The organism is Pseudomonas sp. SD17-1, assembly GCF_029201585.1.
Taxonomy (GTDB): Bacteria; Pseudomonadota; Gammaproteobacteria; order Pseudomonadales; family Pseudomonadaceae; genus Aquipseudomonas; species Aquipseudomonas palmensis.
In genome coordinates, this window is sequence record NZ_CP104044.1 from 5653623 (window position 1) to 5710633 (window position 57011).

Annotated in this window: 51 protein-coding genes (1 of these 51 only partly in view); 25 read left to right on the forward strand and 26 right to left on the reverse strand. The window is 62.4% G+C overall.

Annotation, left to right across the window (positions count from 1 at the left end; all coding sequences use genetic code 11):
* Positions 1–198: 198 nt before the first annotated feature.
* Both N0B28_RS25910 and N0B28_RS25915 read left to right on the forward strand, forming a co-directional pair.
* Entirely contained in the window at positions 199–600 is a 402-nt protein-coding gene (locus N0B28_RS25910; RefSeq protein WP_009402429.1) for an acyl-CoA thioesterase, read from the forward strand.
* Between the two features lie 72 nt (positions 601–672).
* Complete coding sequence (locus tag N0B28_RS25915; protein ID WP_213606581.1) at positions 673–1569, forward strand: D-hexose-6-phosphate mutarotase; 897 nt, start codon at positions 673–675, stop codon at positions 1567–1569.
* Between the two features lie 104 nt (positions 1570–1673).
* On the opposite strand, the gene N0B28_RS25920 is transcribed toward N0B28_RS25915, so the two are convergent.
* From N0B28_RS25920 to N0B28_RS25940, 5 genes are all read right to left on the reverse strand, one after another.
* Complete coding sequence (locus N0B28_RS25920; RefSeq protein ID WP_043861581.1) at positions 1674–2207, reverse strand: DUF3299 domain-containing protein; 534 nt, start codon at positions 2205–2207, stop codon at positions 1674–1676.
* Positions 2208–2258: 51 nt separating this feature from the next.
* Positions 2259–2504, reverse strand: a complete 246-nt coding sequence (locus N0B28_RS25925) for a GlsB/YeaQ/YmgE family stress response membrane protein (RefSeq protein ID WP_043861538.1) — start codon at positions 2502–2504, stop codon at positions 2259–2261.
* Positions 2505–2596: 92 nt separating this feature from the next.
* A complete protein-coding gene (locus N0B28_RS25930; RefSeq protein ID WP_078481438.1) occupies positions 2597–3679 on the reverse strand; it encodes a 5-(carboxyamino)imidazole ribonucleotide synthase in 1083 nt (360 codons plus the stop codon).
* A gap of 10 nt (positions 3680–3689) precedes the next feature.
* The gene (gene purE, locus N0B28_RS25935; RefSeq protein WP_054916459.1) at positions 3690–4181 is read right to left on the reverse strand and encodes a 5-(carboxyamino)imidazole ribonucleotide mutase; all 492 of its coding nucleotides are present in this window, start codon (positions 4179–4181) and stop codon (positions 3690–3692) included.
* A 212-nt stretch (positions 4182–4393) separates the two neighbouring features.
* A complete protein-coding gene (locus N0B28_RS25940; protein ID WP_043861535.1) occupies positions 4394–5299 on the reverse strand; it encodes a LysR substrate-binding domain-containing protein in 906 nt (301 codons plus the stop codon).
* Positions 5300–5477: 178 nt separating this feature from the next.
* Here N0B28_RS25940 and aspA point away from each other — a divergent pair, with 178 nt between their 5' ends.
* Positions 5478–6902 (forward strand): aspartate ammonia-lyase, encoded by a 1425-nt coding sequence (aspA, locus tag N0B28_RS25945; protein WP_043861534.1) that lies wholly within the window; start codon positions 5478–5480, stop codon positions 6900–6902.
* 126 nt (positions 6903–7028) lie between these two features.
* Here the strand turns inward: aspA and N0B28_RS25950 are convergent, their stop codons facing one another.
* Entirely contained in the window at positions 7029–7457 is a 429-nt protein-coding gene (locus N0B28_RS25950; RefSeq protein WP_058541954.1) for a hypothetical protein, read from the reverse strand.
* Between the two features lie 151 nt (positions 7458–7608).
* On the opposite strand from N0B28_RS25950, the gene N0B28_RS25955 reads away from it, so the two are divergent.
* The 3 genes from N0B28_RS25955 to N0B28_RS25965 all read left to right on the forward strand — a co-directional run bounded on the left by N0B28_RS25955 (position 7609) and on the right by N0B28_RS25965 (position 10853).
* On the forward strand, positions 7609–8595 hold the full coding sequence (locus tag N0B28_RS25955) for an asparaginase (RefSeq protein WP_058541955.1): 987 nt from the start codon (positions 7609–7611) through the stop codon (positions 8593–8595).
* An 86-nt stretch (positions 8596–8681) separates the two neighbouring features.
* On the forward strand, positions 8682–9674 hold the full coding sequence (locus N0B28_RS25960; RefSeq protein WP_043861531.1) for an AraC family transcriptional regulator: 993 nt from the start codon (positions 8682–8684) through the stop codon (positions 9672–9674).
* 141 nt (positions 9675–9815) lie between these two features.
* The gene (locus N0B28_RS25965; RefSeq protein WP_043861530.1) at positions 9816–10853 is read left to right on the forward strand and encodes a histone deacetylase family protein; all 1038 of its coding nucleotides are present in this window, start codon (positions 9816–9818) and stop codon (positions 10851–10853) included.
* Between the two features lie 2 nt (positions 10854–10855).
* Here N0B28_RS25965 and N0B28_RS25970 read toward each other — a convergent pair whose 3' ends face one another.
* Complete coding sequence (locus N0B28_RS25970; RefSeq protein ID WP_275729605.1) at positions 10856–12385, reverse strand: PLP-dependent aminotransferase family protein; 1530 nt, start codon at positions 12383–12385, stop codon at positions 10856–10858.
* 107 nt (positions 12386–12492) lie between these two features.
* On the opposite strand from N0B28_RS25970, the gene N0B28_RS25975 reads away from it, so the two are divergent.
* On the forward strand, positions 12493–12939 hold the full coding sequence (locus tag N0B28_RS25975; protein ID WP_043861529.1) for a GNAT family N-acetyltransferase: 447 nt from the start codon (positions 12493–12495) through the stop codon (positions 12937–12939).
* Between the two features lie 14 nt (positions 12940–12953).
* Positions 12954–13628 (forward strand): GNAT family protein, encoded by a 675-nt coding sequence (locus tag N0B28_RS25980; RefSeq protein ID WP_054916454.1) that lies wholly within the window; start codon positions 12954–12956, stop codon positions 13626–13628.
* Positions 13629–13722: 94 nt separating this feature from the next.
* Here the strand turns inward: N0B28_RS25980 and oadA are convergent, their stop codons facing one another.
* Both oadA and N0B28_RS25990 read right to left on the reverse strand, forming a co-directional pair.
* On the reverse strand, positions 13723–15531 hold the full coding sequence (gene oadA, locus N0B28_RS25985; protein WP_043861527.1) for a sodium-extruding oxaloacetate decarboxylase subunit alpha: 1809 nt from the start codon (positions 15529–15531) through the stop codon (positions 13723–13725).
* Between the two features lie 11 nt (positions 15532–15542).
* Entirely contained in the window at positions 15543–16958 is a 1416-nt protein-coding gene (locus N0B28_RS25990; RefSeq protein WP_043861526.1) for an acetyl-CoA carboxylase biotin carboxylase subunit, read from the reverse strand.
* Positions 16959–17163: 205 nt separating this feature from the next.
* On the opposite strand from N0B28_RS25990, the gene N0B28_RS25995 reads away from it, so the two are divergent.
* On the forward strand, positions 17164–18111 hold the full coding sequence (locus N0B28_RS25995) for a LysR family transcriptional regulator (RefSeq protein ID WP_162484870.1): 948 nt from the start codon (positions 17164–17166) through the stop codon (positions 18109–18111).
* Here N0B28_RS25995 and N0B28_RS26000 read toward each other — a convergent pair.
* Both N0B28_RS26000 and hexR read right to left on the reverse strand, forming a co-directional pair.
* Complete coding sequence (locus tag N0B28_RS26000) at positions 18053–18271, reverse strand: hypothetical protein (protein WP_213606588.1); 219 nt, start codon at positions 18269–18271, stop codon at positions 18053–18055. The genes N0B28_RS25995 and N0B28_RS26000 overlap by 59 nt on opposite strands.
* A 162-nt stretch (positions 18272–18433) precedes the next feature.
* Positions 18434–19300 carry a transcriptional regulator HexR gene (hexR, locus tag N0B28_RS26005; RefSeq protein ID WP_043861524.1) on the reverse strand — a complete coding sequence of 289 codons (867 nt, stop codon included), beginning with the start codon at positions 19298–19300 and terminating at the stop codon, positions 18434–18436.
* 104 nt (positions 19301–19404) lie between these two features.
* Here hexR and zwf point away from each other — a divergent pair, with 104 nt between their 5' ends.
* Together zwf and N0B28_RS26015 are read left to right on the forward strand one after the other, a co-directional pair.
* Positions 19405–20847, forward strand: coding sequence for a glucose-6-phosphate dehydrogenase (zwf, locus tag N0B28_RS26010; protein WP_275732121.1), 1443 nt, complete (start codon positions 19405–19407; stop codon positions 20845–20847).
* A gap of 84 nt (positions 20848–20931) precedes the next feature.
* Positions 20932–21249, forward strand: coding sequence for a hypothetical protein (locus N0B28_RS26015; RefSeq protein ID WP_054916453.1), 318 nt, complete (start codon positions 20932–20934; stop codon positions 21247–21249).
* A gap of 61 nt (positions 21250–21310) precedes the next feature.
* Here the strand turns inward: N0B28_RS26015 and N0B28_RS26020 are convergent, their stop codons facing one another.
* Positions 21311–24181: an EAL domain-containing protein gene (locus N0B28_RS26020; protein ID WP_054916452.1), complete on the reverse strand. Its 2871-nt coding sequence runs from the start codon at positions 24179–24181 to the stop codon at positions 21311–21313.
* Positions 24182–24416: 235 nt separating this feature from the next.
* Here N0B28_RS26020 and uvrD point away from each other — a divergent pair, with 235 nt between their 5' ends.
* The 4 genes from uvrD (at position 24417) to N0B28_RS26040 (ending at position 29133) form a co-directional block, all read left to right on the forward strand.
* Complete coding sequence (gene uvrD / locus N0B28_RS26025) at positions 24417–26600, forward strand: DNA helicase II (protein ID WP_054916451.1); 2184 nt, start codon at positions 24417–24419, stop codon at positions 26598–26600.
* A 192-nt stretch (positions 26601–26792) separates the two neighbouring features.
* Positions 26793–27644 carry a TIM44-like domain-containing protein gene (locus N0B28_RS26030; protein WP_043861520.1) on the forward strand — a complete coding sequence of 284 codons (852 nt, stop codon included), beginning with the start codon at positions 26793–26795 and terminating at the stop codon, positions 27642–27644.
* Between the two features lie 111 nt (positions 27645–27755).
* On the forward strand, positions 27756–28163 hold the full coding sequence (locus N0B28_RS26035; RefSeq protein WP_014720555.1) for an SMI1/KNR4 family protein: 408 nt from the start codon (positions 27756–27758) through the stop codon (positions 28161–28163).
* A 157-nt stretch (positions 28164–28320) separates the two neighbouring features.
* Complete coding sequence (locus tag N0B28_RS26040) at positions 28321–29133, forward strand: hypothetical protein (RefSeq protein ID WP_058541958.1); 813 nt, start codon at positions 28321–28323, stop codon at positions 29131–29133.
* On the opposite strand, the gene N0B28_RS26045 is transcribed toward N0B28_RS26040, so the two are convergent.
* Entirely contained in the window at positions 29130–30890 is a 1761-nt protein-coding gene (locus tag N0B28_RS26045) for a cation:proton antiporter (protein ID WP_054916449.1), read from the reverse strand. The genes N0B28_RS26040 and N0B28_RS26045 overlap by 4 nt on opposite strands.
* A gap of 323 nt (positions 30891–31213) precedes the next feature.
* On the opposite strand from N0B28_RS26045, the gene N0B28_RS26050 reads away from it, so the two are divergent.
* Entirely contained in the window at positions 31214–31699 is a 486-nt protein-coding gene (locus N0B28_RS26050; RefSeq protein ID WP_043861517.1) for an acyl-CoA thioesterase, read from the forward strand.
* Here N0B28_RS26050 and pdxY read toward each other — a convergent pair.
* The gene (pdxY, locus tag N0B28_RS26055; RefSeq protein ID WP_043861516.1) at positions 31696–32568 is read right to left on the reverse strand and encodes a pyridoxal kinase PdxY; all 873 of its coding nucleotides are present in this window, start codon (positions 32566–32568) and stop codon (positions 31696–31698) included. The genes N0B28_RS26050 and pdxY overlap by 4 nt on opposite strands.
* Before the next feature lie 117 nt (positions 32569–32685).
* Between pdxY and N0B28_RS26060 the strand changes: the two genes are divergently transcribed.
* Complete coding sequence (locus N0B28_RS26060) at positions 32686–33078, forward strand: DUF3301 domain-containing protein (protein ID WP_043861515.1); 393 nt, start codon at positions 32686–32688, stop codon at positions 33076–33078.
* A 54-nt stretch (positions 33079–33132) separates the two neighbouring features.
* Here the strand turns inward: N0B28_RS26060 and N0B28_RS26065 are convergent, their stop codons facing one another.
* From N0B28_RS26065 to zigA, 3 genes are read right to left on the reverse strand one after another with little or no spacing between them, the layout of a single operon-like run.
* Positions 33133–34095: a CobW family GTP-binding protein gene (locus N0B28_RS26065; RefSeq protein ID WP_123753569.1), complete on the reverse strand. Its 963-nt coding sequence runs from the start codon at positions 34093–34095 to the stop codon at positions 33133–33135.
* 42 nt (positions 34096–34137) lie between these two features.
* Complete coding sequence (locus tag N0B28_RS26070; RefSeq protein ID WP_275729618.1) at positions 34138–34737, reverse strand: DUF1826 domain-containing protein; 600 nt, start codon at positions 34735–34737, stop codon at positions 34138–34140.
* Positions 34737–35945 carry a zinc metallochaperone GTPase ZigA gene (gene zigA, locus N0B28_RS26075; RefSeq protein WP_275729620.1) on the reverse strand — a complete coding sequence of 403 codons (1209 nt, stop codon included), beginning with the start codon at positions 35943–35945 and terminating at the stop codon, positions 34737–34739. The genes N0B28_RS26070 and zigA overlap by 1 nt, the downstream gene beginning before the upstream one ends.
* A gap of 93 nt (positions 35946–36038) precedes the next feature.
* On the opposite strand from zigA, the gene N0B28_RS26080 reads away from it, so the two are divergent.
* Positions 36039–36416: a glutamine synthetase gene (locus tag N0B28_RS26080; RefSeq protein WP_275729647.1), complete on the forward strand. Its 378-nt coding sequence runs from the start codon at positions 36039–36041 to the stop codon at positions 36414–36416.
* A gap of 75 nt (positions 36417–36491) precedes the next feature.
* Positions 36492–37391, forward strand: coding sequence for a GTP cyclohydrolase FolE2 (folE2, locus tag N0B28_RS26085; RefSeq protein WP_275729649.1), 900 nt, complete (start codon positions 36492–36494; stop codon positions 37389–37391).
* Here folE2 and N0B28_RS26090 read toward each other — a convergent pair whose 3' ends face one another.
* Positions 37392–37919: a DUF3617 domain-containing protein gene (locus N0B28_RS26090; RefSeq protein WP_043861510.1), complete on the reverse strand. Its 528-nt coding sequence runs from the start codon at positions 37917–37919 to the stop codon at positions 37392–37394.
* A 128-nt stretch (positions 37920–38047) separates the two neighbouring features.
* Between N0B28_RS26090 and cls the strand changes: the two genes are divergently transcribed.
* A complete protein-coding gene (cls, locus tag N0B28_RS26095; protein WP_043861509.1) occupies positions 38048–39487 on the forward strand; it encodes a cardiolipin synthase in 1440 nt (479 codons plus the stop codon).
* A 9-nt stretch (positions 39488–39496) separates the two neighbouring features.
* On the opposite strand, the gene cfaB is transcribed toward cls, so the two are convergent.
* Entirely contained in the window at positions 39497–40681 is a 1185-nt protein-coding gene (cfaB, locus tag N0B28_RS26100) for a C17 cyclopropane fatty acid synthase CfaB (RefSeq protein ID WP_054916443.1), read from the reverse strand.
* A 188-nt stretch (positions 40682–40869) separates the two neighbouring features.
* Here cfaB and lpdA point away from each other — a divergent pair, with 188 nt between their 5' ends.
* Positions 40870–42270: a dihydrolipoyl dehydrogenase gene (gene lpdA / locus N0B28_RS26105; protein WP_229589186.1), complete on the forward strand. Its 1401-nt coding sequence runs from the start codon at positions 40870–40872 to the stop codon at positions 42268–42270.
* A gap of 77 nt (positions 42271–42347) precedes the next feature.
* Here the strand turns inward: lpdA and hcnC are convergent, their stop codons facing one another.
* Genes hcnC through hcnA form a run of 3 tightly spaced genes read right to left on the reverse strand, consistent with a single transcriptional unit; the run spans position 42348 to position 45303 of the window.
* On the reverse strand, positions 42348–43592 hold the full coding sequence (hcnC, locus tag N0B28_RS26110; RefSeq protein WP_043861506.1) for a cyanide-forming glycine dehydrogenase subunit HcnC: 1245 nt from the start codon (positions 43590–43592) through the stop codon (positions 42348–42350).
* Positions 43589–44992: a cyanide-forming glycine dehydrogenase subunit HcnB gene (gene hcnB, locus N0B28_RS26115; RefSeq protein WP_043861505.1), complete on the reverse strand. Its 1404-nt coding sequence runs from the start codon at positions 44990–44992 to the stop codon at positions 43589–43591. Before hcnB ends, hcnC begins: the two co-directional genes overlap by 4 nt.
* Complete coding sequence (gene hcnA / locus N0B28_RS26120) at positions 44989–45303, reverse strand: cyanide-forming glycine dehydrogenase subunit HcnA (RefSeq protein WP_043861504.1); 315 nt, start codon at positions 45301–45303, stop codon at positions 44989–44991. The genes hcnB and hcnA overlap by 4 nt, the downstream gene beginning before the upstream one ends.
* Before the next feature lie 176 nt (positions 45304–45479).
* On the opposite strand from hcnA, the gene N0B28_RS26125 reads away from it, so the two are divergent.
* The 4 genes from N0B28_RS26125 (at position 45480) to N0B28_RS26140 (ending at position 51571) form a co-directional block, all read left to right on the forward strand.
* A complete protein-coding gene (locus N0B28_RS26125; protein WP_229589187.1) occupies positions 45480–47693 on the forward strand; it encodes an LTA synthase family protein in 2214 nt (737 codons plus the stop codon).
* A gap of 919 nt (positions 47694–48612) precedes the next feature.
* On the forward strand, positions 48613–49497 hold the full coding sequence (locus tag N0B28_RS26130) for a DUF4145 domain-containing protein (protein ID WP_275729659.1): 885 nt from the start codon (positions 48613–48615) through the stop codon (positions 49495–49497).
* Between the two features lie 262 nt (positions 49498–49759).
* Positions 49760–50503 (forward strand): type II toxin-antitoxin system death-on-curing family toxin, encoded by a 744-nt coding sequence (locus N0B28_RS26135; protein ID WP_275729660.1) that lies wholly within the window; start codon positions 49760–49762, stop codon positions 50501–50503.
* 120 nt (positions 50504–50623) lie between these two features.
* Entirely contained in the window at positions 50624–51571 is a 948-nt protein-coding gene (locus N0B28_RS26140; RefSeq protein ID WP_275729662.1) for a DUF4238 domain-containing protein, read from the forward strand.
* A gap of 1017 nt (positions 51572–52588) precedes the next feature.
* Here the strand turns inward: N0B28_RS26140 and glmS are convergent.
* The 4 genes from glmS to N0B28_RS26160 all read right to left on the reverse strand — a co-directional run.
* Complete coding sequence (gene glmS, locus N0B28_RS26145; protein WP_275729664.1) at positions 52589–54424, reverse strand: glutamine--fructose-6-phosphate transaminase (isomerizing); 1836 nt, start codon at positions 54422–54424, stop codon at positions 52589–52591.
* 11 nt (positions 54425–54435) lie between these two features.
* Positions 54436–55203 carry a DeoR family transcriptional regulator gene (locus N0B28_RS26150; RefSeq protein WP_054916063.1) on the reverse strand — a complete coding sequence of 256 codons (768 nt, stop codon included), beginning with the start codon at positions 55201–55203 and terminating at the stop codon, positions 54436–54438.
* Between the two features lie 191 nt (positions 55204–55394).
* A complete protein-coding gene (gene glmU / locus N0B28_RS26155; protein WP_054916062.1) occupies positions 55395–56762 on the reverse strand; it encodes a bifunctional UDP-N-acetylglucosamine diphosphorylase/glucosamine-1-phosphate N-acetyltransferase GlmU in 1368 nt (455 codons plus the stop codon).
* Positions 56763–56889: 127 nt separating this feature from the next.
* Positions 56890–57011 carry the end of a F0F1 ATP synthase subunit epsilon gene (locus tag N0B28_RS26160; RefSeq protein WP_043860662.1) on the reverse strand. It continues 298 nt past the right edge of the window, so the window shows 122 of its 420 coding nt (coding positions 299–420); the start codon falls outside the window, past its right edge; it ends in the stop codon at positions 56890–56892.

Below are 57011 nucleotides of genomic sequence, written 5' to 3' on the forward strand. Positions count from 1 at the left end.
GCCGCTCGTATCAAACGGTTACGCCTTGTGTGGGATGTTGTGCGAAAACGCCGCTAGGTATGCTTAGTCGGTTTCGCAGAGTTTCCCTTCGCCGCACGGCAGAGCGAAGCAGCGTAGTATGTTCGTGCTGAATCGTTTTTCGCGGCGTCCGCACCAGCGCAAACCAACGAAGCGTTACGGGTCAGAGGCACCCCCGGCATGATTGAACTCGAACAAGAAGATCCTATTCCGCAAGGCGACCTGGCCTTGCAGATCACCGCATTGCCCCGTGAAACCAACGGTTTCGGCGATATCTTCGGCGGCTGGCTGGTCGCCCAGATGGACCTGGCCGGCACGGCCATGGCCAGCCGAGTCGCAGGCGGGCGCGTCGCCACCGTGGCGATCGACCGCATGGCCTTTCTGGTGCCGGTGGCGGTGGGCGCGCAACTGTCCTTCTATACCCAGACCCTGGAAATCGGCCGCAGCTCGATCCAGATGATGGTCGAGGTGTGGAGCGACGACCCGCTGAGCAGTGAATGGCGCAAGGTCACCGAGGCGGTGTTCGTGTTCGTCGCCATCGACGGCAGCGGCCGCACCCGCTCGGTGCCGCCTCGTCGCTGAGCCTGGGGCGCGCTAAACTCGAGGGTCTGCGCGAGGTCCAAGACCTCGTAGGCCACCCTTCGAGAGCAACGCATGTCCACATCCAAGGTAGAAGTCGAACAGCATGGCGAGCTTGCCTGCTGGCGTATCACCACGCCTCGCGCCGAGCTGCTGATTGCCCAGCAGGGCGCACAGGTGCTCAGTTACCAGCGCGTGGGCGAGCCGCCGCTGCTGTGGCTCAGCGATCAGGCGATCTTCAGGCAGGGCAAATCGGTGCGCGCCGGTGCCCCGGTGTGCTGGCCCTGGTTCGGCAACCTGCAACGCAACCCAGCGGCCGTTCAGGCCATGTTCCACGGCGCCGAGGCCCCGGCCCACGGGCTGGTGCGCGGGCGTGACTGGCAGTTGCTGGGTATCGACAGCAGTGCGGATTCGGTACGCGTGGACTTCACGCTACCCCAGGCGTTGGGGGAGCTACCCGGCTGGCCGCACACGGTGGAACTGAAACTGAGCATCGTGCTCGGCGAGGAACTGGCGCTGACCCTCGACAGCCACAACCTGGGCAGTGGCAGCGTCACCCTCAGCCAGGCGCTGCACAGCTACTTTGCAGTCAGCGACGTGCGTGGCGCGCGGGTAGAAGGCGTGGACGGGCTGGCCTACATCGAGACGCTGGCAGACTGGGAGCAACGCACCCAGCAGGGCGACCTGGGGTTTGCCGGGGAAACCGACCGCATCTACCTGCAGGCACCTGAGCGTCTGAGCATCGTCGACCCGGGCTGGAACCGGCGTATCACCCTGCGTACCCAGGGTTCGCGTTCGGCGGTGATCTGGAACCCATGGGTGGACCGCGCCGCGCAGCTCACGGACATGGCCGATGACGGCTGGCAGCGGATGCTGTGCATCGAGACGGCAAACGTGTGGGATGACGTGGTGGAACTTGCGCCCGGGGCGACCCATTCGCTGAGTGTCAGTATCGGCAGCGAACCGCTCTAGACCGCTATCGCGGGTCAAGCCCGCTCCCACCGGGCATAGCACTGATCATGAGGGCAGCACTGTACCTGTGGGAGCGGGCTTGACCCGCGATGCAGACGGCGCGGTTACAGGTCGGAGTCCTCCACCACCCTCACCTTCCCCGCATCCAGCGCATACGCCGCATCGGCCAGGTCATTGCTGACCTTCTCCACCTTCAGCGTGCCGCTGACCCACAGCGGCGTGTAGATATCGTCCAGCTTCAGGCCATGGGGATAACGCACCAGCACCAGCTGGTTGGGCGGCGGTGGCGGTACATGGATGCAGGCGCCCGGATAGGGCACAAGGAAGAACAGCGTGCTGTTGCCCTTGGCGTCGGTTTCCAGCGGCACCGGGTACCCGCCCAGACGGATCTGCCTGCCGTTCATGGCAGCCACCGTCTTGCTCGAATACATCACCGCCGGCAGGCCCTTGCTCTGCTTCAGGCCACCCTTCTCGGTAAAGGTACCCATCGCCTCGGGGGAGTTGTGGTCGATCTCGGGCATCTGCTCCAGCGCCTTCTGGTCCGACTTGGGCATCAGCTCCAGCCAGTCGGTCTCGGGCAGCTCGGCGCGGGCCAGGCCACTACACAGCAACAGGGTAAGCAGTACGACTCGGCGCATGAAAAAAAGCTCGGCAACTGACGGAAAGTTGCCGAGCATTCTAGCGCCCTGTCAGCGCTTTTTGATCATGCCGTAGATCACCAGCAGGATGATTGCACCCACCAGTGCACCGAGGAAGCCAGCACCCTCGCCCGCATGGTAGATCCCCAGCGCCTGGCCACCGTAGGTCGCCGCCAGAGAGCCGGCGATACCCAGCAGAATGGTCATGATCCAGCCCATGCTGTCGTCGCCCGGCTTCAGAAAACGTGCCAGCAAGCCGACGATCAGGCCGATGAAGATGGTTCCGATGATACCCATGGCATTCCCTCTGAATTGAGTGCACGAGCCAAAGCCTAGTCAGCGCTTTGGCATCCTGCCATCAGAGGGATGCGCGGCGGGAATGGTTCCGCTCAGCCTGCGATGAGCGCTTCGACCTGCTGGATCTTCTGCTCCAGCGTGGTCATGTCGGCGCAGCGCAGGGTGGCGTGACCGACCTTGCGCCCGGCCTTGAAGGCCTTGCCGTAGTGATGCAGGTGACAGTCGTCGATAGCCACGACCGCAGCCACCGCCGGCACTTCGCCGATGAAGTTGAGCATGGCGCTTTCGCCGACCTTGGCGGTCGAGCCCAGCGGCAGGCCGGCCACGGCGCGCAGGTGGTTCTCGAACTGGCTGCACTCGGCACCTTCGATGGTCCAGTGCCCGGAGTTGTGCACACGCGGCGCGATCTCGTTGGCCTTCAGGCCACCGTCGACCTCGAAGAACTCGAACGCCAGCACGCCGACATAGTCGAGCTGCTCGAGCACGCGGCTCGCGTAGTCTTCGGCCAGGCTCTGCAGCAGGTGGTCTTCGCTGGCCACCGACAGGCGCAGGATGCCGCTGTCGTGGGTGTTGTGCACCAGCGGGTAGAAGCGTGTCTCGCCATCGCGGCCGCGAACGGCAATCAGCGACACCTCGCCGGTGAACGGCACGAAGCCCTCCAGCAGGCAGGGCACGCTACCAAGTTCGGCGAACGTGTCGACAACATCGGCTTCGGTGCGGAGCACCTTCTGGCCCTTGCCGTCATAACCCAGGGTACGGGTCTTGAGCACGGCCGGCAGGCCGATGCTGGCGACGGCGGCCTCCAGGTCGGCTTGCGACTGGATGTCGGCGAAGGCCGGGGTCGGGATGCCCAGGTCACGGAACATGCTCTTCTCGAACAGCCGGTCGCGGGCGATGCGCAGCGCTTCGGCGCTCGGATACACCGGCACGAACTGCGACAGGAAGGCCACCGTCTCGGCTGGCACGCTTTCGAATTCGAAGGTCACCAGGTCGACTTCGTCGGCCAGCTGGCGCAGGTGATCCTGGTCGCCGTAGTCGGCACGCAGGTGCTCGCCCAGAGCGGCCGCACAGGCGTCAGGGGCCGGGTCGAGGAAAGCGAAGTTCATGCCCAGCGGGGTACCCGCCAGGGCCAGCATGCGGCCCAGTTGGCCGCCACCGATTACACCGATTTTCATGCGTGTGACCTCAGGCCTGGCGCGGGTCTGGATTGTCCAGAACGTTGTCTGTCTGCTCAGCGCGGAACTGTTTCAGAACGGTATGGAACTGCGGGTGCTTGGCGCCCAGGATGCTCGCCGAGAGCAGCGCGGCGTTGATCGCGCCGGCCTTGCCGATGGCCAGGGTGGCAACCGGGATGCCAGCCGGCATCTGCACGATCGACAGCAGCGAATCGACGCCCGAGAGCATGGCCGACTGCACCGGCACACCCAGCACCGGCAGGTGGGTCTTGGCGGCGCACATGCCTGGCAGGTGGGCAGCGCCACCGGCACCGGCGATGATCACCTCGATGCCACGGCCTTCGGCCTCTTCGGCGTACTGGAACAGCAGGTCCGGCGTGCGGTGGGCGGAAACCACCTTCACTTCGTAGGGAATGCCGAGTTTTTCCAGCATATCGGCGGTGTGGCTAAGGGTGGACCAATCGGACTTGGAGCCCATGATCACGCCAACCAGTGCACTCATCGTCGAGCCTCTTCTCTTGGGCGCCTTCAGGCGCGTCAAAAAACAACAAGCCACGCAGGGACGACCGGCGTGGCTTGTTATGCGAATTAGGGCCGGGTGTACCGACCGAAGGCCGCGCAGTATATCGTAAAGCCGTGTGTTTGATGCACCCCGGCGACCAACTGTAAGCCTTATTTTTCGGGCTTTTTCAGGGCTTCGGGCTGACTCTGGAGTCAAGCCGTCGCCGGCCCGCCTTCGAGCTTGCGCCACAGCAGGCGCACGTTGGCCTTGCGCACCAGCGCGCAGCGGTACAGGCGGATCTCCAGCGGCACGTGCCATTGCGCACCGCCACAGATCACCAGCTCGCCACGTTCAAGCTCGGCGCGGGCCGACAGGCGCGGCACCCAGGCAATACCCAGGCCTTCCAGGGCCATGCTCTTGAGGCTGTCGGCCATGGCGGTTTCGTAGATGGTGGTAAAGCGCAGGTTGCGCTGGCGCAGCAGCAGATTCACCGAACGCCCCAGAAACGCTCCGGCGCTGTAGGCCAGCAAGGGCACGCTGGCGTCGTTTTCCAGGTCGAACAGCGGCTTGCCGTCGGCATCCGCTGCACACACCGGCAGCATCTCGGTGTGCCCCAGGTGCAGCGAGGGGAAGATCTCGGCGTCCATCTGCAGGGCCGCATCCGGGTCGTAGAACGCCAGCATCAGGTCGCAGCCACCTTCGCGCAGGGCGTGCACCGCATCGCCGACGTTGGTCGCCACCAGCCGCGTGGCGATGTTCAGACCGTCGTTGCGCAACTGCGCGATCCAGCGCGGAAAGAAGCCCAGCGCCAGCGAGTGCGCCGCCGCCACCTGGATCACCTCGCCCTGCCCGCCTTCCAGGTGATGCAAGTGGCGCAGCACCTCGCCCAGCTGGTCGACCACCGTGCGCGCCGTCACCAGGAACAGTTGGCCGGCAGCGGTCAACTCGATCGGCGTGCGCGAGCGGTTGACCAAGGTCAGCCCCAACGCAGCCTCCAGGCTGCGAATGCGCCGGCTGAACGCCGGCTGGGTCACGAAGCGACGCTCCGCCGCCTGGGAAAAGCTGCGGGTGGCGGCCAGGGCGCTGAAATCTTCCAGCCATTTGCTTTCGAGGTTCATCGGGCTCTCCAGGCATGCACCAAAATGGTACACGCTCGAATGTCAATTGGCGTCACATGGAACGTTATGCCGTTTGTGCATAGGTTAGCGTGCAACAGCATTGGCCGCAAAATCCGTGCAGGCCTAGGATTGGCGCCATTCCGGCATGTGCCGGGCCTAACTCGAGATGATCTCTATCATGTCCGCTGCTGCATCGTTCCGTGTCGAAAAAGACCTGCTTGGCACCCTCGAAGTCCCTGCTGATGCCTACTACGGTATCCAGACCCTGCGTGCTGCCAACAACTTCCACCTCTCTGGCGTGCCGCTGTCGCACTACCCGAAAATGGTTGTCGGCCTGGCCATGGTCAAACAGGCAGCTGCCGACGCCAACCGCGAGCTGGGTCACCTGAGCGATGCCAAGCACGCCGCCATCAGCGAGGCCTGTGCCCGCCTGATCCGCGGTGACTTCCACGAGCAGTTCGTGGTCGACATGATTCAAGGCGGTGCCGGTACCTCCACCAACATGAACGCCAACGAAGTGATCGCCAACATCGCGCTGGAAGCGATGGGTCACCAGAAGGGCGAGTACCAGTACCTGCACCCGAACAACGACGTGAACATGGCGCAGTCGACCAACGACGCCTACCCGACCGCCATCCGTCTGGGCCTGCTGCTGGGTCACGATGCGCTGCTGGCCAGCCTCGACAGCCTGATCCAGGCCTTCGCTGCCAAGGGTGAAGAGTTCAGCCACGTACTGAAGATGGGCCGTACCCAGCTGCAGGACGCCGTGCCGATGACCCTGGGCCAGGAATTCCGTGCCTTCGCCACCACCCTGACCGAAGACCTCAACCGCCTGCGCACCCTGGCGCCGGAAGTGCTGACCGAAGTCAACCTGGGCGGTACCGCGATCGGTACCGGCATCAACGCCGACCCGGGCTACCAGGCCCTGGCCGTACAGCGTCTGGCGCTGATCAGCGGCCAGCCGCTGGTACCGGCTGCCGACCTGATCGAAGCCACCTCCGACATGGGCGCCTTCGTGCTGTTCTCCGGCATGCTCAAGCGCACTGCAGTCAAGCTGTCGAAGATCTGCAACGACCTGCGCCTGCTGTCCAGCGGCCCGCGCACCGGCATCAACGAGATCAACCTGCCGGCGCGTCAGCCAGGCAGCTCGATCATGCCCGGCAAGGTCAACCCGGTTATCCCGGAAGCGGTCAACCAGGTGGCCTTCGCCATCATCGGCAACGACATCGCGCTGACCATCGCGGCCGAAGGCGGCCAGCTGCAGCTGAACGTGATGGAGCCGCTGATCGCCTACAAGATCTTCGACTCGATCCGTCTGCTGCAACGCGCCATGGACATGCTGCGCGAGCACTGCATCGTCGGCATCACCGCCAACGAACAGCGCTGCCGTGAACTGGTCGAACACTCGATCGGCCTGGTCACCGCCCTGAACCCGTACATCGGCTACGAAAACGCCACCCGTATTGCCCGTATCGCGCTGGAAAGCGGCCGCGGCGTACTGGAACTGGTGCGTGAGGAAGGCCTGCTGGACGAAGCGATGCTCAACGACATCCTGCGTCCGGAAAACATGATTGCACCGCGTCTGGTACCGCTCAAAGCGTAACCGACGCCGTACTACCGCTCACCAGGTTGAGGGACTAGACACCTCTCACCTTTTGAGGGCCCAGGGACTTTGTCTCCGGGCCCTTTTTTTTGCCTGCGGTGCGACCTTCGCCAGCAATGCCGGCGCCTAAAGGGAACGGGTAGTGTCGGCTGCTTCTGCCGACGAGGGCAGCAGCAGCACATTCAGGAAGGTCGAATCGCTGACGATCTCCTTCATGAACCACCACACGAACGCCAGGCAGAGCGCCACCATGAAGGCGGTCAGATCGCCCGTGTAATGGCGCACCGTGAGCACCCCGATAAAGCACAGCACCACGCCCAGCCCGCTGATCAGGTCTGCCCAGTTGGAACGGCTGAGGTGGCGCTTCATGGCCCGGTGATCCGCCTCGGGCAACACCAGTGCCTGCGCACACTTTGCACAGGTGAGCGGCTGCCCGCCCATGAGCGTTTCCAGCTCGCCCTCGCTCGGCAACCAGACGTGGCCGCATGCCGGGCAATTGAGGTCCACCGCGGCGCACAGGCGCTCTTGCGCGGATTTGTACTTGTTCGTCGACACGTCCTTGGCACCTTCGTCCTGAAGCAGGCGCGATGGTAACCGCTGGCCGTCACGCTGCCCATCGCGAACTCGGGCGGCCCGGCCGCTGACAGCGCGCCGGGGGATGGCGTAAGGTGGTCGGCTTTCCTTCAGTCGAGCACGGAGACAGGCCATGACCCCGGCCCCTGCCCACAACATCATGGTGCTGTACACCGGTGGCACTATCGGCATGCAGGCCAGCGCCGGCGGCCTGGCCCCGGCGTCGGGCTTCGAGCAGCGCATGCGTGAGCAACTGGCCGGGCAACCGGGCCTGGCAGCCTGGCAGTTCCGCGAACTGCTGCCGCTGATCGACAGCGCCAACATGACGCCCTGCTACTGGCAGCGCCTGCGCGCCGCGATCATCGAAGCGGTGGATGGCCAGGGCTGCGATGGCGTGCTGGTGCTGCATGGCACCGACACCCTGGCCTACAGCGCCGCCGCCATGAGCTTCCAGTTGCTCGGGCTGACGGTGCCGGTGCTGTTCACCGGCTCGATGCTGCCGGCCGGTACGCCGGACAGCGATGCGTGGGAGAACCTCACGGGGGCGCTGCAGGTGCTGAGCCAGGGTACGTCGCCGGGTGTTCAGCTGTATTTCCACGGTCAGCTGCTGGCACCAAACCGCACCGCCAAGGTGCGCAGCTTCGGCCGGAACCCGTTCGCGACCTTGCAGCGCTCGGGCGGTGCGGCGCAGGCGCCTGTACCGGCAGCACTGGCTTATCGCGCGCCGCTGCAGGTGGCCAAGGTTGCAGTGTTGCCGCTGGTGCCAGGCCTCGACGCCGCGCTGTTGCAGGCCACACTCGACAGCGGGGTCCAGGGGCTGGTGCTGGAATGCTACGGCAGCGGCACCGGGCCGTGTGATGACGATGCGTTCGTGGCCGTGCTGGAACAGGCCCGCGCGCGTGACATCGTGGTGGTGGCGATCACCCAGTGCCATGAAGGCGGGGTCGAACTGGAGGTGTACGCAGCCGGCAGCCGCCTGCGCGAGGCCGGTGTGCTGTCGGGTGGCGGAATGACCCGGGAGGCGGCGTTCGGCAAATTGCAGGCATTGCTCGGTAGCCAGTTGCCGGTTGACGAGGTGCGACGGCTGGTTGGGCTGGACCTGGCTGGCGAGTTACGTTGAGCCCTTCGCTGGCTTGCCAGCGAACAGGCCCTGAAGGGCATACAAATTGCTCACTCAACCCCAAGCCCCTCAGCCGGATGCCGAGCATGCTCCACTCCCACCTCACCACCCTGAACGCGGTTTCCCTGATGCTGCAGGCCTTCAAGGACGAAGACCGTGCCGCCCAGCGGCTGCTCGAAGGCACCGGCATCACCCCGGCCGACCTGGGCCGCGCCGACTGGCGCATCACCACGCACCAGGAACTGCGCGTGTGCGCCAACGCCGTGGCCATGCGCCGGGAGGTCGGGCTGGAGCTGGGCCAGCGCATGCACGTTTCATCCTACGGCATGCTCGGTTACGCCCTGCTTTCCGGTGCCACCCTGGGTGACGCCCTGCACCTGGCCCTGCAGTACCCCGCGCTGCTGGGAACACTTTTCCAGCTGCGCCTGATCGAGGACGGCGAGCGGGTCTGGTTCAGCGCCAGCGACTACGGCCAGGCCCCGGAGCTTGCGGCGTTCAATGCCGAGTTCTGCCTGACGTCGCTCAAGGTCATCTGCAACGACCTGCTCGGCCAGCCGCTGCCCTTGCTGGGCGCGCGTTTCGCTCACCCTGCCCCGGATTACCAGGCGCTCTACAGCGCGCCTTTCGACTGCCCGCTGCAGTTCGGCGCCAGCGACAATGCCTTTGCCTTCGAACGCCACTGGCTGGCCCGGGCCCTGCCCCTGGCCGACCCGATCACCCACCGTGCGATGAGCGAACGCTGCCGCCGGCAGAACCTGGAATTCACCGGGCGCCAGGCCTGGCTCGGGCGCATTCGCCAGCTGCTGCAGCAGCAGTTGGAGGCACCACCAGGCCTCGAGGGCCTGGCGCGGCAGATGAGCTGTTCATCACGCACCCTGCGTCGCCACCTGCACGAGCTGGGCAGCAGTTATCAACAGTTGCTCGATGAGCTGCGCTTCGAACGGGCCAAGCAGTTGCTGGCCGAGGACGAGCTACCGATCTACCGCATCGCCGAGGTGCTGGGCTTCAGCGAGCCGGCCAGCTTCCGACACGCCTTCCTGCGCTGGAGCGGCGTGGCACCGAGCCATTTTCGCGCCTGAAACACGCGCATGCACCGCGAGGGGGCGAAATGCGGACAACCGTGTTGGCCATATCGATCCCCTTTTGGCCGTTTGCGCCGTTCTGCCGGTGGGCGTACCTCTCGACAATGGGGCCACGCCAGTAAACCCGGAGAACAAAAAATGCTGACGATCTATTCCGATGACCATCGCCTGCACCACGGCCGCTGCGAGCTGATCGACGGGCAGTTGATGCCCTGCTTCGAAATGCCCTCGCGTGCCGACCATGTGCTCGAGCGGGTCAAGGCCCAGGGCCTGGGGCCCGTCGAAGGCCCTACCGATTTTGGCCGCGCACCGCTGCTGCGCGTGCACAGCGCCGACTACCTGGATTTCTTCCAGGGCGCCTGGCAGCGCTGGAGCGCACTGGGCCATGACGGCGACCTGCTGCCGTTCACCTGGCCGGCGCGCAGCCTGCGCCAGGTCAAACCCAGCGGCCTGCATGGCGAGCTGGGCTATTACAGCTTCGACGCCGGTGCACCGATCACCGCCGGCACCTGGCAGGCCGCCTACAGCTCGGCGCAGGTTGCCCTGACCGCACAGGCGGCGGTGCAGGCCGGTGCCCACAGCGCCTTCGCCCTGTGCCGGCCACCGGGGCATCATGCCGCCAGCGACGTGATGGGGGGCTACTGCTATCTGAACAATGCCGCGATCGCCGCCCAGGCCTTCATCGACCACGGTCGCCAGCGCGTGGCGATCCTGGATGTGGACTACCACCACGGCAACGGTACCCAGCAGATCTTCTACGCGCGCAACGACGTGCTGTTCGCCTCGATCCATGGCGACCCGCAGGCCGAATTCCCGTTCTTCCTCGGCTATGCCGACGAGCACGGCGAAGGCGACGGGCTGGGCTGCAACTTCAACTACCCGCTGCCGGCAGGCAGCGACTGGGCCACCTGGCGCGGCGCGCTGGACGAAGCCTGCGAACGCATCGGCGCGTATGACCCCGAAGTGCTGGTGATCTCGCTGGGCGTGGACACCTTCAAGGACGACCCGATCTCGCAATTCAAGCTCGACAGCCCCGACTACCTGGCCATGGGCGAGCGCATCGCGCAGTTGGGCAAGCCGACCCTGTTCATCATGGAAGGTGGCTATGCCGTGGCCGAAATCGGCGTCAACGCGGTCAACGTGCTCGAGGGCTTCGAGCGCGCCCGTCAAGGCTAGGCTCAGTCGGCCCAGGCACGTGCAAGGCGTGCCAGGGCCTGGGCAATCGCGGCCTCGTTCACGGCCGCGAACCCCAGCACCAGTCCGGCACGCTTATCCACAGGCAGCGGCGTGTCGGGCAACCAGTAATCACTCAGCGCATTGAGTTCGACACCCACCGCTGCGGCACGGGCGATCAGTTCCCGCTCGCGCGCCTGGCTGTGCACGTCGATCTTCAGGTGCAGGCCCGCCGCCACCTCCGGCAAGGCTCCCAGCCCCGCCACAGCCTTCGGCCAGCCGGCCAGAAGCGCATTGCGCCGGCTCAACGCCGCGCGGCGCATGCGCCGGATATGACGCTGGAAGTGCCCTTTAGCCATGAACTGCGCCATCACCGCCTGTGTGCCGACCTCGGAATGGCGCACCGCCAACGCCCGAAAGCGCGAGAATGCCTCCACCAGCCGGGCCGGCAGCACAAGGTAGCCCAGACGCAGCGCCGGAAAGGCCACCTTGCCGAAGGTGCCGACATACAGCACCCGTCCGCTGCGGTCCAGGGCTGCCAGCGGGGCCAGCGGCGCGCCGCTGTAACGGTACTCTCCGTCGTAGTCGTCCTCGATGATCCAGCTGTCGTTGCGCTCGGCCCAGGCCAGCAGTTCCAGGCGCCGCGCCAGGCTCAGGGTGACGCCGGTGGGGTACTGATGCGCGGGGGTAACGTAGCTCAGGCGACAGTTGGGCAACTGGGCCAGGGCAGCGCACTGCAACCCGTCGTGATCCACCCCCACGCCATGCACCTTCGCGCCCGCCATGGCGAAGGCTTTGCCCGCCGCACGATAGCCGGGGTTTTCCACAGCCACACCGTCACCGGGCGCCAGCAGCAGCTGTGCACAAAGGCTGATTGCCTGCTGCGCACCACTGGTGATCACAATTTGTTCAGCCACGCAGGACAACCCACGGGAGCGACGCAGGTAGGTGGCAATCAGCTCGCGCAGCAGCGGTTCTCCGGCCGGGTCGCCGTAACCGAGTGACGCCGGGTCGGGATTTCGCCAGAAACCCGCCTGCAGCTTGGCCCACACCTCGAAGGGGAACAGGTCGAAGGCCGGTATGCCAACCTGAAAAGCCCGCGGCGCACGAGGCTCATGCACGGATAAATGATTGTTTTCCAGGCGCTCCAGCACGTCCGTGTGGATAACTTTACTGGATAAATCCTCAGTGCAATCACCCGTTTTTGTGGATAACCCTGTGGAAAAACCCAGGGATAACCCTGTGGACAGTTTTGTGGATAGTTTTGGCAGCTGACTGACGTAGGTACCATCGCCCACCCGGCTTTCGATATAGCCTTCGGCATACAGCTGGTCGTAGGCACGAACTACGCTGTTACGTGATACGGCCAGCGCTGCGGCCATGTCGCGGGTGGCGGGAAGACGCGTGCCGCTACCCAGGCGCCCGTCCAGCACGCGCTGGCGCAGCGCCTGGTACAGCTGGCGACTGAGCCCCTGACGACGGTCCAGCACGATGCCGGTGGGGTCGAAGGGCAAGGCAACGCTACGTTCGCTCATGAAATTGGACCTGCCAAATAAGCCGGAAATGGCTCTTACCATAAGCCAATAGCCTGCCTAGGATGGGGCCATTCGCCAACCCCTGTATTGCACACAAGGATCCTTCGATGTCTACCGTGACCCTGCGCCCCGTGACCGCCGATGACCACGCCGCCTGGCTGCCGCTGTGGCAGGCCTACCAGCGTTTCTATGAGACCCGCATCGATGAGGCGGTCAGTGCCGTGACCTGGCAGCGCATGCTCGACACCAGCGAGCCGACCAACGCTGCGCTGGCCTGGGTCGATGGCAAGGCGGTGGGCATGGTGCACTGGATCTACCACCGCTCCAACTGGACGGTGGAAAACGCCTGCTACCTGCAGGATCTGTATGTCGACGCCAACCAGCGCGGCAAGGGCGTGGGCCGCCAGCTGATCGAGCTGGTGTACGACACGGCGCGCCAGGCCGGCTGCACCAAGGTGCACTGGCTGACCCATGAAACCAACGCCACCGGTATTTCGCTGTATGAACAGGTGGCCGAACGGCCGGGTTTCATCCAGTTCCGCAAAGCCCTGTAATCGGAGAAGCCACCATGAGCACACCGTTGAACTGGCGGCCGGCCAAGGCCCCGCAGCCTGTCCCGCTGGTCGGGCGCTTCATCCGCCTGGAAAAACTCGACCCGCGCCGCGACCGCGAGCACCTGTGGGCGGTGTTCCAGGGCCCCGAGGCCGACCAGACACTGTGGAAGTACCTGGCCTACGGACCATTCACCGAGCGCGAAGACTTCGACCACTGGCTAGACAGCAACGCCGCCAGCAGCGACCCGCTGTTCTACAGCGTGATCGACCTGGCCAGCGGGCAGACCCAGGGTATCCTCAGCCTGATGTCGATCGTGCCCGAGCAGGGCCGTATCGAGATCGGCCACATTGCCTTCGGCGCGGCCATGCAGCGCACGCCCAAGGGCACCGAGGCCATCTACCTGCTGGGCAAGCAGGCCTTCGCCCTGGGCAACCGGCGCCTGGAATGGAAGTGCAACAACGACAATGCCCGCTCCAAGCGCGCGGCCGAGCGTTTCGGGTTCACCTTCGAAGGGGTGTTTCGCAAGCACATGGTGACCAAGGACCACAACCGCGACACGGCCTGGTACTCCATCACCGATGACGAATGGCCGGCCATTGCCGCTGGTTTCGAACGCTGGCTGAGCGAGGACAACCAGCGCCCAGAGGGTCAGCTCAAGACGCTGGAAGCGTGCCGTACGGGTGCGTGAGGCGGGTACCCGAAGCGGGCGTATCCAACAGAAGATAAAAAAAGGGGAGCAATTCGCTCCCCAGAGGTTAACCGCTTGCAGATGAAGGCCTGAGTCAGCCTTCGATCTCGATCAGGATCTCGCCCGGGTTGACCCGGTCGCCCTTGGCCACGTGTATGGCTGCAACCTTGCCGGCGATGGCCGATTGCACCTCGGTTTCCATCTTCATCGCTTCGGTGATCAGCACCGCCTGGCCGGCCTTGACCGTGTCCCCCTGCTTGACCAGCACATCGACGATGTTGCCCGGCATGGTGGTGCTCACATGGCCCGGCTCGCTGGCCTGCTTGCGCTTGCTGCTGCCACCGCCGACGAACTCGTTGAGCGGCTCGAACACCACCTCTTCCGGCATGCCGTCGATGGACAGGTAGAAGTGGCGCTTGCCTTCGGCCTTGACGCCCACACCGGTGATATCCACGCGGTAGGTCTCGCCGTGCACGTCGATCACGAACTCGGTTGGTACGCCTTCGCCACCGGCCGAGGCCACCGCGCCGGCTTCCGGAATCGGCAGCAGCACTTCAGGGGTCAGGCTGCCGGCTTCACGCTCTTCAAGGAACTTGCGCCCGATGTCCGGGAACATGGCGAAGGTCAGCACGTCTTCTTCGGACTTGGCCAGGCTGCCGATGTCGGCACGCAGCTTGGTCATCTCGGGCTTGAGCAGGTCGGCGGGGCGCACGTCGATGACGTCTTCGCTGCCGATGGCCTGGCGACGCAGCTTCTCGTCGACTACCCCCGGTGCCTTGCCGTAGCCGCCCTGCAGGTACAGCTTCACCTCGTTGGTGATGGTCTTGTAGCGCTCGCCGGCCAGCACGTTGAAGAACGCCTGGGTACCGACGATCTGCGAGGTGGGCGTGACCAGCGGCGGGAAGCCGAGGTCTTCACGCACCCGCGGGATCTCGGCCAGCACTTCGTTCATGCGGTTGAGCGCACCCTGCTCCTTGAGCTGGTTGGCCAGGTTGGAAATCATCCCGCCCGGTACCTGGTTGACCTGCACGCGGGTATCCACGGCGGTGAACTCGCTTTCGAACTGGTGGTACTTCTTGCGCACGGCATAGAAGTACAGGCCGATCTCCTGCAGCAGTTGCAGGTCCAGGCCGGTATCGAACTCGCTGCCCTTGAGCGCTGCAACCATCGATTCGGTGCCCGGATGGCTGGTGCCCCAGGCGAAGCTGGAGATGGCGGTGTCGATATGGTCGGCACCGTTCTCGATGGCCTTGAGCTGGCACATCGCGGCCAGGCCGGCCGTGTCGTGGCTGTGGATGAACACCGGCAGCGACTGCTCGGCCTTGAGTGCCTTAACCAGCTCGCCTGTGGCGTAGGGGGTCAGCAGGCCGGCCATGTCCTTGATCGCGATGGAGTCGCAGCCCATGGCTTCCATCTGCTTGGCCTGGGCCACGAACGCCTCGATGGTGTGCACCGGGCTGGTGGTGTAGGCGATGGTGCCCTGGGCATGCTTGCCCGCCGCCTTCACCGCCTCGATGGCCACGCGCAGGTTTCGCACGTCGTTCATGGCGTCGAAGATGCGGAACACATCGATGCCGTTGACTGCTGCCTTGGCCACGAAGGCCTTGACCACGTCATCGCTGTAGTGCCGGTAGCCAAGCAGGTTCTGGCCGCGCAGCAGCATCTGCAGACGGGTGTTGGGCAGTGCTGCGCGCAGCTTGCGCAGGCGCTCCCACGGGTCTTCCTTGAGGAAGCGCACGCAGGCGTCGAAGGTCGCGCCGCCCCACACTTCCAGCGACCAGTAGCCCACCTTGTCGAGCTTGTCGCAGATCGGCAGCATGTCGTCGGTGCGCATGCGGGTGGCCAGCAACGATTGGTGGGCGTCGCGCAGGATCGTGTCGGTTACGAAAATTTTCTTGGACATTGTAGGGTTCCTCACAGGCCTGCGTGGGCGGCGATGGCGGCGGCGATGGCCAGGGCCAGCTCTTCGGGTTTGCGCTTGATCGAGTAGTTGGTCAGTTCGGGGTGGCTTTCAACGAAGCTGGTGTTGAACTGGCCGCTACGGAATTCCGGGTTGCGCAGGATTTCCTGGTAGTACGCGGCGGTGGTCTTGACCCCCTGCAGGCGCATGTCGTCCAGGGCCCGCAGGCCGCGGTCCATGGCTTCTTCCCAGGTCAGCGCCCAGACCACCAGCTTCAGGCACATCGAGTCGTAGAACGGCGGGATGGTGTAGCCGGTGTAGATCGCCGTGTCGGTGCGCACGCCCGGGCCGCCGGGGGCGTAGTAGCGGGTGATCTTGCCGAAGCTGGGCAGAAAGTTGTTTTTCGGGTCTTCTGCATTGATCCGGAACTGCAGCGCGAAGCCGCGGTGCTGGATGTCTTCCTGCTTGACCGACAGCGGCAGGCCCGAGGCGATGCGGATCTGTTCGCGAACGATGTCGATACCGGTGATTTCCTCGGTGATGGTGTGCTCCACCTGCACCCGGGTGTTCATTTCCATGAAGTACACCTCGCCATCGGCGAGCAGGAACTCCACGGTACCGGCATTCTCGTAGCCCACGGCCTTGGCCGCGCGCACCGACAGGTCGCCGATGTAGGCGCGCTGTTCGGGGGTCAGCTGCGGGCTGGGGGCGATCTCGATGAGCTTCTGGTTGCGGCGCTGGATAGAGCAGTCGCGCTCGAACAGGTGCACCACGTTGCCGAAGCTGTCACCCAGGATCTGCGCCTCGATGTGCTTGGGGTTGACGATGCATTTTTCCAGGAACACCTCGGCCGAACCGAATGCCTTGGTGGCTTCGGAAATCACCCGCGGAAACGCCTGCTCGAGTTCTTCGCGGCTGTTGCAGCGACGAATGCCGCGCCCGCCGCCGCCGGAAGTGGCCTTGAGCATAACCGGGTAACCGATGCGGTCGCCCTCTTCCAGGGCTTCGTGGATGTCGGCCACGTTGCCTTCGGTGCCCGGGGTGACCGGTACGCCGGCCTTGATCATGCTGCGCCGCGCCTCGGTCTTGTCGCCCATGCGGCGAATGACTTCGGCGGCCGGGCCGATGAACTTGATCCCGCGTTCGGCGCAGATGTCCGCCAGCTCCGCGTTCTCCGACAGAAAACCATAGCCCGGGTGCAACGCATCGCAGCCGGTTTCCACTGCCAGGTTCACCAGCTTGCGCGGGTTGAGATAACCGGCCAGGGGTTCGGCACCGATGCTATGGGCCTCGTCCGCACGCTTTACGTGCAGGGCGTGACGGTCGGCGTCGGAATAGATCGCCACCGAGCGAATGCCCATCTCGGCGCAGGCACGCACGATGCGTACTGCGATTTCACCCCGGTTGGCGATCAGGATTTTTTTTATCACTGGAGTCTTCCCAAAGCCGTTGGTAACAAACGAACCGGCAGTACCGGTCGGCGCGTGACCAGACGTCGCTGGCCAGTCGTATAATCACCCTAGCGCCGAACGTGAATAAACAAAAATCAATATTTGTTAGGGGCAGCATTAGCAATTGCTTATAGTGCCGTAACAGGGTTTTGCCGAGGCGACGGGAAATATGCGTAAGTCATTGATGCGTATGACATTGCGTCAATTGCAGATCTTCAATGAAGTGTGTGATTTGCGTTCCTACAGCCGGGCCGCCGAGGAGATGTCGCTGACGCAACCCGCCGTTAGTCTACAGATCCGCCAGCTCGAAGAACTGGTAGGCCAGCCGCTGTTCGAGTACGTCGGCAAGAAGCTCTACCTCACCGAGGCCGCCGAGGCGCTGCAGCGCGCCAGCCGGGACATCTTCGGACGCCTGGAGAGCCTCGACATGCAGCTGTCGGACATGCAGGGCTCGCTGCAGGGCCAGCTCAAGCTGGCGGTGGAGTCGAGCGCCAAGTACTTCGTGCCGCACCTGTTCGCCGCCTTCAAGCGCCTGCACCCGGAGGTCAACCTGACCCTCACCGTGGTCAACCGCGCCCAGGCCATCCGGCGCCTGTCGGACAACCGCGACGACCTGATCATCATGTCGATGGTGCCGCAGGACATGGGCCTGGAGTTTTTGCCCTTCCTGAACAACCCGATCGTGGCCGTGGCCCCGCCCGATCACCCGCTGTGCACGCTCGACAGCCTGCGCCTGCAGGACCTGGAGCCGCATACGCTGCTGGTGCGCGAACAGGGTTCGGGCACGCGCAAGGCGTGCGAGGAGTACTTCAAGGAAAAGCGCGTGCACTTCACCCAGACCCTGGAAGTGGCATCGGCCGACGCCCAGCGCGAATGCGTGATCGCGGGCCTTGGTATCGCCCTTTTAACCCGGCATGCACTGAACATGGAACTGGCCACCGGGGTGCTGCGCGAGCTGCCGGTAGAGGAGCTGCCGCTGTATCGCAGCTGGTGCGTGGTGCAGGCCAAGGCCAAGCGGCAGTCGCCGGTGGCCCTGGCCTTTGTTGCGTTCATCCGCAGCGAACGTGCGCAGATCAGCGCGCTTGTTGAGCGTTTCTCGGGGACATTGCCGCTGACACCTGCCATACGCTGACAGCGTGCAGTTCGGGGTAGTCGGCGATGTCCTGCAGCAATTGGCGCTGCTCGGAATAGCTTTCGATCGCGCGGCGAAACTCCATGCGGCGCTGATCCTTTTCCTGCTGCTTGCGGGACTTGGCGGTAGGTTGGTGCGAGCCATCGAATTCACGAGCCATTGCGTGTCTCCCTGGTCGATTGCGGGGAGTTTCAGCGTGCCCGGGCGGGGTTACGGTTTGGCGGCGGGAGGGTTACAAAAGCATGAACAATCAGGCGTGGCATGCGGTGCTGCCCTTCGCCGGCAAGCCAGCGAAGGCGTCAGTGCGGGCGGTGCAAGACGATCAGTCGTCCATCGCCTTGATCGACTTGGGCGACAGGCGCAGGCTGCGCAAGCTGCGCTTGACGCTCTTGAGGTGGTTGACCAGGCTCGGCCCGCGCGCCATGGCAACGCCCATGGCCAGCACGTCGATCACCACCAGGTGGGCGATACGCGAGGTCAGCGGAGTGTAGATTTCGGTGTCTTCATGCACGTCGATGGCCAGGTTGACCGTGGACAGTTCGGCCAGCGGGGTCTGGCTCGGGCACAGGGTGATCAGCGTCGCGCCGCTTTCACGCACCAGGTTGGCAGTGATCAGCAGGTCCTTGGAACGCCCTGACTGGGAAATGCAGATCGCCACGTCACCCGGCTTGAGGGTGACCGCCGACATCGCCTGCATGTGCGGGTCGGAATACGCCGCTGCCGTCAGCAACAGGCGGAAGAACTTGTGCTGGGCATCGGCAGCCACCGCACCCGATGCACCAAACCCGTAGAACTCCACGCGCTGCGCCTGGGCCATGGCCGTCACGGCGCGCTGCAATGCCTGGGCATCGAGGTGCTCGCGCACTTCCATCAGGGTGTGCAGGGTGGTGTCGAAGATCTTCAGGCTGTAGTCGGCTACCGAATCGTCTTCATGAATCGCGAACTGACCGAAGCTCGCACCCGCCGCCAGGCTTTGCGCCAGCTTGAGCTTGAGGTCCTGGAAACCGGTGCAACCGATCGCCCGGCAGAAACGCACGATGGTCGGCTCGCTGATCCCGACGCTGTGCGCCAGATCAGCCATGGAGCTATGCATGACAGCCGCTGGATCGAGCAATACGTGATCGGCAACCTTCAGTTCCGATTTGCGTAGCAGATGGCGCGACTGGGCGATGTGTTGCAACAGATTCAAGGGCAGGACTCGGTTATGATCGGCTGACCGGGTTGTAGCTTTCTTGTAGTTATACTACATGACCGGCGACCCGCCCAGCTAAACGATCTTGGAGAGTGGTGGCATTGACTATCCCGTGCGACATTCTGGTGTTCGGCGGCACCGGCGACCTGGCCCTGAACAAACTGCTTCCAGCGCTCTACCACCTGTTTCGCGAAGGCCGTCTGCACAACGCCGTGCGGATCATCGCCCTGGCCCGCCGGCCCTTGCCACGGATTGAATTTCTCAAGCTGGTGGAACGCCGCTGCCGCGCCCAGATCGTGCCCCAGGACTTCAGCGACGAGGTGTGGCACCGCTTTTCCACGCGCCTGGACTACTTCTCCATGGACGCCATGCAGAGCGCCGATTTCGGCCGCCTCGCCCGCTTTCTGGGCGAGCCCGGCGGGCTGACGCGGGTCTACTACCTGGCCACCGCACCCAGCCTGTTCGTGCCCATCGCCACCCACCTGCAGGTGGCCGGGCTGGTCGACAGCGAAGCGCGTATCGTGCTGGAAAAACCCATCGGCCACTCACTGGAGTCCGCCACCACGATCAACAGCGCCATCGGCGCGGTATTCGCCGAATCCCAGGTGTTTCGCATCGACCACTACCTGGGCAAGGAGACGGTGCAGAACCTCATGGCATTGCGCTTCGCCAACGCGCTGCTGGAACCGGTGTGGCGCACCAACCAGGTGGACCACGTGCAGATCAGCGTGTGCGAAACCCTCGGCGTGGAAAACCGCGGCGGCTACTACGACCGTGCCGGCGCGACCCGCGACATGCTGCAGAACCACCTGCTGCAACTGCTCTGCCTGGTAGCCATGGAGCCACCTGCGCAGTTCGAGGCCGAGGCGGTGCGCGATGAAAAGGTCAAGATCCTCAAGGCCCTCAAACCCATCACCGGGCAGGACGTGCAGGACAAGACCGTGCGCGGCCAGTACAGCGCCGGCAAGATCGGCGGGCAGGAGGTTCCGGCCTACTACTTCGAGAAGGACGTGGACAACGACAGCGACACCGAAACCTTCGTCGCCGTCGAAGCCCACATCAACAACTGGCGCTGGGCCGGCGTGCCCTTCTACCTGCGTACCGGCAAGCGCATGGCCAAGCGCTCCTCGCAGATCGTCATCCAGTTCAAGCCGGTGCCCCATCGCCTGTTCGACGGCGACCAGGCCAACCAGTTGCTGATCCAGCTGCAGCCCGACGAGCGCATCAGCCTGCAGATGATGACCAAGGCACCGGGCAAGGGCATGCGCCTGGAGCCGGTGGAACTGAACCTGAACCTGGCCCAGGTGTTCGGCCAGGCACGACGCTGGGACGCCTACGAACGCCTGCTGCTGGATGTTCTGGACGGCGACTCGACCCTGTTCATGCGCCGCGACGAAGTGGAGGCCGCATGGGCCTGGATCGACCCGATCCTGACTGGCTGGCAGGAGCACTTCCAGGCCCCGCGCCCTTACCCGGCCGGCTCCAATGGCCCGGACCAGGCCCACAGCCTGCTGGCTCACCAGGGACGCGCCTGGCACGGTTGAAAGTTTTCCGGCTGCCGGGTGCAGCCGCGCTGTTCGATAGTGGGCACGCAACATCCCACCCACCATCGAATGGAGTACAAAGGAATGTCCCTGAAAGCAAAAGGCTGGATCGCGCAGAACGACAAGATGCCGGGCAACGCCAGGTTTCGAGTGTATGGCACCGTGGAAGTCGCCACCTCGGCCATCGTGCCGGTGCTGGTGAAACGCGCCATCCAGGACAAATCGCACGCCCTGGCGCTGGAACTGAAGCTGGAGAACGTGGACGCCCTGGCTGCCCAGGTGATCACCGAACGTGCGGTCTGTTTCGAAATGGACGGCGACCACAGCAACATCCCGAAAGTGGATATTTTCCACGACGGCAAACTGCTGGTGAGCCTGGAGGAGATCCTGGTCACTCACTGACCGGCAGGCTGCGACTTGTTACAACGCCAGGGCCCCGTTGATCGGGGCCCTGGCCGTGGGGCTACCAGCGCCGATCTTCACGCAGCAAGGCGGCCAGGCTGTCGGCCTCCACCGGCCGGCTGATCAGGTAGCCCTGCACCTCATCGCAGCCCTGCTCGCGCAGAAACGCCAGCTGCTCCTGGGTTTCCACCCCTTCGGCCACCACCTGCAGGCCCAGGCTGTGGGCCATGACAATGATCGCACGGGTGATCGCGGCGTCCTCGCTGCCTTCGTGCAGGCCACGGATGAAGGTCTGGTCGATCTTCACGTAATTCACCGGAAAACGCTTGAGGTAGCTGAGCGACGAATAGCCGGTGCCGAAATCGTCGATGGCCAGCTTGACCCCCAGTTCATGCAACTGATGAAAGGTCGCGATGATGTGCTCCACGCTGTCGAGCAACTGGCTTTCGGTCAGCTCCAGCTCCAGCAGGTGCGGTGCCAGGCCGCTGTCTTCCAGCACCTGACGCACCAGGCTGACCAGCTTGCCCTGGCGCAACTGATACACCGAGAGGTTCACCGACACGCGAATCGGCGCCAGCCCCTGCCGTTGCCATTCACAGGCCTGCCAGCACGCCTGGCGCAACACGAACTCGCCCATCGGCGCGATCAGCCCGGTCTCTTCGGCCAGGCCGATGAAGTCGCCCGGTGGCACCATGCCCACCTGTGGGTGATGCCAGCGCACCAGGGCCTCGGCAGCCTGCAGGCGGCCGCTGGTCAGGCACAGTTTGGGCTGGTAATAGACCTCCAGCTGGCGCTCTTCGATGGCCTTGCGCAGCTGGTTCTCCAATTGCAGGCGCTCCAGGGTGCTGGCCTGCAGGCTCTCGGTGTAGAACTGGAACCCGTCGCCGCCGAGGTGCTTGGCGTGCTGCATGGCCATGTTGGCCTGGCTCACCAGGGTGCTGACATCCAGGCTGGCATCGGGCAGCAGACTGACCCCCACTGAAGCGCTGATCACCAGCTCGTGCCCGTCGACACGCAGCGGCACGCGCAGCTTGTCCAGCAGGCGCGTCGCTACCCGCACCAGGCTGGACAGGTGTGAATAGCCGTCGAACAGCACCACGAACTCGTCACCGGACAGACGCGCCACGGTATCGGCCTCGGGCACTGCGTTGCCGATGCGCTGGGCCATGGTCTTGAGCAGCCGGTCGGCCAGTTCGTGACCCAGGCTGTCGTTGAGCAGCTTGAAGCGGTCCAGGTCGATGTGCAGCAGCGCCAGGCTGCGACCGCTGCCACGCAGGCGCTGGCCGGCTTCATGCAGACGCAGGCGGAACAACGCGCGGTTGGCCAGGCCGGTCAGTTCGTCGTAGTGCGCCAGGTACCGCAGGCGCTCTTCGGACTCGCGGCGTGCCGACAGGTCGGTGAAGAAACCCACGATGGTGCCGACCTGGCCACGCGCATCCGTCACGCCGGTCAGTTGCAGCCACTGCGGGTAGAGTTCCCCGCTCTTGCGCGCCTCAACCAGCTCGCCTTCCCAGCGCCCCTGCTGCGCCAGGGCCTGGTCGATGGCACCGTAGTGCCGGCGCGCGTCGCGGCTGCATGGCAGCTCCAGCGCATTGCGCCCCAGCAGTTCTTCGCGCACGTAGCCGGTCATGTGGCAGAACGCCTGGTTGGCGGCCAGTACGGCATAGTCCGGCCCCATGATCGCGATGCCTTCGCTGGCCGCCTCGAATACGGTTGCGGCCAGGCGTTGCTGTTCCTGCTGGGCCTTGCGCGCGCTCACGTCGCGCCGGGTGCCGAGCATGCGCACCACCCGCCCGGCGGCATCGCGCTCCACCGCGCGGCCGCGGTCCTCGATCCAGCACCAGTGGCCCTGGGCGTGGCGGAAGCGGTACTCGATACGGTAATCGTCGGTGCGCCCCTTGAGGTGGTCGACCAGGGCGCGCTTGAGCGCGGGCACGTCATCCGGGTGCAGGCGCGGCTTGAGGTGCGCCTGCACCGCCCGCACCTGCTCCGGGTTCAGGCCGAACAGCTCGTGCAATTGGGTGTGATGCACCTCGTCGGTTTCCAGATTCCAGTCCCACAGCCCCAGCTCACTGGCTTCCAGCGCCAGGGCCAGGCGCTGCTCGCTCTTGCTCAGGGCCTGGTTGGCGCGGTCCAGCTCCTGGCTGCGCTGCGCCACCCTCGATTCCAGCCCGGCCTGGGCCTGACGCAGTTGCTCCTCGATCAGCCGACGCTGCTCGACCTCGGTCGCCAGGGCCTTGTTGAGCCGCTCGCTGCGCGCCTGCGCGGCCTGCAGGTGCTCGATCAGCGCCTGGTTCTGAAAGCGGCGCAACAGGCCCCCCTCGATCAGCCGATTGACCTGCCAGGCCACCACCATCAACGCGCCGAGCAGGATCAGCCCCAGCCAACCCCAGCCCTGCTGCTGCTCGTCACCGCGCCAGAACAGGAACGCGATCGGCGGCAGCAGGCACGGCAAGGTGAAACTCAGGAACGCCGGCAGGCTGACCGCGTAGGCCACACTCGCCGACAGGGTCGCGGCCCCCAGCAAGCCGAAGACCCAGGCCTGTTGCACGAAGTTATCCACAGGCACCAGGGCAATCGCCGCGCTGGCCAGGGTCAGGCCGCTGAAGGCCGAACCGAGCAGGAACATGCGCCACCAGGTCGGTTGCACCTGTCGATCGGGCATCGCCGCGTCGAAGGCCGCCACCTGAATGACCCGCAGCGCTACCAGCGCCATCAACCAGACGATCCACACACTGACCAGCAGGTAGCGCTGCGGGCTCCACAGCAGCCAGGCACACACCAGGCCGTTGAGCAGCATGAACAGGGTGGGCAGCAACGAGCCCTGGTACAACAGACGGGTACGCTCGACGGCCAGTTGCGTGGCGAACTGTTTGCGAATACCGCGGCGCGCTTCCAGCGGCACGCTGACGGAGGCAGATGCGAAGGTCATAGGCAATGTTCTTGTAATGGTGAGCCTCGAACGAGCACGGAGCATACACAAGCAGGCGCCTGGGCCAAACTGCTCTGGGTCATAAATTGTGCGTGGCAATTATGGAACCTGGTTTCAGTGCCGAGCCCTCAAGCACGCGGGCCAAGGGGCGCGCCCGATGAGCGGGCGGCGCCTTGGGCGATCTTTTTCCACCATGGGTTTGCCCCCGGCTCGCTTGCGCCCCTAAAATGGCCGGATGCGCGATGACCTCTCCCTCCTGTTGAACTCCCTCAACGACGCCCAACGCCAGGCCGTAGCGGCCCCGCTTGGTCGCCAGTTGGTTCTGGCCGGTGCCGGCTCCGGTAAGACCCGAGTGCTGGTGCACCGTATCGCCTGGTTGATCCAGGTCGAGCAGGCCTCACCCCATTCGGTGCTGTCGGTGACCTTCACCAACAAGGCCGCCGCCGAGATGCGCCAGCGCATCGAGCAGTTGATGGGCATCAACCCGGCCGGCATGTGGGTGGGTACCTTCCACGGCCTGGCGCACCGCCTGTTGCGTGCCCACTGGCAGGAAGCGGGGCTGAACCAGAACTTCCAGATCCTCGACAGCGACGACCAGCAACGCCTGGTCAAGCGGGTGATCCGCGAGCTGGGCCTGGACGAACAGCGCTGGCCGGTACGCCAGGCGCAGTGGTTCATCAACGGGCAGAAGGACGAAGGGCTGCGCCCGCAGCACATCCAGGCCAGCGGCGACCTGTTCCTGGGCACCATGCGCAGCATCTACGAGGCCTACGAGGCAGCCTGCCAGCGCGCCGGCGTGATCGACTTCTCCGAACTGCTGCTGCGCGCGCTGGACCTGTGGCGCGACAACCCGGGCCTGCTGCAGCACTACCAGCGGCGCTTCCGCCACCTGCTGGTGGACGAGTTCCAGGACACCAACGCCGTGCAGTACGCCTGGTTGCGCCTGCTGGCCCAGGGCGGTGACAGCCTGATGGTGGTGGGCGACGACGACCAGTCCATCTATGGCTGGCGCGGCGCCAAGATCGAGAACATCCACCAGTACAGTGCCGACTTCCCCGACACCCAGATGATCCGCCTGGAGCAGAACTACCGCTCCACCGCCGGCATCCTCAAGGCGGCCAACGCCCTGATCGCCAACAACAGTGATCGCCTGGGCAAGGAGCTGTGGACCGACGGCGGCGACGGCGAACCGCTGAGCCTGTACGCCGCCTTCAACGAACACGACGAAGCGCGCTATGTGGTCGAGACCATCGAGAGCGCGCTCAAGACCGGCATGGCGCGCAGCGACATCGCCATCCTGTACCGCTCCAACGCCCAGTCGCGGGTGCTCGAGGAAGCCCTGCTGCGCGAGCGCATCCCGTACCGCATCTATGGTGGTCAGCGCTTCTTCGAACGCGCCGAGATCAAGAACGCCATGGCCTATCTGCGCCTGCTTGAAGGGCGTGGCAATGACGCGGCGCTGGAACGGGTGATCAACGTACCGCCGCGCGGCATCGGCGAAAAGACCGTGGAGGCGATTCGCGAACACGCCCGTCACGCCCAGGTATCGATGTGGGAGTCGATGAGCCTGCTGATCGCCAACAAGGGCCTCAAGGGCCGTGCCGCCAGCGCCCTGGCCGCGTTCATCGAGCTGATCGAGAACCTCTCGGCCAAGGTCATGGACATGCCGTTGCACCTGATGACCCAGACCGTGATCGAGCAGTCCGGGCTGATCATCTATCACCAGGAAGAAAAGGGTGAAAAGGGCCAGGCACGGGTAGAAAACCTTGAAGAACTGGTCAGCGCCGCGCGCAACTTCGAAAGCGCCGAGGAAGACGCCGAGCTGTCGCCGCTGGCTGCGTTCCTGGGCCACGCCTCCCTCGAGGCCGGCGATGCCCAGGCCGAGGAACACGAAGACAGCATCCAGCTGATGACCCTGCACAGCGCCAAGGGCCTGGAGTTCCCCCACGTGTTCCTGGTGGGCATGGAAGAGGGCCTGTTCCCGCACAAGATGAGCCTGGAAGAGCCCGGCCGCCTGGAAGAGGAACGCCGCCTGGCCTATGTGGGCATTACCCGCGCCATGCAGCAGCTGGTGATGACCTACGCCGAGACCCGGCGCCTGTACGGCAGCGAAACCTATAACAAGGTGTCGCGATTCGTGCGTGAGATCCCTGCGGGGCTGGTGCAGGAAGTGCGCTTGTCCAACAGCGTCAGCCGGCCGTTCGGCTCGGGTCAGAAACAGAATTCGAGCAGCCTGTTCGGTGCGGCGAACATCCCCGAAACCGCGTTCAACCTCGGCCAGCGCGTGCAGCACGCGGTGTTTGGCGAGGGCGTGATCCTCAATTTCGAGGGCGCCGGTGCCCAGGCGCGGGTGCAGGTGAACTTCGCCGAAGGCAGCAAGTGGCTGATGCTTGGCTACGCCAAGCTGGAGCCGCTGTAACGCCCTCCGCCGGCAAGGCCGTCCCCTGTGGGAGCCGGCCTTGCCGGCGAAGGGGTCGGCCAATTCCTACACGCACTTGATAAACATCCCACAGCGCCAAGCAAAAGATAGAAACATTATGGCGCTAGTCATGTGTCCTACAACCTGTGCACCATGGCGCGCGTGCACTCCACAAAACGGGAATACCCTTCTATGCAACGTTTTCTTAGCATCGCCTTGGCGCTGTGCATCGGCCTTACGCTGAGCCTCGACGCCAACGCCAAGCGCTTCGGCGGCGGCAAGAGCTCGGGCGCCGCGCCGACCCACCAGACGCGCCAGGCCGCTCCGGCCACGCCGGCCGCCACGCCAAATGCGGCAGGCCGTCCACCGGCAGCCGCCAGCGGTGCTTCGCGCTGGCTCGGCCCTCTGGCCGGCCTCGCCGCCGGTGGCCTGCTGGCCTCCATGTTCATGGGCGACGGCTTCCAGGGCATGCAGATCTTCGACATCCTGATCATGGCGGTCATCGCCTTCCTGATCTTCCGTTTCATTGCCGCCCGTCGCCGCAAGCAACAGCCGCAGATGGCCGCTGCCGGTCACGCGCCGTTCCAGCGTGAAGTTCACGAGCAACCGGCTCAGCCGTCGATCTTCGGTGGTTCCGCTGCACCTGCCGCGGCCCGCCCGGTAATCAACGCACCAGCCTGGTTCAATGAAGAGAGCTTCCTGGCCGCTGCACGCAACCACTTCCAGACCCTGCAGCAGCACTGGGACGCCAACGAGATCGACAAGATCGCCGAGTTCGTTACCCCGCAGATGCTGCAGTTCCTGAAAAAGGAACGTGCCGAGCTGGGTGAAGGCTTCCAGTCCACCTACATCGACGACCTGAACGTGCAACTGGAAGGCGTGGATGACCGTGCCGACCGCACCATCGCCACCCTGACCTTCAGCGGTGTGTCGAAAACCTCGCGTTTCGACCAGGGCGAAGTGTTCAGCGAAAGCTGGAACATGGAACGTGCCCAAGGCGAAAACCAGCCTTGGCTGGTCGCAGGGATCCGCCAGAACGGCTGATCTTGAGGCATTGCACAAAAAACCCCGGGCTTGCCCGGGGTTTTGCTTTTAGCGTAGCGTCCTACTAGGGTATAACGCGCAGCGTGTCGTCAAGGTAAGAGGATTGAACCCGTGGAAGAAATCATCGAGCAACTGCGTGAAGCCAACGAACCGGTACCCGTACCGCTTGAGTTGCCCGACGAAGACCTGCTGGTCGAGATTGAAGAACAGCTGTTCATCGATATCCCGTTCGTCTTCAGGGAGTTCCTGTTGACCGTCAGCGATGTGGTGTACGGCAGCCTGGAGCCGGTGACCGTTACCGACCCGCAATCGCATACCTACCTGCCTGACGTGGCGGCCAATGCCTGGGATGCCGGCGTGGACCGTTCGCTGATTCCGATCTGCCAGGATGGTGACGATTACTACTGCGTCGAGGAAGACGGCACCGTGGTGCTGTGGTCGGCCGAAGAAGAGCTGGTGACCGAAGAAACCTGGGAATCGGTATGGCACTGGGCGCGCGACGTGTGGCTGGAAAGCTGATCCGTCAGTTTGTCGGACAAAAATGATGGCTCTGAGCTATCAATCTTCGTAGAATCGCCGCGCCTTCCTGTGCGCGGCGGTGTTGCTACCGCTCCATCCCCTCGGACATACGACCCGCGCGCACAGGAATGCACCTTCACATTCCGGGGCCCTGTCGATGTACTCCAGACTGTTCACACTGCTCGCCCTGCTGCTGGCGAGCGGCTGCCAGGCGCCGCTGACACAGTTGCAGACCCTCAGCCAGGCCCATGGCCATCGTGTCGAGATCCAGCCTACCCAGCCCTTCCCGCTGGCGCTGAGCGTTCCGCTCAAGGCGCCAGGCGCCCTGCGCCTGCGTGTCTATCTGGAAGGTGACGGACGCGCCTGGGCCACCTCCAGCCAACCCAGCCTGGACCCCAGCCCGCGCAACCTGTTGCTGGCGCGACTGGCCCTGGAAGACCCACAGCCCAGCCTGTACCTGGCGCGCCCTTGCCAGTTCGTCAGTGCGCCTGGCTGCCGCGCAGCGATGTGGACCGACCAGCGCTTTGGCAAGGCAGTGCTCGATAGCCTGGACCAAGCCCTGAGCGGCATCAAGCAACGCTATGGCAACCAGGAGTTCGAGCTGATCGGCTATTCCGGCGGGGGTGCGCTGGCCTTGCTGCTGGCCGCCCGGCGAAGCGACGTTACCCAGGTACAGACCCTGGCCGGCAACCTCAGCCCGCGGTACTGGGCACAGACCCTGCAACTGACGCCACTGGCGGGCTCACTGGAGCCGCTGGACTATCGCCAGCGCCTGCGCGACCTGCCGCAGCGCCACCTTCTCGGCCTGCAGGACCGCAGCGTGCCGGCCTCGCTGTTCGAGCACTACCGCGTGGAACTAGGCAGTGCCCGCTGCATGCAGCAGGTTGCGCTGCCCGGTGTGAGCCACGCCGAAGGTTGGACACAGGCCTGGGCCCAATGGCGGGACCAGCCGCTGCGCTGCAAACCCTAGGGGTGATGTTCCTTCTGATTGTCGAGGGTTTCGAGCAGTGCGATCTGCATGCGCGTGTGCACCCGGATGAACCAGCGCCACAGCAACGCCACCACGCCGGCCGCCACCACCGCGATCAGCAACAGCAGCTCGCTGGTGGGCAGGATGCTCGCCGACAGCGCCGACAGCAGCAGGAAGATCACCAGCAGCGACAGCAGCGGGATCACCTCGGCGATCACCCGGCGCACGCGCTGGGTATGGCGCCCGGCCATTTCCGGCTTGACCCCCATTTCGGCCAGCAGCATCGACAGCGCCTTGAGCTTGCGATACGCGGCAATCAGGAACGGCAATGACAGCAGCAACGCCGCGCCCCAGATCAGCGCTTTCTGCTGGGCCAGGTCGGGCAACCATTCGCTCAGGTACTCGCCGATGCGTGCCGCGAAGTAACCACCACTGAAGAAGATCGCCACCACCAGCGCCAGGTTGACCCCCACCTGCAGCAGGATGCGCCGGATCATCGCCGCCACCATCGCGCCCTCGCCCTGCGGCTGGATGCTGCGCAGCCATTCGCCGTACAGCGACAGCACCCGCGACAAGCGCTTGGGCACCACACTGGCAAGCTTGAGCGACAGCGGGTCGGCGGCGCGAATCAGGTAGGGCGTGAGCAAGGTGGTAATGGCCGACACCGCCACCGCCACCGGGTAAAGGAAGTCGCTGGTGACCTGCAGGGTCATGCCCAGCGCAGCGATGATGAAGGAGAATTCGCCGATCTGCGAAAGCCCCATGCCCACCCGCAACGAGGTGCGACCGTCGTTGCCGGCGATGAAAGCGCCCATGCCGCACGAGAGCATCTTGCCCAGGACCACCGCTACAGTGATGACCACGATCGGCCAGATGTACTCGATGAGCACGCTCAGGTCGATCATCAGGCCGATGGCGACGAAGAAGATGGCACTGAACAGGTCGCGAACCGGCTCGATCAACTGCTCGATCTTCAGCAACTGGCGCGATTCGGCCATGATCGCCCCGATCAGGAACGCGCCCAGTACCATGCTGTACTCGAGCTTGACCACCAGCAGGCAGAAGCCGAAGCACAGGCCCAGCACGGTAATCAGCAGCATCTCGTTGCTTTCGAACCTGGCCACGTAGGCCAGTACCCGCGGTACCAGCAGTATGCCGATGACCAGCGCCACGATCATGAACAGCGAGAGCTTGCCGACGGTGGAGAACACCTCGCCGGAACTGACCGCGCCGCTGACCGCAATGCCCGACAGCAGGGCAATGATGCCGATACCGAGGATGTCCTCGACGATCAGCACACCGAAGATCAGCTGAGCGAAGCGCTCGTTCTTCATCTTCAGGTCGTTGAGCGCCTTGACGATGATGGTGGTGGAAGAAATTGCCAGGATTGCGCCCAGGAACAGCGAGTCCATGGTATTCCAGCCGAACCAGCGACCGATCTCGAAGCCGATCCAGATCATCAGCACGATTTCGAGGAAGGCCGCAATGAACGCCGTGGCCCCCACCTTGAACAGCTTGCGCAGGCTGAACTCCAGCCCCAGGCAGAACATCAGGAAGATCACCCCGAGTTCGGCCAGCGTCTTGATCGTGTCTTCGTCGTGGATGAGGCCGAATGGCGGGGTGTGCGGGCCGATGATGAAGCCGGCGACGATATAGCCGAGTACCACCGGCTGCTTGAAACGGTGAAACAGGATGGTGACCACACCGGCAACCAGCATGATCACCGCCAGATCCTGAATAAAGCTGATGGCATGCACGGCGTGGAGCTCCTTACTTCGAACCGAAGAACAAGCCCGCCGCTCGATGACATGCCTGTCGTGGAGCGGCGGGGGAATTAGTCTGTCAAATGACGCCAGGCACCACATTGCATGGGCTTGGTCAGGTTAACACCGGCGCCTGCGACGAAAAGGCGGTGTAATATCAAGAAACAGATAGACCGGTAACACGCCAAAGATGGCACGAACGGCGTGACGGCAACGGCGCTGTCAGCGTCCCGTTTTCATGGGATTCGAAATTGGGGAAAAGAAGCGTGACGACCACTCGCCACCCCGCCTCAGCGCAACCTTACCGTGAGCACACTATGGAACCTGGAAACGCCCAGCTGTCGATGACCGTCCTGATGACCCCGGACATGGCCAACTTTTCTGGCAACGTACACGGCGGCACCCTGCTCAAGTACCTCGATGAAGTCGCCTATGCCTGCGCCAGCCGCTACGCGGGCCGTTATGTGGTGACGTTGTCGGTGGATCAGGTGGTCTTTCGCGAGCCGGTACACGTGGGCGAACTGGTGACCTTCCTGGCGTCGGTGAACTACACCGGCAACACCTCGATGGAGGTCGGGATCAAGGTCGTCACCGAAAATATCCGCGAGCGCTCGGTGCGCCACAGCAACAGCTGCTTCTTCACCATGGTCGCGGTGGACGACGATCGCAAGCCGGTCGCCGTGCCGCCACGCCAGCCAGAGACCAGCGAGGAAAAGCGCCGCTTCGTGCAAGGCAAGCAGCGCCGCCTGATTCGCCAGGAACTCGAAAAGCGCTACCAGGAACTCAAGGGCGACGCCTTCTAGAGCGCCAGGCGCCGCGCCTCGAAGCGCACCCGCGGGTGCATGATGCGGTCCTGGGCACGCACCAGCTCCAGCTCGTAGCTGGTGCAAGCCTGGGTTTCCAGCAGCACCTCGTGCACGGCCGCGGCAGTGAATTCGAAAGCCGCCACCCAGCTGTCACCCAGCAGCACCCGCGCCAGGAACAGGCCGGAGGTCAGGTCGCCGACCCCCACCGGCTGCCGCGCAAACGCCAGCAGCGGTCGCTGCAGGTGCCAACTGCCTTCGGCAGTCACCAGCAGCATCTCGAAGTCTTCAGCCTTGCGTCCCGGGTATGCCAGGTGCTTGACCAGCACAGCCTTGGGCCCGCGGGCGAGCAGGCTGCGCGCCATGGCCACGCAGTCCTCCAGCGACTCGGCCCGACGCCCGCAGAAGCTGTCGAGCTCCAACTGATTGGGGCACAGCACATCCGCCACCGCAACCGCTTCATCGAGCAGGAAGTCACTGACCTCGGCGGGTACGATGCAGCCTTTTTCCGGATGCCCCATGACGGGGTCGCACAGGTACAGGGCGTTCGGGTTGACCGCCTTGATCCGCGCCACCCCAGTAAGAATCGCACGGCCCTGGGCGGCGCTGCCGAGGTAGCCGGAAAGCACCGCATCACAGTTGCCCAGCTCGCCGATCGTCGCAATCCCGTCCACCAGCGCCGGAATTTGCTCTGGCGCAAGCACTTCGCCGGTCCACTGGCCATACTGAGTATGGTTGGAGAACTGAACGGTGTTCAGCGGCCAGACATTGACCCCCACCCGTTGCATCGGAAACACCGCGGCGCTGTTGCCGGCGTGGCCGAATACCACGTGTGACTGGATGGCGAGCAGATGCGGTGTACGTTTCATGCAGGGCTTCCAAACGATCGAATGAAAAACAAGGCGCGCAGTATGGCGCCAAATGCCACCTGTACGACAGACCGGGGTGGCAGTTAAGCTGAGCCTATCTGGTTGGAGCGAACGTAGATGTTAACCCTCGAAAACCTTCTGGTGCTGATGCTGCTGGCCACCGCAGGCGCCTGGCTGTGGCATAACCACGGCCTGCGCGAAAAGGCACTGGAACGGGTCAAGCAGCATTGCGCCAAGCTCGACCTGGAACTGCTGGATGGCAACGTGGCGCTCAAGCGCATCGGTTTTGTGCGCGATGCCAACGGGCGCAAGCGCCTGGCCCGTGTGTACAACTTCGAATTCACAGTGACGGGCGAACATCGTCACCCCGGTACGGTGACGCAGTTTGGCGCGCATACGATGCAGATCGAACTGGCACCCTACCCGTTCGAGATCAAGCCGCCGGTGCAGGGCGGCAACGTGATCGAGATGAACCAGTGGCGCCAGGAGCACAATCGCTGGCGCCAGTGACGTTCCCTTCGTCTACCGGGGCCAGCCTTGCCTGCAAAAAGGCCGGCCCTGTCTTCAGGGAATCCGGCATTCCTGCATCCCCTGCTCCAAGGCCGCCACTGCCTGCGGCTGTGCAAAAATCAGCTCGATACGCGAGTCGCGCCGCCACTCGCTGGCCTGCCAGTGCAGCGCCTGCCCCTCCAGCGCATTGGCCGACTGCCAACCCTCCGGGCTGTGGATAACCAGTTTGGCCCTGCGCCACCCAAGGCCTGCAAGCCATTGCTGCAAACGCTGCGGGTGCAACTGCTGGCTCGGGTGCCAGCGCCAGCCAATGCTCCAGCCCTGCTCCAGCTGTTGATAAAGACAGATCGGCGTCAGCGGGTTTATCCACAGCGCCGCCGGCAACGGCTTGGCCTCCGGCAACTTGAAGTTATCCACCGGCAACGGATGCACACCAACGCCCGGCAGGCTGTTCAGCGCAATCTGCCCATGGTCCGTCCAAAGCTGGGGTACATCAGGCAAGCCCTGGCTTATCCACAGGCGCGTGGCGGCCGCCAAGCCTTCAGATTTGTTGAGCACCAGCAGCCCCGCACCGTGCAGTGCCTGCGCCTGCGGCTGGGGTAATACCTGGCCTGCCGCCAATGCCTGGGCGTCCAGTACCAGCACCGACGGCTGAACCGCCAGCACGCCTTGCCAGGGAGTCTCGCCCAGCTGTTCCAGCAACTGGGCAGGATGACCCAGCCCCGAAGGCTCGATGAACAGTCGATGAGGGCGCGCCTTGCGCAACAAGCGCCCCAGGCCCACTTGGAACGGTGCGCCATTCACGCAGCACAGGCATCCGCCCGCCACTTCGCCCATCGCCACGCCATCATCGTCGGTGGCGAGCAAGGCGGCATCCAGGCCGATCTGGCCGAACTCGTTGATCAGCACCGCCCACCGCTCGTGGGCCGGGCGCTGGGCCAGCAGGTGCCGAATCAGGCTGGTCTTGCCGGCGCCCAGGGGGCCGCCGATCAGGTGGGTGGGTATGTTCTGCAGCATGCGCATCGATTCGTCAGGACGGATACGCACTATGCTGCGCGCTCAGGCCATCCAGTCAAGCGTCAGCATAAGGCGGCGCTGCCCCGCAGGTACCGCCGGCGAACGGTGCACCAGCCCCTGCCCCTCATTGCCCAGCCACCTCTCGCCCTTGAGCACGGCCACATAACCGGTCGACAACTGCTCCACCTGCACCGCATCGGGCGCCGTCAGCCATTCACTGCCGGGGCCCGCATAGGTACAGATCAGCCGCGCCGGCACGTGGTCGACGTGAAAACGCGGGCACATTGCGCCCTCCAGTGCGCGCAGGCGCAGGCCCACCCGACGCGCGTCGAGCAAGCAGGCGTAGGCGCCCACCAGCCAGCGCACATCGCAGATGAACCCCTCATACCCCTGCAGATCGGCATACGCTGCCGCCAACCCGCGCAGGGCGGGTGCGTCGTCATCTGGCTGCAACTCCAGGGTCAGGGACTCGGCCAGCGGCTGCCCAAGGGACAACAGCACCTGGGCAAAATCGGCCACATGCACCGGCAACTGGCGCTGCCACACGGCCAGATTGACGCCATCCTGCAGCACCTCGGTCAGCACCTGGGGCGATTCGCCGACTGTTTGCCGGGCGCTGCCACGGCGTTTCAGGGCCAGCATCAGGCCGCCTCTTCGTCGTGCCAGTCGCCAAACGGGTCGGGCAGGCGTTGCCAGCCCTCGGCGCCCAATGCCATTTCTTCATCGTTCAGCAGGCAGGCGCCCAGCTCGGCATCCAGTTGCGCAAAGTCGAGGTGCTGCCCGATGAACACCAGCTCCTGTCGGCAATCGCCGCATTCGGCCGTCCAGTGCTTGAGGATCGCCGCCGTGTCCTGCGGGTCCTGGGGCCATTGCCCGCGTGGTACGAAACGCCACCAGCGGCCGGCAAAGCCGTGGCGCACCATGCCGCCCGCCTGGGACCAGCTGCCGGCTTCCTGGTGCTTGCTGGCCAGCCAGAAAAAGCCCTTGGAACGCAACAGGCGGCCGTTGCTCCAGGGCCTGTGGATAAAGTCGAAAAAACGCTGTGGGTGCAAGGGGCGGCGGGCCTGCCAGGTAGTGGCGGCAATGCCGTACTCCTGGGTTTCCGGCACATGCGTACCGCGCAGTTCCTGCAGCCAGCCCGGCGCCTGGGCAGCACGCTCGAAGTCGAACAGGCCGGTATCGAGAATCTGCGCCAATGGCACCTGCCCCATCACCATCGGCACGATCTGGGCGTGGGCATTGAGCGAGCGCAGAATGGCGCAGAGTTCTTCGCGCTCATCGCTGCCGATCAGGTCGATCTTGCTCAACAGGATCACATCGGCGAACTCGACCTGCTCGATCAGCAGGTCGCTGATGGAACGTTCATCGCCCTCGCCCAGGGTCTCGCCGCGCGAAGCCAGGCTGTCGGCGGCCTGGTAGTCACTCAGGAAATTCAGCCCGTCGACCACCGTGACCATGGTGTCCAGCCGCGCCTGGTCGGCCAGGCTGCGGCCTTGTTCATCACGGAAGGTAAAGGTTTCGGCTACCGGTAGCGGCTCGGATATGCCGGTGGACTCGATCAACAGGTAATCGAAACGCCCCTCGCGGGCAAGCCGCGCGACCTCTTCGAGCAGATCTTCGCGCAGGGTGCAGCAGATGCAGCCATTGCTCATCTCGACCAGTTTTTCTTCTGCACGATTGAGGCTGACGTTGCGCTGCACTTCGCTGGCGTCGATATTGATTTCACTCATGTCGTTGACGATCACCGCCACCCTCAGGTTGTCGCGGTTACGCAGCACATGGTTGAGCAGGGTGCTCTTGCCGGCACCTAGAAAGCCGGACAGCACGGTAACGGGGAGACGGTCGGTCATGGCGCAAATACCTCATCAGGGCGTCGGAGCATTCGAAGGATGCCTTTTTCAATGTTATATTATAACAATGCAATTTAGCCAATCGGAGATTGGATGAAAACCTTCGTACTGCTTCCGCTCCTGCTGATCCCCGTCGCGACGGTTCACGCCGCGATGACGCGCAGTGAGCCTGCCCAATGCACGCGCAGCGCCAACCTGCTGGCCTGCCAAGATCGCGACGGCAATGTGTACAGCGTGCACAGCCAGGGCAACACCCAGTACGTGCGCGGCGTTGAGGTGTTGGGGCAGCGGCGCTGGGTACAAACCAACAGCCTCTATGGGCCGCTGACCTTCTACACGGGCCTGGCCAGCGACGGCGAAGCCTGGGTCGGCTATAGCCGCCGGGTGGGTTGGACCACGCAGAACCGGGTGTCCAGTTCCAGCGGCCAACGCTTCAGCCTGCGTTGCAATCGCCTTGGGGGCTGCGAGTGAGGATTCGGAAAAAGCTATGATGAGTGAATCGTTACAATGTAACGTATCGGTTTTTAATTCAGCGATGGTTTCAGCATGAACGCCCTGACCCTTCCCGATATCGCCGCTCAGGCCAGCCAGCAATCCATGCCTCTGGAATGGGTTGGCATGTGCGGCATCGCACTGCCGATCACACTCGACGGCGTTCAGGTACGCGCCAGCGCCGATGCCGGCGTCAGCCTGGATGATGGATCCTCGCGGGGGATTCACATGTCGCGCCTGTACCTCGCGTTGGAGGCATTCGAGCACGCGGCGTTTTCAGTAGGGTTGGTGCGCCAGGTCCTGGAACGGTTTATCGACAGCCATCAGGGCCTCTCTACCACCGCTTACCTGCGTCTGGGCTTTGAATTGTTGCTCAAGCGGCCTGCGCTGGTCAGCCCGCTGGCAGGCTGGAAGGCTTACCCGGTGAGTGTGGACGCACGTTTGGAAAACGGAGTGTTCCACGTGGAACTAAACGCACAAGTCGAGTATTCCTCGACCTGCCCATGCTCCGCCGCGCTCGCCCGCCAATTGATTCAGCAGCAGTTCGTCGATGATTTCGCCAACCGCAGTAACCTCGATCATGCTGCCATCCTGCATTGGCTCGGCACCGCCCAAGGCATCGTGGCAACACCACACAGCCAACGCAGCACGGCCCATCTGCACCTGCGCCTGACCCCAGGCGAGGAGCAAATGCCCTTTCGACAGCTGATCGACCTGGCTGAGGCAGCTCTCGGCACTGCTGTGCAGACAGCCGTGAAACGAGCCGACGAACAGGCGTTTGCGCTGGCCAACGGGCAGAACCTGATGTTCTGCGAAGACGCAGCGAGGCGCCTGCATCTGGCCCTGCAACCGCTGCCGTGGATCGACGGCTTCAAGCTGCGTGTAGAACATGCCGAAAGCCTGCATGCCCACGACGCTGTCGCGCAAAGCCAATGGCAGTGGCACCTGCGCTGATCAGGTGCGCGGCTTGACCGTGCCGCAATCGTTGCCCAGCCACACCGCACGGGTGTTCATGCTGCCCTTTTGCTCAACACCGGACGCATTGAACGTGCCGCTGACCTTGGTCAGAAATTCCCGATCGCTGAGAAACTGCGCTTCACCGTTGCCTTGAGCCTTGGGGCAACTGAAGGTGAACTTCCACACATTGCCGTTGCGCTCGGTGATCTTCTGCGTGCACCCCGACTGCGGGTCTTGCAGCGGAATGTCGTTGGTCTGAACCTGCTCCTGGGTCAGGCACGAACGCACCCCTTTGCCCCCGACGCTGATGCCTTGCTTGGCCAGGCCACCCTCGATCATCGCGCGCTGCTCGGGCGGCAGGTTCTTCAACTGGCCGAGCATGAATTCCATGTCGGGCAGTGGCTTGCCATCGACCTGCATGTTGCTGCTGGTCAACTCCCACAGGCCCGGTTGCAACATCTGCGCATGCACCAACGGGCTCGCCAGGCCCAGTACCAGTGCCAGCATCGGCAGACGACTTTTCATGTAGTGACTCCTTCAGAATCCGGCCCCAAGCCGGAACACAGCTTAGACGCGTTTTCGTGCTTTCAGTTGCAAGTGCAGGCGCGAACGTGCTCTGTTAGCGGGCAGTGCCCTCGGATAGCAGAATGTGTATGGATTACCACAGCCCTTACTTCTTCGGTTACCTCATCGGTGTGATTCACCTGCTGGGCGTGATTGCCGCCCTGCATGCCGTGTTCACCGTGCGCACCGCCCAAGGTGCAATTGCCTGGGCCATGTCGCTGCTGTTTATCCCCTACTTCACGCTGATTCCGTACCTGGTGTTCGGCAGTCGCACCTTCGACGCCTACATCCAGGCCCGCCGCCAGGCCAACCGCGAAATGCACGTGGCCATGGCCGACCTCAACTGGCGCCCCTGGGTGGAAGAGGCGCTGACCGCGCGCAACTCCGAATCCTATGCGGCGCTGCGGGCCATGCCCAAGCTTGGGCGCATGCCGTGCCTGGCCAACAACCAGGTCAGCCTGCTGATCGACGGGCAGGCCACCTTCGACGCGATCTTCAAGGCGATAGAAGCGGCTCACGACACGGTACTGATCCAGTTCTTCATCATCCACGACGACGGCATCGGCCGTGAGCTCAAGGCGCTGCTGCTGAGAAAGGCCGCGGAAGGGGTGAAGATCTACGTGCTGTTCGACAGCGTTGGCAGTCACGCCCTGCCCTCCGCCTATATACAGAGCTTGCGCGAAGGCGGCGTGAACATCCGCGCCTTCGCCACCCGCCGCGGCTGGTTCAACCGCTTCCAGGTCAACTTCCGCAACCATCGCAAGATCGTGGTGGTCGACGGCATGCTGGGGTTCATGGGGGGCCATAACGTGGGCGACGAATACCTGGGCGGCAACCCCAGGCTATCGCCCTGGCGCGACACCCATGTGCAGGTCAGCGGCCCGGTGCTGGCCTGCCTGCAGGAATCCTTTGCCGAAGATTGGTACTGGGCGGCGCGCCAGTTGCCGCCACTGATCCTGCCCGACACCTACCCCGACAACGGCGTACTTTGCCAGGTACTGGCCAGCGGGCCGGCCGATCCGCAGGAGACCTGTTCGCTGTTTTTTGTCGACGCCATCCACGCGGCGCGCGAGCGGCTCTGGATCACCAGCCCGTACTTCATTCCCGACGAGGCCGTGTCGGCCGCGCTGCGCCTGGCGGTGTTGCGTGGCGTCGACGTGCGTATCCTGATTCCCTCGCGCCCTGACCACCGTATCGTGTACGCCGCCTCCAGCCTGTTCGCCTTCGAGGCGGTGCAGGCCGGGGTGCGCATGTTCCGCTACGGGCCGGGGTTTCTGCACCAGAAGGTGGTGCTGGTCGACAACGAAGTCAGCGCCATCGGCAGTGCCAACCTGGACAACCGCTCATTCCGCCTGAACTTCGAAATCATGCTGCTGACCGTAGACCTTGCCTTTGCCGCGCAGGTCGAAGCCATGCTCCAGCACGACTTCGACCAAGCGCGGGAAATTACCCCCGAGGACAGCCAGCAGACGCGCCGCCTGCAACAACTGGGGATGCGCATCGCCCGACTGATCTCGCCGATCCTCTGAGCGCGACTGTCAGCGGTACAGGTCCTCGCGGGTCAACGGCAGGTCGTGGCCACCATCGGCGAACGGCTTGACTGCCAGAATCTGGTGCAGGTTGATCCAGCCCTTGGCAAAGGCATAGGAGCAACCGGCCAGGTACAGCCGCCAGATGCGCAGGGCTTTTTCCGGCACCAGGCTCGCGGCCTTGTCCAGCTGGCTTTCCAGGCGATCGCTCCACTGCGCCAGCGTCCGTGCGTAATGCAGGCGCAGGCTCTCGACGTCGACCACTTCCAGCCCCGCTTCGCTGATACGCGCACTGATCATCGACAGGTGCGGCAGCTCGCCATGGGGGAATACATAGCGCTCGATGAAATTGCCCGCGCCGCGCCCCACCGGGCGCCCGTCCACATGCTTGGCGGTGATGCCGTGGTTCATCACCAGGCCACCTTCGCGCACCGCGCCGAACAACCGCTGGCAGTACAACGCCAGGTTGGCATGCCCCACGTGTTCGAACATGCCGACACTCACCACCTTGTCGAAGCGACCGTCCTGGGGCAGGTCGCGGTAGTCGAGAATCTGCAGTTCCACCTGATCTTCAAGCCCTTCTGCCTTGACCCGTTCACGCCCCAACTTGAGCTGCTCCTTGCTCAGGGTGATGCCGAACACCTTGGCGCCGAACTCGCGTGCGGCATAACGTGACAACCCGCCCCAGCCACAGCCCACGTCCAGCAGGTAGTCGCCCTGCTTGAGCCGCAGCTTGCGGCACAGGTGCTCGAACTTGTTCTGCTGGGCCTGCTCAAGGGTGTCGCCGGGGGTCTTGAAGTAGGCGCAGGAATACGCCATGTCGCGGTCCAGCCACAGCTGGTAGAAATCGTTGGACAGGTCGTAGTGGTAGGAAATGGCCGCCGCGTCGGTGGCCTTGTCATGCTCGCTGCGCACCGGCTGGTCTTCTTCCTCGTCCGTGAGCAACGCCTGACTGAGCTCGTCGCACACGCGGATGACTTCGCCGATGGTGCCCTCCAGTTCCAGCTTGCCCTCGACGAACGCCGCGCCCAGCTCATCCAGGCTGGGGTGGGTCAACTGGCCGATCAGCTGGGGATCCTTGACCACGATGGTGACCTGCGGCTGGGGGCCGAGATCGAATTCGTGACCATCCCAAAGCTTGAGTCGCAAGGGCAACCGCAGGCTTTGCAGAACAGGTGGAAGTTGCGCAAGCATGAAATGAGCCTCCCGTAATCTTCGGACGTCTGCACAAAAGGGTAGCCCATCCTCAAGAACAGGGAGGCATGCCGGACTATCGTCGTAGACCGGCCGATGCAAAAAGGTAGTGGCATAAATTGTATACAACCTCCAGATCGGCCCCTAACCTTGGCGGCATTGTCGATTCTTCATCCGGGAGTACAACAATGAAAACCTATGATGTCGTGATCATCGGCGGCGGCCCTGGCGGCTACAACGCTGCCATTCGCGCAGGCCAGCTGGGCCTGAGCGTGGCCTGTGTCGAAGGTCGCCCGACCCTCGGTGGCACCTGCCTGAACGTTGGCTGCATGCCGTCCAAGGCCCTGCTGCATGCCTCCGAACTCTACGAAGCGGCTGCCGGCAGCGAGTTCGCCAACCTCGGTATCGAGGTCAAGCCAAGCCTGAACCTGGCGCAGATGATGAAACAGAAGGACGAGAGCGTCGCGGGCCTGACCAAGGGCATCGAGTTCCTGTTTCGCAAGAACAAGGTCGACTGGATCAAAGGCTGGGGCCAGCTCGATGGCGTGGGCAAGGTCAAGGTCACCGATGACCAGGGCGCCGTCACCGAACTGCAGGCCAAGGACATCGTCATCGCCACCGGGTCCGAGCCGACTCCGCTGCCCGGCGTGACCATCGACAACCAGCGCATCATCGACTCCACCGGCGCCCTCGCCCTGCCCCAGGTGCCCAAACACCTGGTGGTGATCGGCGCGGGCGTGATCGGGCTGGAGCTGGGCTCGGTGTGGCGCCGCCTCGGTAGCCAGGTCACCGTGGTGGAATACCTCGACCGCATCTGCCCCGGCACCGACGAAGAAACCGCCAAGACCCTGCAGCGCGCATTGGCCAAGCAAGGCATGAGCTTCAAGCTGGGCAGCAAGGTGACCCAGGCCACGCCGTCGGCCGACGGTGTCAGCCTGACCCTCGAACCGGCCGCCGGCGGCACCGCCGAAGCCCTGCAGGCCGACTACGTGCTGGTCGCCATCGGCCGTCGCCCCTACACCCAGGGCCTGGGCCTGGAAACGGTAGGCTTGCAGACCGACAAGCGCGGCATGCTCGAGAACCAGGGCCATCGCACCAGCGTGCCGGGCGTGTGGGTGATCGGCGACGTCACCAGCGGCCCGATGCTCGCCCACAAGGCCGAAGACGAAGCCATCGCCTGCATCGAGCGCATCCACGGCAAGGCCCACGAAGTGAACTACGGGCTGATCCCGGGGGTGATCTACACCCGCCCCGAACTGGCCAGCGTGGGCAAGACCGAAGAGCAGCTCAAGGCCGAAGGCCGCGCCTACAAGGTCGGCAAGTTCCCGTTCATGGCCAACAGCCGGGCCAAGATCAACCACGAGACCGAAGGCTTCGCCAAGGTGCTGGCCGATGCCGAAACCGACGAGGTACTCGGCGTGCACCTGGTTGGCCCGTGCGTCAGCGAGATGATCGGTGAGTACTGCGTGGCCATGGAGTTCTCGGCCTCGGCCGAAGACATCGCCCTCACCTGCCACCCGCACCCGACTCGCTCCGAGGCCTTGCGCCAGGCGGCGATGAACGTCGAAGGCATGGCCATGCAGATCTGACCCCGGTCAGCCTGCACGCTTGATCCGTGCGCCTGAACCGACGGCGACCATCACCGCAGGTTCAGGCACGCACCGGGTCAGGCCTGGGCGGCTTTGGGCTGAGTACCGAAGCGGTCCGCGAGGAACGGCGTCAGGTCCAGCGGCAGTGCCTCTTCATGCAGCACCTTGTCGATCAGCACGCCAGTGATCGCCGAGGTCAGGATGCCGGTGCGAAAGTGCCCACAGGCATTGAGGTAGCCACTCACGCTCTGCACCGGGCCGAGAATCGGCAGCTCGTCCGGCGAACCGGGACGCAGGCCTGCCCAGCTGCGCTTGAGGTTGATCTGCGCCAGCTCCGGAATGCAGCGCACCGCGCCCTGCACCAGACCGTTGATTTCCGGATAGGTGGTGGTGACGTCGAAGCCCTTGTCTTCGGTGGTGCTGCCGATCAGGATCTCGCCGTTGTCCTTCTGCGCCATGTAGCAATCGGCGGTGGTCAGGCAGCCCTGCAGCAGCTTGGGCATGCGCTCGGTGAGCAGGATCTGGCCCTTGACCGGCTTGACCGGAATGCTCAGGCCGGTGGCCATCTCGCTCAGTTCTGCCGCCCAGGCGCCGCCGGCGTTGATCAGGGTCTGGCAGTGAAACTCGCCTTCCACGTCGGTCTTGACCCCCACCACCCGGTCGCCCTGGTGCAGCACGCCGGTGACGTTGGTGTTGAGGAACAGGTCGACGCCGTTCTGCCGCGCACCTTCGGTGTAGGCATCGGCCAGACGGAACGGGCTGACCTGGTGATCGCACAGGAACTCCAGCGCGCCGTGGGCATGGTGGCTGACGGCTGGCTCGGCCTTGCGCAGGGCATCGCGGTCGAGCCAGCGAACCTCGTGGGCCAGGTGCGGGATCTGCGCGACGATATGCTCGGCGTACAGGCGGTCCTCGTCGTCGTAGATCACGTACTTGAGGCCGGTGCGCTCGAACTTGAAGTCCATGCCGTGGCGCTCCATCAGTTCCTGGTGCAGGCCGGGGTACAAGGCATTGGATTGCAGCGCGAAGTCGAAGAACGACTGCGGCAGGATGTGCGGGGTGCTGGAATCGACCGCCACGGCGGCGCCGTTGGCTTCGCGCTTGTGCTTTTGCGACATCATGCGAAAGAAGATCACCCCGCAGCCCAGGCCGACCGATTCGCCGATCGCCCACAACCCGCCCGCCGAGGCGCGGGTAGCGTTGCCGGGGCGCTTGGCGTCGATCAGCGCGATCCTGAGGTTGCCACGCTTGGACAACTGGTAGGCGCAGGAAGCGCCGATCACACCGCCGCCGGCGATGACCACATCATAGGTTCTGTTCATGCTTCAGCTTCCGTGCCGAGGTTCTTGAATGCGGAGAAAGGGATCGGATCGATGGGGAACCGCGGGCGCAGCCAGCCCACATCGGCACGCCCGGTGGCCTGGCGCAGGCGATCGTTGCAGTAGCCCACGCACATGCGGCCCTGGCAATCGCCCATGCTCACGCGGGTGCGCATCTTCAGCCCGGCCATGTCCTGTACACCCTGCTCCAGGGCGCGGTCGATGTCGCTGCGGGTGACGTGCTCGCAGCGGCAGATGACGGTGTCGGGTGCGGGCAGCGTGATCTGCTCAGTGCCGCGCAGTGTGTAGCGGTCTACCCCGGCACGAAAGCGCTTGATCGCGGCCAGCTTGCCCAGGTAGCGCTCGCGCAGGTCCAGCGCCTGTTCGGGGGTGATGACCTGAGCCTGGTGCAGGATCGACACGGCGGCGATGCGCCCGGTGAGCATCGCGGCTTCGCCACCGCGAATCCCGCCCATGTCACCGGCCAGGTGAATGTGCGGCTCGCTGCTCTGTTGCCACACGTTGCTTTCGGCGCGCAGGTAGCCGTCTTCGTTGAAGCCGTGGGCCAGGCCCATCTGCTGACTGAGCTGGGTGCGCGGAATGAAGCCGTAGCCCACGGCCAGGGTCTGCGCCGAGACGCGCTGCACACGGCTGATGTCCGGCTGCCAGTTGTCACTGTAGGGGGCCAGGCGCACTTCGGTGAGTTCGCCCTCGCCGTTGGCACCTACCACGCCCCAGCCGTAGTTCATGGGGATACCGTTGAGCTTCAGATAACCGAGCATGCTCAGGCCGTCGAGAAACAGCTGCGGCTTGTTCAGCAGCGCCAGGCTTTCCTTGGCGATCTTGCCGAAGGCACATGCCTCGTACACCCCTTCCACCTTGACCCCGGCCGCGTGCAGTTGGCATGCCACCAGGGGCAGCAGCGGGCCGGTGCCGGCGATGACGGTGGTGCCCAGCGGCTTGACCACGCCGCTCTTGATCTGCAACTGCAGACCGCCCAGCAGCATCACGCCGGGCAGGGTCCAGCCGGGGAACGGCACGTTGCGCTCGTGGCAGCCGGCGGACAGTACCAGGTGGCTGTATTCCACTTCGTGCAGCTGCTCGTCGCTGTCCAGCACCATCAGGCGGTTGCCGCCTTCGCCCCCGACCACACGGGTTTCCAGGCGCACGTCGATGCGCTCGGCACAATCGGCGAACTCTTCGTGCAGGGTGTTCAGCGCGCTGGCATAACGCTTGCCCAGGTAGCCCAGGTCGACGCCGCTGCGCAAAGGGCCGCGATAGACCACCCCGCCCAGACGCGAAGCTTCGTCGAACAGCACGCTGGAGACGCCATGCCGGGCCAGTTCGATGGCAGCCGCCATGCCTGCCGAACCGCCGCCGACTATTACCGGACGCAGGCTCATTCGACACCCTCCACGTCGAAGCGGTTGACCCCGGTTTCGACCTGCATGCCCGGCTTGACGATGGTCTGGCAGGCGCGGCGCTTGGGGCGACCGTTGATCGACACCAGGCAGCAGTGGCACACGCCCATGCCGCAGAAGGCACCCGTGACCTGGCCATGGTCGTTGCGCGCCACCTGGCGCAGGCCCACCGCGTGCAGCACGTTGAGCACGCTTTCGCCTGCCGCGGCCGGTACCGGCCGCCCGTTGAGCTCGATGGTCATGTCTGCCCGCGACAGGGGCTGAATATCATGATTGCGGTCCATTGACTGCATTGCGTTTCATCCTTGAAAAGAGTGGCAGGAACCCACCACGGTAAGCCATGGAGGCGCATTCGACATTGATCCAGGCCAGAAAACTGGGTTTCGACTTGTTGCCGGAATGCTGTGGAGATGTACTGCACTTGGTACCATCACCACATTTACATGACGACATGATGACGAACGCCCCCGTGAAACGTATCTATCGCTGGTTGCAGCACCCTCGCGCTTCGCTCGCCGCCCTGTTCGGGCTGCTGGTGGTAGTTCCTGTATGCCTGCGCGTGGCGAACGGCTGGGCCGATCCGCTGGGGTACCTGTCCGACGTGGGCCTCGGTGGAGCACTGGTCGTTCTGCTGTACCGTCGTCCGGTATGGCTGGCAGTGCCCGTGGTGCTGGCGTGGGGAGTGCTGAGCCTGGCCAGTGCCGAGCTGGTGGCCGCAGTAGGCCGATTGCCGACCCCGGCCGACCTGCACTACCTCACCGATGTGCAGTTCATGGAAAACTCCGCCGGTGGCAGCCTGGCCAACCCTGGCTTCGCCATTGCCCTGGGGCTTGGGCTGCTGTTGTGGCTTGCGACCCGCTGGGCGGCCCGGGCCAGACCCGTCGCGCCATTGCCGCGGCACCTGTGGGCGGTGCCCGTGACCTGCCTGCTGGTGCATGCCGGTACCCAGGCCTGGGAACCTGCCGAAGCGGACGAGTGGCAGGTGTTCAACCTGCCACATCAATTGCTGGCGGTAGGCGTGGGTGAAAGCCAGGCGCGTATCGAAGACTGGCTGGAGGCCGATGTGGTCGACCCACCCGTGGCCATGGCCGGCCTGACCCGCCTGGACCTGAGCGGCAAGCCGCTGCTCGACGCGCCCGGCAGCGCGCGCAACGTGCTGGTGGTCGCGCTGGAAGGCATCCCGGGGGCTTACCTGGACATCAACCGACGCACCCTCAACCCCGCCTACCAGGAACACCTGATGCCCAAGCTGAGCGCTTGGGCCGAACGCGGCATGAACACCCCCGACTACGTGCTGCATACCCACCAGACCATCCGTGGCCTCTACGCCATGCTGTGTGGCGACTACGACAAGCTCGACAACGGTACCCCCAAGGGGGTCGAGATGCTGACGCAGAACCAGCGCAACCAGGAATGCCTGCCGGCGCAATTGCGCGAGCACGGCTTCAGCACGCACTACCTGCAGGGTGCCGGGCTGCGCTTCATGGCCAAGGACAAGATCATGCCGCACATCGGCTTCGATACCACCCTGGGCCTGGACTGGTTCAAGAACCCCAACTACCTGGACTTCCCGTGGGGCAAGGACGACAAGGCGTTTTTCGAAGGCGCGCTGGACTATGTCGGCCAACTGCAGAAGCAGCCTGAACCGTGGATGCTCACCCTGCTGACCGTGGGCACCCACCAGCCCTACTCCGCGCCGGCGGAATACCTCGAACGCTACGCCACGCCCAAGCAGGCGGCAGTGGCCTATCTCGACGACGCTGTGGATAACTTTCTTGCCGGGCTGGAACGTCAGGGGGTACTCAAGGACACCCTGGTGGTGATCACCTCGGACGAATCCCATGGCATCGACGGTGTACGCCTGGCGTCTTCGTGGGGCTTCAACCTGATGCTGGCGCCCGAGCAGGCACAACTGCCACAGGTGAAATCCGGCGTGTACGGTCACGTCGACCTGACCGCATCGGTGCTCGACTACTTCGGCTTCCCGGTGCCCAACGCCCTCAGTGGGCGTTCGCTGCTGCGCGACTATGACAACGGGCGTGAAATCATGTCGTTCACCAACGGCAAGCTGCGCTATCACGATGGCAATGCCACCTTCACCGAATGCGATTTCCAGCAGCGCTGCCGGTCGTATGCCAGTACCGGCTTCATTGCCGAACGCGCCAACCTGACAGATCGCTTCCGTGGCCAGCGGGCACGCCAGGTGCAGGCGCGCGCCAGCGCACTGGATCAATCAGTGATGGGGTCACCGCTGAACCAGCACTACCAGTTCGGCAGTGCGACGGTGATCCCGCTGCAGCCGCAGATCAAGGATGACTGGGCCGACAACCTGATCGGCGCGCAGTACCTGGAGATGCCCAAGGGCTCGCACACCCGGGTGCGCCTGACGGTACGCTCGGCCGACCCGCAGCAGAACGCCTATATCGTGCTCAAGACCAAGGAGTTCGAGCAGGAGGTGCTGGTGGGGCTACCTACCGAGGAGATGCTGGTCACGCCGGATCAGCCCCTGGAAATGGAGTTCACGTTCGACAACAACGAGTCGCGCAAGGCGTTCTCGTTCCACCTGCTGGGGCATGGGTTGGGGGCGGTCGAAGTGAGCGACTTCAGTGTGGTGACCGAAGCGCCGGGGCAGATTGATGAGCTGGATGAAACGCTGGCGCGGTTGAACGGCAAACCCAGTTGATTCCCTGATTGTCGGTGGACAGTTCACCGGCATTCAGCGCACAACGCGGCTGTTCAACCAGCAGAAGCGGCTGCCCGTTTTGCCTGTGTGAAGCGTGGCGCTGGCCGACGCTGTGATGGCCTGAGCAGCGACCGCACGGGTGTGCGGGGCAAGCAGGATCCGGGAAGGCGAACCTTCCCGGATCTTTTGGCGGTGTGGAGTTGGTTTTCCCCAATAAAGACCTATTTCCAATCAGTTATGGAATGCGTGTCGTAGGCGCTCCTGACATTTTTTCCAACCTGTCATCCTCAGGAAAATCCAATATTTAAACCGAACGCCCAGACAATAAAGCCGGTAAATTTAGATAACTCTTTGATTCCAATGAATTTTCTACCGCTTAGACAAAACAGTAGCGGCACTCTCTGCCTTAGGGATTGACCCCATGCTGGAGACACTGGAGGGTGTCATCACAACCTCATCAAGGATCGCAGGATGGGTTTCCACGTACTTCAAAAAACTCGCACAGTGCGATAGCTATTAAAGGGTGAAGCAATAAAGGCACCTCTGAGAATGAACCTCGGCTGTGCCCCTATATCTCCTAAGAAGGCACTGAACCTGCTCGCCTTCGCCATGATTATCAGCGCACTGATACAACCTGTGTCCATAAGGAAAAAACCAACTAAACGCGCAGACAAAGCCCCGCTATCTCGACTGTGGTGATCCGGAACGTTAGCCGAGGCTGTTCTGGTGTGACCCACAGATACCGAGCGATTTGAACCAATCAAGAAACTTTGCGAACTGCTATCTCGATTTATTTTAGCGAATCGAGTAGAAACACCATAGTATCGAGCACAGTTGGCGACTCGGTTTTTATAGTGATGGCCTATTGATATCTCCTGCGGGCGCAGGCACAATATAAAAATATATTATAGGGAATTTTATGAGCACAAAATCTGCGCCAACTGTCTGGAATCATTGTGATTCTTGTAATAGGAAAACTAATCATCATGTAGAAGGGAAGCATTTATACCAATCAAATTCTCACTACGATTATCACTACGGTGTTGAACACTCGATTGTTAAGTGTAGAGGGTGTAATTGCGTTTCCTTTCGGGTTGTCGAATACGACTATGAAGGTGCATACCCGGACGAAAATGAAGACTGGATCGTTCCTGAGAGCGTAGAAATTTTCCCCGGACCGTCAAAGAGCAAGCTTGACATACGACACGTACCTGACACTGTAGGCAATATATTTAATGAAAGTTGCCAAGCATTCAGCTCAGGTTCCTACACTCTTGCTGGAATAGGCTTCCGTGCAACAATAGAAGCAATTTGCAATGACTTGAACATATCTGGAAAAGAGCTAAGCACCAGAATAAATCTTCTCTCTTCACGGGGATTTATATCAAAGAAAGACTCAATGCGCTTGCACTCTATCCGTTTTATGGGCAATGACGCAGCTCACGACGTTAAGAAACCCTCGATCACCAGCCTTCAAGCTGCACTAACTATTGTGGAGCATCTCCTGACGACAGTTTACATTCTTGAGAAAGAATCCTCAGGAAAGCTTGAGTCCATAATTGATGACTATGCTAATTTTGAAAAGTTACTTAACGAAAAGCTCTCGACCTGTGTGACTGGTGATGAAATCCCTCTTGCAAAAATCTTAGGTAAAGACGTCCGGCTAATTAGTGGCTCAAGTAAAATAATTGAAGACGAACTACACAGACGCATTGGAAAAAAAGAGTATACAAAGCTGTCCTTTGGAAAAGTAGAAAAATACGCAGGCTCCAAGGATAAGCTCCAACACTACATCATCCAGTAGTTATCATCTCATCCAGTGAGTAGTGCCGTCGGTTTTTTAGATTTTGTTACCTAAATACCACGCGAAAGTTTGAATAACGCATGCAAGTCAAGATAGAGTTTGGCCATAATTTGCCGCTTGTAGACCGGCAATATGATTGGGTGACTATTAACGCTTTTCGTCGACCCAAATACTGAAGCGCTGAATTTTTTCTATAAAAATGTCGTTGATGCCTGATGAGTGCTATAAAACAATTTAATTCGCATGTAAAGGAGTTGATGCAATGTCGCAGATTGTACGCCTATCTGAAGAGGAAGGGCTTGTTGTAAGAAAAAGAATGTCGTTACTTACAATCGCAACACGTGATGCTTTTGGCCAAGTCGAACCGTTACATCCTGACAAGTTTAATTCGGGAATTTATCGTCAATACACCTCTTTTGGTGATGTGTATAAATATACAACTATTGACGAGATTGCGGCCAACGTATTCTACGGTATCGCTATGAGCCATGCCTTTGAAAATGGAAACAAGCGCACTGCTCTTCTCGCGATGCTAGCCATAATCGAGAAAAATAAATATTATCTCGTGTCCACTACAGAAGATGATCTCTATGAGTTTGCGAGGCAGGTAGCGGCCCATGAAATTGAGGTCGCCGGTGAGCGTAACGCAGACTCTGAAGTTACCGCGATAAGCAAGTGGCTCAAAAGCAGGCTTCGCCCAAAGAAAATTGGAGATACTGCTACCTCTTTTAAAGAGCTAAAGCGGCAACTGGAGCAATTCGACTGTGAATTCGGCAAGCCTTATAAAAACTACATAAAGATATCTCGCAATGGTTTTTCAATCAGTACGGGCTATCCGAAGCAAAATTTTATTGTACCTGTTTCTGAAGTAAAAAAGATTCGTAGAACGCTTCATCTCGACGAGCAAGAGGGGATCGACTCGGGATCATTCTATGACCTAGAAGAGACTGTAGATCGGTTTGTAAATGAGTACCGTGACCTGATGAGAAGACTAGCTGATCTTTAATTATTTTCTTTTTAGGCCAGCACCCCTTCGGTTAATTCCAACAGGTGCTGGCCATAACGGAAAGTATTATTCTTAAGTCGGTCGTTTTTTGTAATTAAATATGCAGGGAGGCATTGTTATATGTCAACACCCAAAAAGCACCACTTTATTCCTAAGGGCCTGCTTAGAAATTTTGCATTCGATAAAAACAGAAAGAAAATAAATTTTATTGATAAGCATTCAGGCGAGCTATTAAGCAGCAGCATAGGAAAAGTTGCTCGACAGCACTTTTTATATAGATATTCAGAAAAAGGACCGTGTATCGAAAAAAGTTTTTTCGGAGACATCGATAATTTAGGCTTAACCGCTATCGATAAGATAATCGATAAATGTTCATTGGCCTTCTTGTCGCCTCAAGACAAAAAAAATCTAATGAGGTTCGTCGCTGCTCAGATGCTTAGGGTTCCGGCTACGCTTAAGCAGCTTGAGGGGTTTGAAGAGGATATTAGACTTGCTTTTGATGGAGAGTACTCGATTATTAAAGATAGTCCTCACTCCGATTTTTTGAACTCTATCGTTAAAGGCGTGGATATTTATGAGTCTCTACTTTCCAAAAAAAGTATGACTGTATTCTATTTTAGGGACCCTGACAAAAACTTTATTATCGGTGATGTGCCTGTGATTCAAAGACAATATGGCCTAAAGTCCACATCCCAACTTTCGCATTCACCTGCGATCCCTATTGTAGATTGGGACTTCATCGCGTTGCCAATCTCACCAAACTTCCTACTTGTGTATTACAACGATGCACCACAGGATGAATTAAAACTGCTTGCATTAGAAAATAATAATTGGCAGTTTATTCAGTCCGAAGATTTTTTGTACTCTCGCAATCAATCGCACTTGTCCGAGGGCCTTAAAGATCACTACAAAATTTGTTACAGATATGTGCAATCAGTGAATCCAGTTTACCTCAAGCAGAACTCTATAAAGTTCGGGGATAGAATTGAAGTTGCTCGTCCAATTCTGGCTTTCTCGGAGAATGCCAAGCAACAAATGCGGAGCCTACTTTCACAAGCTTCAAAATAAGATCAGTTCTTGATGGGATCCATGTCACTTGGAATAATATATTCTGCCTTGTATGCATCCCTATTTTTCAGAATACACGTCCGTTATATAGCTTACGAAATTAATCAAAGAACGATTCTGTGCGACCTGTTGGACAACCGACGGCTCAGAGAGAGATGCCGCCGTCAATCGTCTACCATGTCTCTCAATGCGGCGGATCTTCAACCAGCAACCTTTCCGCCGCAACGATTCTGCTCAATGTATCCCCTGCCTGGTTAGGAACAATAGCGCCCGAAACGAAATGTATGGTTGAAGCGCGCTCGTTGGAACTCTGCGCCGTCACTATTCACGGAAGGTTCAACGTCCCACAAGTAATGACCATTACAGCCTCCCCACATTACATCTAAACGATGCTTCGGGTCGCCCAATGAAAGGCCGCAATACGGGCAGTGCGTAAGCAACAACGTATTATGCTTGTGGCAAACAGTGTCATTTCCAAATAGGGTATATGCCCAACGCCAATATGAGAATCCAAGCCTTGCTAGGTCTTCCTTAGCGCACTCAGGACAGTAACTTACATTTTTTTCGGCGTACGGTTCACCCTTAAACGGATAGAGCTTCCGCGAGTAGGAGATATCCTGTGAATGTTTAACAACGTAATTCACAGCGAGGGAAGTATGAAGGGAAATCAGCCGGTCGAAACCATAGCTCCCACCCCAGCCCAGAAAGACTGAAATTTTTTTCAGATCAGATTTGAAGAATCGAACCTTATTTTGAAATTTCCGAATTTCGTCGACAGCATGTGAGTCCCAGCAGAGGAACAGAGTACGTTCCAAAAACGAGCGAATTGACTCTTCAGGCTGAATTTGCAAACGCGGTATGGAGAGCATGCTGAGACTGCTTGGATAACGTAACTGTGTCGCGCCGACCCACGCGACCGCGGCCCCTAAAGGAGGCCGCAGTCGCGCATGACAGCTTTTATTGTCGCGGTACCGCTTTTATTGTCGGAAACCAGGGTGCCTGGGCCTGACCGGCCCCTTACTCCACCGTCACCGACTTGGCCAGGTTGCGGGGCTGGTCGACGTCGGTGCCCTTGAGCACGGCCACGTAGTACGACAGCAATTGCAGCGGGATGGTGTACAGGATCGGAGCCAGCGCATCGATGATGTGCGGCATGGCGATCACATGGGTGCCCTCGCCATTGCTCATGCCTGCCTTCTCGTCGGCGAACACGATCAGCTCGCCGCCACGGGCGCGCACTTCCTGCAGGTTGGACTTGAGCTTCTCCAGCAGCTCGTTGTTCGGTGCCACGGTAACGACCGGCATGCCGGCATCCACCAGCGCCAGCGGGCCGTGCTTGAGCTCGCCAGCCGGGTAGGCTTCGGCGTGGATGTAGGAGATTTCCTTGAGCTTGAGCGCCCCTTCCATCGCCACCGGGAACTGCGCGCCACGGCCCAGGAACAGGGTGTGATGCTTGTCGGCGAACAGCTCGGACGTCTTCTCGATGGTGGCGTCCATCGCCAGCGCTTCGCCCAGGCGTACCGGCAGACGACGCAGTTGCTCGACCAGTTCGGCTTCGACGCCAGCCGGCAAGGTGCCACGCACGCGCCCCAGCGACAGGGTCAGCAACATCAGCGACACCAGCTGGGTGGTGAACGCCTTGGTCGAGGCCACGCCGATTTCCGGGCCGGCACGGGTCAGCAGGGTCAGGTCCGATTCACGCACCAGCGAGCTGATGCCGACGTTGCAGATGGCCAGGCTGGCAAGGAAGCCCAGCTCCTTGGCATTGCGCAGCGCCGCCAGGGTGTCGGCAGTTTCGCCCGACTGGGAAATCGACACGAACAGGGTGTCGGGCTGCACCACCACCTTGCGGTAGCGGAATTCACTGGCCACTTCGACCTGGCACGGAATGCCGGCCAGCTCTTCGAGCCAGTAACGCGCAACCATGCCCGCGTGGTAGCTGGTGCCACAGGCCACGATCTGTACATTGCGCACCTTGGGGAACAGCTCGGCCGCCTTGGGGCCGAAAGCCTGCACCAACACGTGATCCGAACCCAGGCGGTCTTCCAGGGTGCGCTGCACCACGGTGGGCTGCTCGTGGATTTCCTTGAGCATGAAGTGGCGGTAATGGCCCTTGTCGGCCGCCTCCGCACCTTCGTGGTACTGCACCGCCTCGCGCTGCACCGGCTGGCCATCGACGGCCCAGATGGTGATCTGGTCGCGGCGAATCTCGGCGATGTCGCCCTCCTCCAGGTACATGAAGCGGTCGGTGACCTGGCGCAGGGCCAACTGGTCGGAGGCCAGGAAGTTCTCGCCGTGGCCCAGGCCGATCACCAGCGGGCTGCCGCTGCGGGCGGCCAGCAGGCGGTCTGGCTGGCTGGCGCTGATAACCGCCAGGCCATACGCGCCATGCAGTTGCTTGACGGTCGCCTTGAGGGCGTCGGCCAGGTCCGGCAGGCTTTTGAGGGTGTGGTGCAGCAGGTGCACGATCACTTCGGTGTCGGTCTGCGAGGTGAATACGTAGCCCAGGCCCTTGAGCTGTTCTCGCAGCACATCGTGGTTCTCGATGATGCCGTTGTGCACCACCGCCAGGTCGTGGCCGGAGAAATGCGGGTGTGCATTGCCTTCGGTTGGCGCGCCATGGGTCGCCCAGCGGGTGTGGGCGATACCCAGGTTGCCGACCAGCGGCTCGGCGGCAACGGCCGCTTCCAGCTCGCTGACCTTGCCGATGCGACGACGGCGTTCAAGGTGGCCCTGCTGGGTGAAGACAGCCAGGCCGGCACTGTCATAACCGCGGTATTCCAGGCGCTTGAGGCCTTCGATCAGGATGGTGGTGATGTTGCGTTCGGCGACTGCGCCCACGATTCCACACATAGATGTTGCTCCTAGCTGATAGCGGCACAGATGAGGTTGATGCCGCGGGCTTGAATTTGATCGCGTGCCTCCTGGGGCAGGCGTTCGTCGGTAATCAGGGTATTCACGCTGGCCCAGGGCAGCTCCAGGTTGGGAATCTTGCGCCCGACCTTGTCCGACTCGACCATCACGATCACTTCGCGGGCCACCTCGGCCATCACCCGGCTCAACCCCAGCAATTCGTTGAAGGTGGTGGTGCCGCGCACCAGGTCGATGCCATCGGCACCAATGAACAGTTGGTCGAAATCGTAGGAGCGTAGTACCTGCTCGGCAACCTGGCCCTGGAACGATTCGGAATGCGGGTCCCAGGTGCCGCCGGTCATCAGCAGTACCGGTTCGTGTTCCAGTTCGCTCAGGGCACGGGCCACGTTCAGCGAGTTGGTCATCACCACCAGCCCCGGTTGCTGACCCAGTTCGGGGATCATCGAAGCCGTGGTGCTGCCGCTGTCGATGATGATGCGCGCATGCTCGCGAATCCGCGCCACGGCGGCACGAGCGATGGCCTGTTTGTAGAGAGAGATGGGCTGGCCCTGGTCGGCGAACAGTTCCTGAGGCAGGGTCACCGCGCCACCGTAGCGGCGCAGCAGCAGGCCGTTGGCCTCCAACGCGGCGAGGTCCTTGCGAATGGTGACTTCGGAGGTTTCGAAACGCTTGGCCAGTGCATCCACACTCACCTCGCCCTGCTCATGCAGCAAGGCCAGGATGTTGTGGCGGCGTTGAGGTGTGTTTCGTTTCGACATGAGAAGTTAAGTTTCGATTCGAAAGATAATGACGTCAATCAAAACCTAAAGCTTTCATTTGGTCAAGCAGGCAATGAAACTATTTCTGTGGATAAGGCGTTGCTGGGGTCAGGTTATCCACACTCGAATGCCAGGCAAAAAAAAGCCGACTTATGCACAATGCGGTCGGCTTTTTCAGAGCTGTGGACAACTCAGCTCTTCTTGATCTTCTCTGGCCGTTTCCAGCCATCGATGTTGCGCTGACGACCGCGGGCCACGCCCAACTGGCCAGCCTCGACCGTCTGGGTGATGGTGGACCCCGCAGCAGTGGTGGCCCCATCGAGGATATCCACAGGCGCCACCAGCGAGTTGTTGGAACCGATGAAGACATCCTCGCCCAGTACGGTACGGAATTTGTTGGCCCCGTCGTAGTTGCAGGTGATGGTGCCGGCGCCGATATTGGTGCGCGCCCCCACCTCGGCATCACCCAGGTAGGTCAGGTGGCCTGCTTTGGCACCTTCACCCAGGTGGGCATTCTTCAGTTCGACAAAGTTACCCACATGCGCACGGGCATCCAGCACGCTGCCCGGGCGCAGCCGCGCGAACGGACCGGCATCGCTGCCCTCGCCCAGCACGGCACCTTCGAGGTGGCTGTTGGCCTTGACCACCGCACCCTTGCGCAGGGTGCTGTTCTTGATCACGCAGTTCGGGCCGATGACCACGTCATCCTCGATCACCACGCGGCCTTCGAGGATAACATTGACGTCGATGAGCACGTCACGCCCCACGATGACTTCGCCGCGCACGTCGAAACGCGCCGGGTCACGCAGGGTCACGCCCTGGGCCATCAGGCGACGACCTTCGCGCAATTGATAATGACGCTCCAGTTCGGCCAACTGACGACGGTCGTTGGCGCCCTGCACTTCCATCGGGTCCAGCGGCTGCTCGGTGGCCACCACCAGGCCGTCGGCCACTGCCATGGCGATCACGTCGGTCAGGTAGTACTCACCCTGTGCGTTGTGGTTCGACAGGCGGCCCAGCCACTCGGCCAACCGAGCCCCCGGTACGGCAAGGATGCCGGTGTTGCCTTCATTGATCGCCTTCTGTGCGTCGCTGGCATCCTTGTGCTCGACAATGGCAGCCACCTGGCCCTGGTCGTCGCGCACGATACGGCCGTAGCCGGTCGGGTCGGCCAGGGTCACAGTGAGCAGGCCCAGTTGCTGCGGGTTTACCCTGGCCAGCAAACGCTGCAGGGTGTCCACCTCGATCAGCGGTACATCGCCGTAGAGGATCAGCACGGTGTCGGCACTGAGCGCCGGCAAGGCCTGGGCCACGGCGTGGCCTGTGCCCAGCTGTTTGTCCTGCAACACGAAATTCAGGTCATCGGCAGCCAGTCGCTCGCGAACCAGCTCGGCACCATGTCCGATCACCACGTGAATACCCTGGGGCTCGAGCTGGCGGGCGCTGTGGATAACATGGCCAAGCATCGAGTTGCCGGCGACCGGGTGCAGTACCTTGGGCACGGCCGAGCGCATGCGTGTGCCCTGGCCTGCCGCGAGAATAACGATATCGAGAGACATTGACTGGCTACCAAATCCGGGGAGAGGTCGATGAATGACCGAAATGAGATATGCAGAAAAAGAAAAAGGGTAGCCGAGGCTACCCTTTAACTCAATCGCGGCGAAAGCAATCAGCCTGTAGGCCGAATTACCTTCCCTTGCGCAACTGCTGGACGGTGCGCAGCTGAGCTGCGGCTTCGGCCAGACGTGCGGCAGCGGCGCCGTAGTCGAACTCCGCGCCTTTGGCGTTCAGGGCGTTCTCGGCAGCCT

What these genes read in the sequence shown, in the direction of transcription:
- N0B28_RS25910 (WP_009402429.1), top strand. Translation starts at nt 199, where the DNA reads ATGATTGAACTCGAACAAGAAGATCCTATTCCGCAAGGCGACCTGGCC.
- N0B28_RS25915 (WP_213606581.1), top strand. Translation starts at nt 673, where the DNA reads ATGTCCACATCCAAGGTAGAAGTCGAACAGCATGGCGAGCTTGCCTGC.
- N0B28_RS25920 (WP_043861581.1), bottom strand. Translation starts at nt 2,207, where the DNA reads ATGCGCCGAGTCGTACTGCTTACCCTGTTGCTGTGTAGTGGCCTGGCC.
- N0B28_RS25925 (WP_043861538.1), bottom strand. Translation starts at nt 2,504, where the DNA reads ATGGGTATCATCGGAACCATCTTCATCGGCCTGATCGTCGGCTTGCTG.
- N0B28_RS25930 (WP_078481438.1), bottom strand. Translation starts at nt 3,679, where the DNA reads ATGAAAATCGGTGTAATCGGTGGCGGCCAACTGGGCCGCATGCTGGCC.
- purE (WP_054916459.1), bottom strand. Translation starts at nt 4,181, where the DNA reads ATGAGTGCACTGGTTGGCGTGATCATGGGCTCCAAGTCCGATTGGTCC.
- N0B28_RS25940 (WP_043861535.1), bottom strand. Translation starts at nt 5,299, where the DNA reads ATGAACCTCGAAAGCAAATGGCTGGAAGATTTCAGCGCCCTGGCCGCC.
- aspA (WP_043861534.1), top strand. Translation starts at nt 5,478, where the DNA reads ATGTCCGCTGCTGCATCGTTCCGTGTCGAAAAAGACCTGCTTGGCACC.
- N0B28_RS25955 (WP_058541955.1), top strand. Translation starts at nt 7,609, where the DNA reads ATGACCCCGGCCCCTGCCCACAACATCATGGTGCTGTACACCGGTGGC.
- N0B28_RS25960 (WP_043861531.1), top strand. Translation starts at nt 8,682, where the DNA reads ATGCTCCACTCCCACCTCACCACCCTGAACGCGGTTTCCCTGATGCTG.
- N0B28_RS25965 (WP_043861530.1), top strand. Translation starts at nt 9,816, where the DNA reads ATGCTGACGATCTATTCCGATGACCATCGCCTGCACCACGGCCGCTGC.
- N0B28_RS25970 (WP_275729605.1), bottom strand. Translation starts at nt 12,385, where the DNA reads ATGAGCGAACGTAGCGTTGCCTTGCCCTTCGACCCCACCGGCATCGTG.
- N0B28_RS25975 (WP_043861529.1), top strand. Translation starts at nt 12,493, where the DNA reads ATGTCTACCGTGACCCTGCGCCCCGTGACCGCCGATGACCACGCCGCC.
- N0B28_RS25980 (WP_054916454.1), top strand. Translation starts at nt 12,954, where the DNA reads ATGAGCACACCGTTGAACTGGCGGCCGGCCAAGGCCCCGCAGCCTGTC.
- oadA (WP_043861527.1), bottom strand. Translation starts at nt 15,531, where the DNA reads ATGTCCAAGAAAATTTTCGTAACCGACACGATCCTGCGCGACGCCCAC.
- N0B28_RS25995 (WP_162484870.1), top strand. Translation starts at nt 17,164, where the DNA reads ATGCGTATGACATTGCGTCAATTGCAGATCTTCAATGAAGTGTGTGAT.
- N0B28_RS26000 (WP_213606588.1), bottom strand. Translation starts at nt 18,271, where the DNA reads ATGGCTCGTGAATTCGATGGCTCGCACCAACCTACCGCCAAGTCCCGC.
- N0B28_RS26015 (WP_054916453.1), top strand. Translation starts at nt 20,932, where the DNA reads ATGTCCCTGAAAGCAAAAGGCTGGATCGCGCAGAACGACAAGATGCCG.
- N0B28_RS26020 (WP_054916452.1), bottom strand. Translation starts at nt 24,181, where the DNA reads ATGACCTTCGCATCTGCCTCCGTCAGCGTGCCGCTGGAAGCGCGCCGC.
- uvrD (WP_054916451.1), top strand. Translation starts at nt 24,417, where the DNA reads ATGCGCGATGACCTCTCCCTCCTGTTGAACTCCCTCAACGACGCCCAA.
- N0B28_RS26030 (WP_043861520.1), top strand. Translation starts at nt 26,793, where the DNA reads ATGCAACGTTTTCTTAGCATCGCCTTGGCGCTGTGCATCGGCCTTACG.
- N0B28_RS26040 (WP_058541958.1), top strand. Translation starts at nt 28,321, where the DNA reads ATGTACTCCAGACTGTTCACACTGCTCGCCCTGCTGCTGGCGAGCGGC.
- N0B28_RS26050 (WP_043861517.1), top strand. Translation starts at nt 31,214, where the DNA reads ATGGAACCTGGAAACGCCCAGCTGTCGATGACCGTCCTGATGACCCCG.
- pdxY (WP_043861516.1), bottom strand. Translation starts at nt 32,568, where the DNA reads ATGAAACGTACACCGCATCTGCTCGCCATCCAGTCACACGTGGTATTC.
- N0B28_RS26060 (WP_043861515.1), top strand. Translation starts at nt 32,686, where the DNA reads ATGTTAACCCTCGAAAACCTTCTGGTGCTGATGCTGCTGGCCACCGCA.
- N0B28_RS26065 (WP_123753569.1), bottom strand. Translation starts at nt 34,095, where the DNA reads ATGCTGCAGAACATACCCACCCACCTGATCGGCGGCCCCCTGGGCGCC.
- N0B28_RS26070 (WP_275729618.1), bottom strand. Translation starts at nt 34,737, where the DNA reads ATGCTGGCCCTGAAACGCCGTGGCAGCGCCCGGCAAACAGTCGGCGAA.
- zigA (WP_275729620.1), bottom strand. Translation starts at nt 35,945, where the DNA reads ATGACCGACCGTCTCCCCGTTACCGTGCTGTCCGGCTTTCTAGGTGCC.
- N0B28_RS26080 (WP_275729647.1), top strand. Translation starts at nt 36,039, where the DNA reads ATGAAAACCTTCGTACTGCTTCCGCTCCTGCTGATCCCCGTCGCGACG.
- folE2 (WP_275729649.1), top strand. Translation starts at nt 36,492, where the DNA reads ATGAACGCCCTGACCCTTCCCGATATCGCCGCTCAGGCCAGCCAGCAA.
- N0B28_RS26090 (WP_043861510.1), bottom strand. Translation starts at nt 37,919, where the DNA reads ATGAAAAGTCGTCTGCCGATGCTGGCACTGGTACTGGGCCTGGCGAGC.
- cls (WP_043861509.1), top strand. Translation starts at nt 38,048, where the DNA reads ATGGATTACCACAGCCCTTACTTCTTCGGTTACCTCATCGGTGTGATT.
- cfaB (WP_054916443.1), bottom strand. Translation starts at nt 40,681, where the DNA reads ATGCTTGCGCAACTTCCACCTGTTCTGCAAAGCCTGCGGTTGCCCTTG.
- lpdA (WP_229589186.1), top strand. Translation starts at nt 40,870, where the DNA reads ATGAAAACCTATGATGTCGTGATCATCGGCGGCGGCCCTGGCGGCTAC.
- hcnC (WP_043861506.1), bottom strand. Translation starts at nt 43,592, where the DNA reads ATGAACAGAACCTATGATGTGGTCATCGCCGGCGGCGGTGTGATCGGC.
- hcnB (WP_043861505.1), bottom strand. Translation starts at nt 44,992, where the DNA reads ATGAGCCTGCGTCCGGTAATAGTCGGCGGCGGTTCGGCAGGCATGGCG.
- hcnA (WP_043861504.1), bottom strand. Translation starts at nt 45,303, where the DNA reads ATGCAGTCAATGGACCGCAATCATGATATTCAGCCCCTGTCGCGGGCA.
- N0B28_RS26130 (WP_275729659.1), top strand. Translation starts at nt 48,613, where the DNA reads ATGAGCACAAAATCTGCGCCAACTGTCTGGAATCATTGTGATTCTTGT.
- N0B28_RS26135 (WP_275729660.1), top strand. Translation starts at nt 49,760, where the DNA reads ATGTCGCAGATTGTACGCCTATCTGAAGAGGAAGGGCTTGTTGTAAGA.
- N0B28_RS26140 (WP_275729662.1), top strand. Translation starts at nt 50,624, where the DNA reads ATGTCAACACCCAAAAAGCACCACTTTATTCCTAAGGGCCTGCTTAGA.
- glmS (WP_275729664.1), bottom strand. Translation starts at nt 54,424, where the DNA reads ATGTGTGGAATCGTGGGCGCAGTCGCCGAACGCAACATCACCACCATC.
- N0B28_RS26150 (WP_054916063.1), bottom strand. Translation starts at nt 55,203, where the DNA reads ATGTCGAAACGAAACACACCTCAACGCCGCCACAACATCCTGGCCTTG.
- glmU (WP_054916062.1), bottom strand. Translation starts at nt 56,762, where the DNA reads ATGTCTCTCGATATCGTTATTCTCGCGGCAGGCCAGGGCACACGCATG.